Source organism: Sulfitobacter noctilucae (assembly GCF_000622365.1).
Classification (GTDB): Bacteria; Pseudomonadota; Alphaproteobacteria; order Rhodobacterales; family Rhodobacteraceae; genus Sulfitobacter; species Sulfitobacter noctilucae.
Genome location: NZ_JASC01000003.1, coordinates 1 through 53,655 on the forward strand (window position 1 = coordinate 1; position 53,655 = coordinate 53,655).

The 53,655-nt window shown below is 55.5% G+C and carries 67 protein-coding genes and 1 tRNA gene (1 of these 68 only partly in view); 47 read left to right on the forward strand and 21 right to left on the reverse strand.

Annotated elements, in window-relative coordinates:
* The 6 genes from Z945_RS0102270 to Z945_RS0102290 all read left to right on the forward strand — a co-directional run.
* Window positions 1–678, forward strand: a 678-nt coding sequence (locus Z945_RS0102270; protein WP_025050498.1) for an EF-Tu C-terminal domain-related protein, incomplete at its 5' end; no start/stop codon positions are given.
* Between the two features lie 226 nt (window positions 679–904).
* Window positions 905–1,381 (forward strand): thermonuclease family protein, encoded by a 477-nt coding sequence (locus tag Z945_RS20430; protein ID WP_152541035.1) that lies wholly within the window; start codon window positions 905–907, stop codon window positions 1,379–1,381.
* A gap of 244 nt (window positions 1,382–1,625) precedes the next feature.
* A complete protein-coding gene (gene rpsJ, locus Z945_RS0102275) occupies window positions 1,626–1,943 on the forward strand; it encodes a 30S ribosomal protein S10 (RefSeq protein WP_025050499.1) in 318 nt (105 codons plus the stop codon).
* A gap of 19 nt (window positions 1,944–1,962) precedes the next feature.
* Complete coding sequence (gene rplC / locus Z945_RS0102280; RefSeq protein ID WP_037970373.1) at window positions 1,963–2,835, forward strand: 50S ribosomal protein L3; 873 nt, start codon at window positions 1,963–1,965, stop codon at window positions 2,833–2,835.
* Complete coding sequence (gene rplD, locus Z945_RS0102285; RefSeq protein ID WP_025050501.1) at window positions 2,832–3,449, forward strand: 50S ribosomal protein L4; 618 nt, start codon at window positions 2,832–2,834, stop codon at window positions 3,447–3,449. Before rplC ends, rplD begins: the two co-directional genes overlap by 4 nt.
* Complete coding sequence (locus Z945_RS0102290) at window positions 3,446–3,742, forward strand: 50S ribosomal protein L23 (protein ID WP_025050502.1); 297 nt, start codon at window positions 3,446–3,448, stop codon at window positions 3,740–3,742. Before rplD ends, Z945_RS0102290 begins: the two co-directional genes overlap by 4 nt.
* 226 nt (window positions 3,743–3,968) lie before the next feature.
* On the opposite strand, the gene Z945_RS0102295 is transcribed toward Z945_RS0102290, so the two are convergent.
* Complete coding sequence (locus tag Z945_RS0102295) at window positions 3,969–4,160, reverse strand: hypothetical protein (RefSeq protein WP_025050503.1); 192 nt, start codon at window positions 4,158–4,160, stop codon at window positions 3,969–3,971.
* A 584-nt stretch (window positions 4,161–4,744) separates the two neighbouring features.
* Here Z945_RS0102295 and rplB point away from each other — a divergent pair.
* Genes rplB through rplP form a run of 5 tightly spaced genes read left to right on the forward strand, consistent with a single transcriptional unit; the run spans window position 4,745 to window position 7,385 of the window.
* Complete coding sequence (rplB, locus tag Z945_RS0102300; protein WP_025050504.1) at window positions 4,745–5,587, forward strand: 50S ribosomal protein L2; 843 nt, start codon at window positions 4,745–4,747, stop codon at window positions 5,585–5,587.
* Between the two features lie 3 nt (window positions 5,588–5,590).
* Window positions 5,591–5,869, forward strand: coding sequence for a 30S ribosomal protein S19 (gene rpsS, locus Z945_RS0102305; protein WP_025050505.1), 279 nt, complete (start codon window positions 5,591–5,593; stop codon window positions 5,867–5,869).
* Window positions 5,870–5,872: 3 nt separating this feature from the next.
* The gene (gene rplV, locus Z945_RS0102310; protein WP_025050506.1) at window positions 5,873–6,253 is read left to right on the forward strand and encodes a 50S ribosomal protein L22; all 381 of its coding nucleotides are present in this window, start codon (window positions 5,873–5,875) and stop codon (window positions 6,251–6,253) included.
* Complete coding sequence (gene rpsC / locus Z945_RS0102315) at window positions 6,253–6,960, forward strand: 30S ribosomal protein S3 (RefSeq protein WP_025050507.1); 708 nt, start codon at window positions 6,253–6,255, stop codon at window positions 6,958–6,960. The genes rplV and rpsC overlap by 1 nt, the downstream gene beginning before the upstream one ends.
* 11 nt (window positions 6,961–6,971) lie before the next feature.
* On the forward strand, window positions 6,972–7,385 hold the full coding sequence (rplP, locus tag Z945_RS0102320) for a 50S ribosomal protein L16 (protein WP_025050508.1): 414 nt from the start codon (window positions 6,972–6,974) through the stop codon (window positions 7,383–7,385).
* 566 nt (window positions 7,386–7,951) lie between these two features.
* Here the strand turns inward: rplP and Z945_RS0102325 are convergent.
* From Z945_RS0102325 to Z945_RS0102340, 4 genes are all read right to left on the reverse strand, one after another.
* Entirely contained in the window at window positions 7,952–8,242 is a 291-nt protein-coding gene (locus Z945_RS0102325) for a CcdB family protein (RefSeq protein WP_025050509.1), read from the reverse strand.
* Window positions 8,230–8,484 (reverse strand): type II toxin-antitoxin system CcdA family antitoxin, encoded by a 255-nt coding sequence (locus Z945_RS0102330; protein ID WP_025050510.1) that lies wholly within the window; start codon window positions 8,482–8,484, stop codon window positions 8,230–8,232. Before Z945_RS0102330 ends, Z945_RS0102325 begins: the two co-directional genes overlap by 13 nt.
* A gap of 61 nt (window positions 8,485–8,545) precedes the next feature.
* Entirely contained in the window at window positions 8,546–9,166 is a 621-nt protein-coding gene (locus tag Z945_RS0102335; protein ID WP_025050511.1) for a TIGR02466 family protein, read from the reverse strand.
* A gap of 42 nt (window positions 9,167–9,208) precedes the next feature.
* Window positions 9,209–9,619 (reverse strand): DUF6636 domain-containing protein, encoded by a 411-nt coding sequence (locus tag Z945_RS0102340; protein ID WP_025050512.1) that lies wholly within the window; start codon window positions 9,617–9,619, stop codon window positions 9,209–9,211.
* A gap of 198 nt (window positions 9,620–9,817) precedes the next feature.
* Between Z945_RS0102340 and rpmC the strand changes: the two genes are divergently transcribed.
* From rpmC to Z945_RS0102485, 29 genes are all read left to right on the forward strand, one after another.
* Window positions 9,818–10,024, forward strand: coding sequence for a 50S ribosomal protein L29 (rpmC, locus tag Z945_RS0102345; protein ID WP_025050513.1), 207 nt, complete (start codon window positions 9,818–9,820; stop codon window positions 10,022–10,024).
* Window positions 10,025–10,027: 3 nt separating this feature from the next.
* Complete coding sequence (gene rpsQ / locus Z945_RS0102350) at window positions 10,028–10,264, forward strand: 30S ribosomal protein S17 (RefSeq protein WP_025050514.1); 237 nt, start codon at window positions 10,028–10,030, stop codon at window positions 10,262–10,264.
* A gap of 71 nt (window positions 10,265–10,335) precedes the next feature.
* Window positions 10,336–10,704 carry a 50S ribosomal protein L14 gene (gene rplN, locus Z945_RS0102355; RefSeq protein WP_025045929.1) on the forward strand — a complete coding sequence of 123 codons (369 nt, stop codon included), beginning with the start codon at window positions 10,336–10,338 and terminating at the stop codon, window positions 10,702–10,704.
* On the forward strand, window positions 10,704–11,015 hold the full coding sequence (gene rplX / locus Z945_RS0102360) for a 50S ribosomal protein L24 (RefSeq protein WP_025050515.1): 312 nt from the start codon (window positions 10,704–10,706) through the stop codon (window positions 11,013–11,015). The genes rplN and rplX overlap by 1 nt, the downstream gene beginning before the upstream one ends.
* Window positions 11,008–11,571, forward strand: coding sequence for a 50S ribosomal protein L5 (gene rplE / locus Z945_RS0102365; RefSeq protein ID WP_025050516.1), 564 nt, complete (start codon window positions 11,008–11,010; stop codon window positions 11,569–11,571). Before rplX ends, rplE begins: the two co-directional genes overlap by 8 nt.
* Before the next feature lie 19 nt (window positions 11,572–11,590).
* Window positions 11,591–11,896, forward strand: coding sequence for a 30S ribosomal protein S14 (gene rpsN, locus Z945_RS0102370; protein WP_025050517.1), 306 nt, complete (start codon window positions 11,591–11,593; stop codon window positions 11,894–11,896).
* Window positions 11,897–11,908: 12 nt separating this feature from the next.
* Entirely contained in the window at window positions 11,909–12,301 is a 393-nt protein-coding gene (gene rpsH / locus Z945_RS0102375) for a 30S ribosomal protein S8 (protein WP_037970375.1), read from the forward strand.
* Window positions 12,302–12,311: 10 nt separating this feature from the next.
* Window positions 12,312–12,845: a 50S ribosomal protein L6 gene (gene rplF / locus Z945_RS0102380; protein ID WP_025050519.1), complete on the forward strand. Its 534-nt coding sequence runs from the start codon at window positions 12,312–12,314 to the stop codon at window positions 12,843–12,845.
* Window positions 12,846–12,856: 11 nt separating this feature from the next.
* Entirely contained in the window at window positions 12,857–13,216 is a 360-nt protein-coding gene (gene rplR / locus Z945_RS0102385; protein WP_025050520.1) for a 50S ribosomal protein L18, read from the forward strand.
* Window positions 13,217–13,327: 111 nt separating this feature from the next.
* Window positions 13,328–13,936 (forward strand): 30S ribosomal protein S5, encoded by a 609-nt coding sequence (gene rpsE / locus Z945_RS0102390; RefSeq protein ID WP_025050521.1) that lies wholly within the window; start codon window positions 13,328–13,330, stop codon window positions 13,934–13,936.
* Window positions 13,937–13,948: 12 nt separating this feature from the next.
* The gene (rpmD, locus tag Z945_RS0102395; RefSeq protein ID WP_025050522.1) at window positions 13,949–14,137 is read left to right on the forward strand and encodes a 50S ribosomal protein L30; all 189 of its coding nucleotides are present in this window, start codon (window positions 13,949–13,951) and stop codon (window positions 14,135–14,137) included.
* Window positions 14,138–14,286: 149 nt separating this feature from the next.
* Entirely contained in the window at window positions 14,287–15,051 is a 765-nt protein-coding gene (locus Z945_RS19255; protein WP_037970377.1) for an alpha/beta hydrolase, read from the forward strand.
* A 194-nt stretch (window positions 15,052–15,245) separates the two neighbouring features.
* Entirely contained in the window at window positions 15,246–15,728 is a 483-nt protein-coding gene (gene rplO, locus Z945_RS0102405) for a 50S ribosomal protein L15 (RefSeq protein WP_025050523.1), read from the forward strand.
* A 122-nt stretch (window positions 15,729–15,850) separates the two neighbouring features.
* A complete protein-coding gene (secY, locus tag Z945_RS0102410; RefSeq protein WP_025050524.1) occupies window positions 15,851–17,215 on the forward strand; it encodes a preprotein translocase subunit SecY in 1,365 nt (454 codons plus the stop codon).
* Window positions 17,212–17,790 carry an adenylate kinase gene (locus tag Z945_RS0102415; protein WP_025050525.1) on the forward strand — a complete coding sequence of 193 codons (579 nt, stop codon included), beginning with the start codon at window positions 17,212–17,214 and terminating at the stop codon, window positions 17,788–17,790. The genes secY and Z945_RS0102415 overlap by 4 nt, the downstream gene beginning before the upstream one ends.
* Window positions 17,791–18,049: 259 nt before the next feature.
* Window positions 18,050–18,418, forward strand: coding sequence for a 30S ribosomal protein S13 (gene rpsM / locus Z945_RS0102420; protein WP_025050526.1), 369 nt, complete (start codon window positions 18,050–18,052; stop codon window positions 18,416–18,418).
* A gap of 14 nt (window positions 18,419–18,432) precedes the next feature.
* Window positions 18,433–18,822 carry a 30S ribosomal protein S11 gene (rpsK, locus tag Z945_RS0102425; RefSeq protein ID WP_025050527.1) on the forward strand — a complete coding sequence of 130 codons (390 nt, stop codon included), beginning with the start codon at window positions 18,433–18,435 and terminating at the stop codon, window positions 18,820–18,822.
* Between the two features lie 116 nt (window positions 18,823–18,938).
* The gene (locus tag Z945_RS0102430; RefSeq protein WP_025050528.1) at window positions 18,939–19,955 is read left to right on the forward strand and encodes a DNA-directed RNA polymerase subunit alpha; all 1,017 of its coding nucleotides are present in this window, start codon (window positions 18,939–18,941) and stop codon (window positions 19,953–19,955) included.
* 133 nt (window positions 19,956–20,088) lie between these two features.
* The gene (gene rplQ, locus Z945_RS0102435) at window positions 20,089–20,508 is read left to right on the forward strand and encodes a 50S ribosomal protein L17 (RefSeq protein ID WP_025050529.1); all 420 of its coding nucleotides are present in this window, start codon (window positions 20,089–20,091) and stop codon (window positions 20,506–20,508) included.
* Window positions 20,509–20,641: 133 nt separating this feature from the next.
* Window positions 20,642–22,018, forward strand: coding sequence for a trypsin-like peptidase domain-containing protein (locus tag Z945_RS0102440; protein WP_025050530.1), 1,377 nt, complete (start codon window positions 20,642–20,644; stop codon window positions 22,016–22,018).
* A gap of 3 nt (window positions 22,019–22,021) precedes the next feature.
* Window positions 22,022–23,335 (forward strand): replication-associated recombination protein A, encoded by a 1,314-nt coding sequence (locus Z945_RS0102445; RefSeq protein ID WP_025050531.1) that lies wholly within the window; start codon window positions 22,022–22,024, stop codon window positions 23,333–23,335.
* 46 nt (window positions 23,336–23,381) lie between these two features.
* Window positions 23,382–23,762, forward strand: a complete 381-nt coding sequence (gene crcB / locus Z945_RS0102450; RefSeq protein WP_025050532.1) for a fluoride efflux transporter CrcB — start codon at window positions 23,382–23,384, stop codon at window positions 23,760–23,762.
* Window positions 23,759–24,805 (forward strand): RluA family pseudouridine synthase, encoded by a 1,047-nt coding sequence (locus Z945_RS0102455; protein ID WP_025050533.1) that lies wholly within the window; start codon window positions 23,759–23,761, stop codon window positions 24,803–24,805. Before crcB ends, Z945_RS0102455 begins: the two co-directional genes overlap by 4 nt.
* Window positions 24,802–25,485, forward strand: coding sequence for an HAD-IA family hydrolase (locus Z945_RS0102460; RefSeq protein WP_025050534.1), 684 nt, complete (start codon window positions 24,802–24,804; stop codon window positions 25,483–25,485). The genes Z945_RS0102455 and Z945_RS0102460 overlap by 4 nt, the downstream gene beginning before the upstream one ends.
* The gene (locus tag Z945_RS0102465) at window positions 25,482–26,192 is read left to right on the forward strand and encodes an ATP12 family chaperone protein (RefSeq protein WP_025050535.1); all 711 of its coding nucleotides are present in this window, start codon (window positions 25,482–25,484) and stop codon (window positions 26,190–26,192) included. Before Z945_RS0102460 ends, Z945_RS0102465 begins: the two co-directional genes overlap by 4 nt.
* A gap of 210 nt (window positions 26,193–26,402) precedes the next feature.
* Window positions 26,403–27,419 (forward strand): amino acid ABC transporter substrate-binding protein, encoded by a 1,017-nt coding sequence (locus tag Z945_RS0102470; protein WP_025050536.1) that lies wholly within the window; start codon window positions 26,403–26,405, stop codon window positions 27,417–27,419.
* A 133-nt stretch (window positions 27,420–27,552) separates the two neighbouring features.
* A complete protein-coding gene (locus Z945_RS0102475) occupies window positions 27,553–28,797 on the forward strand; it encodes an amino acid ABC transporter permease (protein WP_025050537.1) in 1,245 nt (414 codons plus the stop codon).
* 1 nt (window position 28,798) lies between these two features.
* Entirely contained in the window at window positions 28,799–30,097 is a 1,299-nt protein-coding gene (locus Z945_RS0102480) for an amino acid ABC transporter permease (RefSeq protein ID WP_025050538.1), read from the forward strand.
* Window positions 30,098–30,126: 29 nt separating this feature from the next.
* On the forward strand, window positions 30,127–30,894 hold the full coding sequence (locus Z945_RS0102485) for an amino acid ABC transporter ATP-binding protein (RefSeq protein ID WP_025050539.1): 768 nt from the start codon (window positions 30,127–30,129) through the stop codon (window positions 30,892–30,894).
* 32 nt (window positions 30,895–30,926) lie between these two features.
* On the opposite strand, the gene Z945_RS0102490 is transcribed toward Z945_RS0102485, so the two are convergent.
* The 8 genes from Z945_RS0102490 to ttcA all read right to left on the reverse strand — a co-directional run bounded on the left by Z945_RS0102490 (window position 30,927) and on the right by ttcA (window position 38,905).
* On the reverse strand, window positions 30,927–31,418 hold the full coding sequence (locus tag Z945_RS0102490; protein WP_025050540.1) for a SixA phosphatase family protein: 492 nt from the start codon (window positions 31,416–31,418) through the stop codon (window positions 30,927–30,929).
* A 1-nt stretch (window position 31,419) separates the two neighbouring features.
* Complete coding sequence (locus tag Z945_RS0102495; RefSeq protein WP_025050541.1) at window positions 31,420–32,073, reverse strand: hypothetical protein; 654 nt, start codon at window positions 32,071–32,073, stop codon at window positions 31,420–31,422.
* A complete protein-coding gene (gene argB / locus Z945_RS0102500; RefSeq protein WP_174412322.1) occupies window positions 32,070–32,933 on the reverse strand; it encodes an acetylglutamate kinase in 864 nt (287 codons plus the stop codon). The genes Z945_RS0102495 and argB overlap by 4 nt, the downstream gene beginning before the upstream one ends.
* A 12-nt stretch (window positions 32,934–32,945) precedes the next feature.
* Window positions 32,946–33,596 carry a ribosome biogenesis GTP-binding protein YihA/YsxC gene (gene yihA / locus Z945_RS0102505; protein WP_025050543.1) on the reverse strand — a complete coding sequence of 217 codons (651 nt, stop codon included), beginning with the start codon at window positions 33,594–33,596 and terminating at the stop codon, window positions 32,946–32,948.
* Window positions 33,596–34,333 (reverse strand): MOSC domain-containing protein, encoded by a 738-nt coding sequence (locus Z945_RS0102510; protein WP_025050544.1) that lies wholly within the window; start codon window positions 34,331–34,333, stop codon window positions 33,596–33,598. Before Z945_RS0102510 ends, yihA begins: the two co-directional genes overlap by 1 nt.
* On the reverse strand, window positions 34,333–36,192 hold the full coding sequence (gene yidC, locus Z945_RS0102515; protein ID WP_025050545.1) for a membrane protein insertase YidC: 1,860 nt from the start codon (window positions 36,190–36,192) through the stop codon (window positions 34,333–34,335). Before yidC ends, Z945_RS0102510 begins: the two co-directional genes overlap by 1 nt.
* Window positions 36,193–36,405: 213 nt before the next feature.
* Window positions 36,406–37,947, reverse strand: a complete 1,542-nt coding sequence (locus tag Z945_RS0102520) for a putative bifunctional diguanylate cyclase/phosphodiesterase (RefSeq protein ID WP_025050546.1) — start codon at window positions 37,945–37,947, stop codon at window positions 36,406–36,408.
* Window positions 37,948–38,059: 112 nt separating this feature from the next.
* A complete protein-coding gene (gene ttcA, locus Z945_RS0102525; protein ID WP_025050547.1) occupies window positions 38,060–38,905 on the reverse strand; it encodes a tRNA 2-thiocytidine(32) synthetase TtcA in 846 nt (281 codons plus the stop codon).
* A 63-nt stretch (window positions 38,906–38,968) separates the two neighbouring features.
* On the opposite strand from ttcA, the gene Z945_RS0102530 reads away from it, so the two are divergent.
* Window positions 38,969–39,499 (forward strand): DUF3833 domain-containing protein, encoded by a 531-nt coding sequence (locus Z945_RS0102530; RefSeq protein ID WP_025050548.1) that lies wholly within the window; start codon window positions 38,969–38,971, stop codon window positions 39,497–39,499.
* Window positions 39,500–39,532: 33 nt separating this feature from the next.
* Here Z945_RS0102530 and yidD read toward each other — a convergent pair whose 3' ends face one another.
* The 3 genes from yidD to rpmH are packed head-to-tail and all read right to left on the reverse strand — an operon-like array spanning window position 39,533 to window position 40,333.
* Window positions 39,533–39,754 (reverse strand): membrane protein insertion efficiency factor YidD, encoded by a 222-nt coding sequence (gene yidD / locus Z945_RS20200; RefSeq protein ID WP_081780917.1) that lies wholly within the window; start codon window positions 39,752–39,754, stop codon window positions 39,533–39,535.
* A complete protein-coding gene (gene rnpA, locus Z945_RS0102535) occupies window positions 39,751–40,188 on the reverse strand; it encodes a ribonuclease P protein component (protein WP_081780918.1) in 438 nt (145 codons plus the stop codon). The genes yidD and rnpA overlap by 4 nt, the downstream gene beginning before the upstream one ends.
* A gap of 10 nt (window positions 40,189–40,198) precedes the next feature.
* Window positions 40,199–40,333 carry a 50S ribosomal protein L34 gene (rpmH, locus tag Z945_RS0102540; RefSeq protein WP_025045894.1) on the reverse strand — a complete coding sequence of 45 codons (135 nt, stop codon included), beginning with the start codon at window positions 40,331–40,333 and terminating at the stop codon, window positions 40,199–40,201.
* A gap of 292 nt (window positions 40,334–40,625) precedes the next feature.
* On the opposite strand from rpmH, the gene Z945_RS0102545 reads away from it, so the two are divergent.
* The 4 genes from Z945_RS0102545 to Z945_RS0102560 all read left to right on the forward strand — a co-directional run bounded on the left by Z945_RS0102545 (window position 40,626) and on the right by Z945_RS0102560 (window position 44,385).
* Entirely contained in the window at window positions 40,626–41,369 is a 744-nt protein-coding gene (locus Z945_RS0102545; protein WP_037970382.1) for a TVP38/TMEM64 family protein, read from the forward strand.
* Window positions 41,366–42,784, forward strand: a complete 1,419-nt coding sequence (locus Z945_RS0102550; RefSeq protein WP_025050551.1) for a dihydrolipoyl dehydrogenase family protein — start codon at window positions 41,366–41,368, stop codon at window positions 42,782–42,784. Before Z945_RS0102545 ends, Z945_RS0102550 begins: the two co-directional genes overlap by 4 nt.
* Window positions 42,785–42,844: 60 nt before the next feature.
* Window positions 42,845–44,230 carry a sensor histidine kinase gene (locus Z945_RS0102555; protein ID WP_025050552.1) on the forward strand — a complete coding sequence of 462 codons (1,386 nt, stop codon included), beginning with the start codon at window positions 42,845–42,847 and terminating at the stop codon, window positions 44,228–44,230.
* Window positions 44,231–44,308: 78 nt separating this feature from the next.
* Window positions 44,309–44,385, forward strand: a tRNA-Arg gene (locus tag Z945_RS0102560).
* A gap of 381 nt (window positions 44,386–44,766) precedes the next feature.
* Here Z945_RS0102560 and Z945_RS0102570 read toward each other — a convergent pair.
* Window positions 44,767–45,651, reverse strand: a complete 885-nt coding sequence (locus tag Z945_RS0102570; RefSeq protein ID WP_025050553.1) for a hypothetical protein — start codon at window positions 45,649–45,651, stop codon at window positions 44,767–44,769.
* A gap of 132 nt (window positions 45,652–45,783) precedes the next feature.
* Window positions 45,784–47,997: a glycosyltransferase family 32 protein gene (locus Z945_RS0102575; protein WP_025050554.1), complete on the reverse strand. Its 2,214-nt coding sequence runs from the start codon at window positions 47,995–47,997 to the stop codon at window positions 45,784–45,786.
* Window positions 47,998–48,197: 200 nt separating this feature from the next.
* Between Z945_RS0102575 and Z945_RS0102580 the strand changes: the two genes are divergently transcribed.
* Together Z945_RS0102580 and Z945_RS0102585 are read left to right on the forward strand one after the other, a co-directional pair.
* The gene (locus Z945_RS0102580) at window positions 48,198–49,172 is read left to right on the forward strand and encodes a glycosyltransferase family 2 protein (protein ID WP_025050555.1); all 975 of its coding nucleotides are present in this window, start codon (window positions 48,198–48,200) and stop codon (window positions 49,170–49,172) included.
* A gap of 76 nt (window positions 49,173–49,248) precedes the next feature.
* Complete coding sequence (locus tag Z945_RS0102585; RefSeq protein ID WP_025050556.1) at window positions 49,249–49,851, forward strand: hypothetical protein; 603 nt, start codon at window positions 49,249–49,251, stop codon at window positions 49,849–49,851.
* Between the two features lie 40 nt (window positions 49,852–49,891).
* Here the strand turns inward: Z945_RS0102585 and Z945_RS0102590 are convergent, their stop codons facing one another.
* From Z945_RS0102590 to Z945_RS19950, 3 genes are all read right to left on the reverse strand, one after another.
* Window positions 49,892–50,635 (reverse strand): class I SAM-dependent methyltransferase, encoded by a 744-nt coding sequence (locus tag Z945_RS0102590; protein WP_025050557.1) that lies wholly within the window; start codon window positions 50,633–50,635, stop codon window positions 49,892–49,894.
* A gap of 36 nt (window positions 50,636–50,671) precedes the next feature.
* On the reverse strand, window positions 50,672–51,436 hold the full coding sequence (locus Z945_RS0102595) for a hypothetical protein (protein WP_025050558.1): 765 nt from the start codon (window positions 51,434–51,436) through the stop codon (window positions 50,672–50,674).
* Window positions 51,437–51,601: 165 nt separating this feature from the next.
* Window positions 51,602–53,655 carry the 3' portion of a glycosyltransferase family 2 protein gene (locus Z945_RS19950; RefSeq protein ID WP_025050559.1) on the reverse strand. Its footprint extends 175 nt past the window's final position, so 2,054 of the gene's 2,229 nt are visible here — the last part of the coding sequence; the start codon falls outside the window, past its right edge — the gene reads right to left on this strand; its stop codon occupies window positions 51,602–51,604.

A 53,655-nucleotide genomic window follows, 5' to 3' on the forward strand; every position in this document is an offset into this window, starting at 1 on the left:
GCGGGTTCCGCGCTGGCGGCGATGGAAGGCAACAAACCTGAAATCGGTGAAGAGAAAATTAGGGAATTGATGGCAGCTGTGGATGAGTACATCCCGACGCCTGCCCGTGCTGTAGACCAGCCGTTCCTGATGCCTGTGGAAGACGTGTTCTCGATCTCCGGCCGTGGTACGGTTGTGACCGGCCGTGTCGAGCGTGGCGTGATCAACGTGGGCGACGAAATCGAAATCGTGGGTATCCGCGACACCAAGAAGACCACATGTACCGGCGTGGAAATGTTCCGCAAGCTGCTGGACCGTGGTGAAGCGGGCGACAACATCGGCGCTCTGCTGCGTGGTGTGGACCGTGAAGGTGTTGAGCGTGGCCAGGTGCTGTGTAAGCCCGGCTCCGTGAACCCGCACACGAAGTTCGAAGCCGAAGCCTATATCCTGACCAAGGAAGAGGGTGGCCGTCACACGCCGTTCTTTGCGAACTACCGTCCACAGTTCTACTTCCGGACAACAGACGTCACCGGCACCGTTCAGCTGCCCGAGGGCACTGAAATGGTGATGCCTGGCGACAACCTGAAGTTCGACGTAGAGCTGATCGCGCCCATCGCGATGGAGCAGGGCCTGCGCTTCGCGATCCGCGAAGGTGGCCGGACTGTCGGCGCGGGCGTGGTTTCCAAAATCACGGAGTGATTTGAGAAACGGACCCAGTGGGCGGCACCTGCGTGGCAGTGTCTTTTTGAACTCTACTCAAAAAGATCACGAAAGCGCAGAGCCGCAGCACCAGGTTGCTTAAGAAAACAAAGGGCCGCTGCACTCCGCAGCGGCCTTTTTGCTTCGTGCCGGACGGTGAGTTAAGACCTGTGCATTATTTGTTGGAAAATACTGACAAGCATCTCCTTGCTGCTAAGGTGCCGAGATGAAAACTCTAAGAACATTTACGCTCTCATCCATCCTAGTGTTAATCGCCTTGCAGACATCTGCCGAAGCGGAGTTTCAAGAGTACCCAGAATACGCTGGTGAAGTTGTACGAATTATTGATGGGGACACACTTGAAGTCGCCGTGTCGATCTGGCCAGGAATAGTCGCAACGCAATCCATACGGGTTAGAGGAATACAGGCACCGGAGGTTCGAAGATCAGGCTGCGACGAAGAAAAGTCTTGGGGAAACGAAGCTTCTGCGCAGGCCGAACGTCTTTACGACTTGGGAAGTACCGTACGTTTGCAAAACGTGACTCTGGGTTCTTTTGCAGGACGTGTGGTTGCAGATGTTTATAGGTGGAGGTCAGATCGTTGGCTCTCTTTTGCGGACGAAATGGTTGAACGTAACATGGCGGTTGAATGGTATCCTGATATGCCTAAAGTGCCGTGGTGCCTTTTGTCGAAAACGCGGTAACGACAAACACAAACGGAGTGCCGCTGTCACTTCCCAAGAGAAGTGACCTTGCGCACCGGTTTCGAAAACATGGGAGTTTTCAAAACCCCCTTTACCTCCCCCTCGACTCCCCCTATACGCGCGATAACTGAACGGGGTGTGCCATAGGCGCGCCCTGTTTTAGTTACACCTTAAGACGCGATGAGGGTGCCGGATGAGCCGATATCCTCCAATCCGTTGAAGCCCTGACAAGGGATGATATCATATGGCACAAAGCCAAAATATCCGCATCCGGCTCAAGGCGTTTGACTACCGTGTGCTGGACAGCTCCACACAGGAAATCGTCAATACCGCCAAGCGTACCGGCGCATCTGTTCGCGGCCCGATTCCGCTGCCGAACAAGATCGAAAAATTCACCGTTCTGCGTGGTCCCCACGTTGACAAGAAATCCCGTGACCAGTTCGAGATCCGCACGCACAAGCGTCTGCTGGATATCGTTGATCCGACCCCCCAGACCGTAGACGCGCTGATGAAGCTCGACCTCGCCGCTGGTGTGGACGTCGAGATCAAGCTGCAGTCATAATAGTCGGAGGGTAATTGTTATGTTGCGCTCAGGCGTTATTGCAAAAAAGCTGGGGATGACCCGGCTGTTCATGGAAGACGGCAAGCAGATTCCTGTGACCGTTCTTCACCTCGATAACCTTCAGGTTGTTGCACAGCGTACAGTTGAGAAGGACGGCTATGTTGCTGTTCAGCTTGGCGCAGGTACAGCGAAAGCCAAGCGGACGTCTCAGGCGATGCGCGGGCACTTTGCAGCAGCAAAGGTTGAACCAAAGCGTAAAGTTGCGGAATTCCGCATTGATGCGGATGCGATGCTGGACGTCGGCGAAGAGATCATTGCGGATCACTATTTCGCGGGTCAGTACGTTGATGTTGCAGGCACCTCCATCGGTAAAGGTTTTGCCGGTGCGATGAAGCGTCACAACTTTGGCGGTTTGCGGGCGACACACGGTGTTTCCATCTCTCACCGTTCGCACGGTTCCACGGGCCAGTGTCAGGATCCCGGCAAGGTTTTCAAAGGCAAGAAAATGGCCGGTCACATGGGCGCAGCCCGCGTGACGACGCAAAACCTCGAAGTCGTGAAAACCGACTCCGCACGTGGTCTGATCATGGTCAAGGGCGCGGTTCCGGGTTCCAAGGGTGGTTGGGTCACAATCAAGGATGCGGTGAAAAAGCCGTTCCCTGATAGCGCGATTGTACCAGCCGCACTGGCATCTGCCGCGCGCGAAGCCGCAAAAGCCGCTGAAGAAGCAGCAGCCGCAGCAGCCGCAGAGGCCGAAGCAGAAGCAGCACGCCTTGCAGAAGAGCAGGCCGCCGCAGAAGCAGAAGCGCTGAAAGCAGCCGAAGCTGAGATCGCGGAAGAGGGTGCCGAAACGGACAACTCCGACGCAGACAAGAAAGAAGGTGACGCATGAAACTCGATGTCATCAAACTCGACGGTGCCAAGGCCGGTTCGGTAGACCTGGACGAGGCTTTGTTCGGCCTCGAGCCACGCGCCGACATCCTGCACCGCGTCGTGCGCTGGCAGCGTAACAACGCGCAGCAAGGCACGCACAAGGTCAAGACACGGTCCGAAGTCGACTACTCCACCAAGAAGATCTATCGCCAGAAGGGCACCGGCGGCGCACGCCACGGCGCACGTTCTGCTCCGATCTTCCGCGGGGGTGGTGTGTACAAGGGTCCGGTTGTGCGCTCTCACGGTCACGAGCTGACCAAGAAGTTCCGCAAACTGGGTCTGCGTCACGCGCTGTCTGCCAAGGCAAAAGCCGGTGAGCTGGTCATTATCGAGGATGCAACATCCGAAGGTAAGACAGCAGCGTTGGCCAAGCAGATTTCCAACCTCGGTTGGAAGCGCGCGCTGGTCATCGACGGTGCATCTGTGAACGAAAACTTCGCACAAGCCGCGCGTAACATTGAAGGTTTGGACATCCTGCCGACAATGGGCGCAAACGTATATGATATCCTCAAGCGTGACACCCTGGTGATCACGAAGGCGGGCATCGAAGCATTGGAGGCCCGTTTGAAATGAGCGCCAAGCACAACCACTATGACGTGATCCGCAAGCCGATCATCACCGAGAAAGCGACCATGGCTTCCGAAGCCAACGCGGTTGTTTTCGAAGTGGCGATGGAGAGCAACAAGCCGATGATCAAAGAGGCCGTCGAGGCGCTCTTTGGTGTTAAGGTGAAGGCCGTGAACACGACCATCACCAAAGGCAAGGTCAAGCGTTTCCGCGGCCAGTTGGGCAAGCGGAAGGACGTGAAGAAGGCCTATGTGACGCTCGAAGAGGGCAACACGATTGACGTATCAACCGGTCTCTGATCGGTCTGCGTAGAATTGAAAAGGCCCTGCCGGAAGCGGCGGGGCCTTTTTGCGTTTTAGACCCGATTATTGTTGCCGCATTTGTGCTTGCGCGTCAGCACAGCCAGCACAAAAAAGACCGACGCAAAGAATTGCGCCGGTGAGTAAGGTAGGACGCAAAACGCTCGCGTCCGGGGTGTAGGCATTCATGCCGGTTGTACCATGGTCCTTGACCATTGGTGAGGCGTTAGCCCAATCCGGTCATCGTGCCGTACTTCTTGAACAACCGGTCTACCGTCATCTGTTCGGCAAAAGCAGTGGCAGAGCGAAAGGTCATACGCGAAGGTGGCGTCCGGCTGGAGCGTCCCCTTTTGTTCAGTCGCCGTAACGCGGTCACGCGGGCCTTGCGTGCTTTCATCAGGAGCGATTGTTGTTTCATTTGTAGTCATCCTGGAGGCCGTTTCCTTGGGACCATTGATGCCAGACGGATCACACGCTGTCCTGCGCCCCTGAGGATAGCTAGGAGAACATTGGCAGTATTGAGCTACCCGTTTGGGTATGGGGTGGGGGAGCGGACATAAGAGCCGCTGCTGCTTCAACGCTCCCAACGGCGGCGGCCCAGATAGATCCGTGCACATTTGCAAGTTTAGCCGAGAGCGATAGTTGGCGAGTTTGTAAGGGCGGAAGCAGCGGTTTCACCCATTGTGCACCTGAAATCCGCAGGTGTGCTTAGCAGTGTTCGACTCGTATAAATCGGCGGAGCGCTGTCTTCTGGAATAAGGACTAGAACACTGGAGTATGCAGGGAAAAGGCGAATCCTTGATCGCAAAGACTAGTTCTACTTGACCCTCACCCGCATCCCCCCTAAACGACCCTATCGGCATGGCCCCAGATTCGTCTGGGGTTTTGTTATTGCTGCGCATGCAGCAGATAAATCGGGGACCTTCGGGGCCCTATAACCATCGGCAGACACCGGCCTTCAAAAGCCATCTCTGCCGCACAGCTAAACGGAAGACAGACAACATGGCACTCAAGTCGTACAAACCGACGACGCCGGGCCAGCGTGGGCTGGTACTGATCGACCGTTCGGAGCTTTGGAAAGGACGTCCTGTCAAGGCCCTCACAGAGGGTCTGACGAAATCGGGCGGTCGGAACAACACCGGACGGATCCCAATGCGTCGAACAGGTGGTGGTGCAAAGCGCCTCTACCGTATCGTTGATTTCAAGCGCAACAAGCTGGACATGTCCGCTGTTGTCGCGCGGATCGAATATGACCCGAACCGGACAGCATTTATTGCCCTGATCCAGTACGAAGATGGTGAGCAGGCCTATATCCTTGCCCCTCAGCGTCTGGCAGTAGGCGACAAGGTGATTGCTTCGCAGAAGGCCGACATCAAGCCCGGTAACGCCATGCCGTTCTCTGGCATGCCCATCGGTACAATCATCCACAACATCGAAATGAAGCCCGGCAAGGGCGGTCAGATCGCGCGCGCCGCCGGTACATACGCCCAGTTCGTGGGTCGTGATGGTGGATATGCCCAGATCCGTTTGTCTTCAGGCGAACTGCGTCTGGTGCGTCAGGAATGCATGGCCACCGTCGGTGCCGTGTCCAACCCCGACAACTCCAACCAGAACTACGGTAAAGCGGGCCGCATGCGTCACAAGGGCATCCGTCCTTCTGTACGTGGTGTCGTGATGAACCCGATTGATCACCCACACGGTGGTGGTGAAGGCCGGACCTCTGGTGGTCGTCATCCGGTTACGCCTTGGGGCAAGCCGACTAAGGGTGCAAAAACCCGGAACAAGAAAAAAGCGTCAAGCGCCCTGATCGTACGGTCGCGCCACGCCAAGAAGAAGGGGCGTTAATTTATGTCTCGTTCAGTATGGAAAGGCCCGTTTGTTGACAGCTATGTCCTCAAGAAGGCCGAAGCGACACGCGAGAGCGGTCGGAACGAAGTGATCAAGATCTGGTCGCGCCGCTCCACCATCTTGCCCCAGTTTGTGGGTCTGACGTTCGGCGTCTACAACGGCCGCAAGCATATCCCTGTAAACGTCTCTGAGGACATGATTGGTCAGAAGTTTGGTGAATATTCGCCAACACGGACCTATTACGGTCACGCAGCTGACAAAAAAGCGAAGCGGAAATAAGCCATGAGCAAGGATAAAAATCCCCGCCGCGTGGCAGACAACGAAGCACGTGCAAAACTGCGCATGCTGAAGACGTCTCCGCAGAAACTGAACCTCGTCGCCGGTCTGATCCGTGGCAAGAAAGTGGAACGGGCTTTGACCGATCTGACTTTCTCCAAAAAGCGGATCGCGCAGGACGTGAAGAAATGTCTTCAGTCCGCGATTGCCAACGCCGAGAACAACCACAACCTGGACGTGGACGAGCTGATCGTGTCCGAGGCTTATGTCGGCAAGAACCTGACCATGAAGCGCGGTCGCCCGCGTGCGCGTGGCCGTTTCGGCAAGATCATGAAGCCGTTCGCAGAAGTCACAATCGTCGTGCGTCAAGTTGAGGAGCAAGCATAATGGGTAACAAAGTAAACCCGATCGGCATGCGTCTGCAGGTCAACCGCACCTGGGACAGCCGCTGGTACGCCGACACCAAAGACTACGGTGATCTGCTGCTGGAAGATTTGGCGATCCGTGCTTTCATCAAGAAAGAATGTGCGCAAGCCGGTATCTCTCGTGTGATCATCGAGCGTCCACACAAGAAGTGCCGCGTGACAATCCACACGGCGCGTCCTGGCGTCATCATCGGCAAGAAAGGTGCGGACATCGAAGGTCTGCGCAAGAAACTGTCGAACTTCACCAAGTCGGAATTGCACCTCAACATCGTTGAAGTCCGCAAGCCCGAGCTGGACGCCGCATTGGTTGGCGAAAGCATCGCACAGCAGCTTGAGCGTCGTGTATCTTTCCGCCGCGCCATGAAGCGTGCGGTTCAGAACGCCATGCGTATGGGTGCCCTTGGCATCCGCTGTAACCTTGCCGGCCGTCTGGGCGGTGCAGAGATCGCGCGTACCGAATGGTACCGTGAGGGCCGCGTGCCGCTGCACACCCTGCGTGCTGACATCGACTACGCGCACGTTGAAGCCAAGACAGCCTACGGTATCATCGGGATCAAGACGTGGATCTTCAAGGGTGAGATCATGGAACATGATCCCGCCGCGCGTGACCGCAAGGCACAGGAAATGCAAGACGGCCCAGCACCTCGCGGTGCCGGCGGTCGGCGCTAAGGAGGCCTGAAATGCTACAGCCAAAACGGACGAAATTCCGCAAGCAGTTCAAGGGCTCGATCAAGGGCATGGCGAAGGGCGGGTCTGACCTGAACTTCGGCACCTACGGGTTGAAGGCGCTTGAGCCTGAGCGCGTGACAGCACGCCAGATCGAAGCCGCACGTCGTGCCATGACGCGTCACATGAAGCGTCAGGGTCGTGTCTGGATCCGTATCTTTCCTGATGTGCCTGTTACCTCCAAGCCCGTCGAAGTTCGTATGGGTAAAGGTAAAGGTTCCGTGGATTTCTGGGCATGCAAGGTTAAGCCTGGCCGCGTGATGTTCGAGATCGACGGTGTGAACGATGATATCGCACGGGAAGCTCTGCGTCTGGCAGCGATGAAGCTGCCGATCAAGACACGGGTCGTCGTACGCGAAGATTGGTAATTACGTCGACCCCGCCTTGGCGGGGTCTGGCGCGCCGGAGGCAAGGTATTCTCTAGGAATGCCCGTTCCGGCTCCGGTGAGATAGAAAGCCCCCGCTGAGTGATCAGTGGGGGCTTTCTTTGTTATAGCAATGAGATCATACGTTCAGCGTATTTCAATGAAGGCGGAAATCATGTTCAATTTCACCAAATACACACCAATAGTGACTGCGTGTCTGTTGGGCAGCCTACTATTTCCAAGTCCGACTAGCGCAAAATCTGCCAGATGTTTGCTGGTAGTCAATGGCTTTGAAGCGATCAGAGGTACATGTCAGTTTGCACAGCACTCTGGTGATGGATCGTTTACGTTAACAGGGCTAAATGGAAAGTTCTTTGCTTACGTAAACTTGAACGTTGATGGCTCTGCAGAAGGCTATTGGAATGAGACTGCTTATACTGGACGTGCTCACAGCTACCTCGGAAGGCTCTACCGAGAAAATGCATGTTGGGTGAATAGCTATGCGTCTGTCTGTGCTTGGTAGATATTTTTAGCCGTCCTAGCAGAACAATCATTTCAGTACGTTCCCCTCAAACGCCACCCATCAACACATCTACCGCCCGCGTGATTTCATCCCCGCAGTCCACGGCACTCCCGATCCGCTGCAAACGGGCCCGCCGTACAGAGGCAATCAACCGTGTCGCTAGGATCAATTTCTCTTCGCCTATGCAGATCACCGGATTAAGCCGCGACACCGCAGGATAGTCGCGCAGCAGCGGGATTACGACAACTGCCGGATCGGGCGGCAGCAGGTCGCTTTCCACCACTACCATCAACACATCGCCAAAGACGGCAATGTCGAAACGTTTCAAGTCTTCCAAGTTTCGCCTGCCGAACCCATCATGACGTCAGCAAGCGGGTGATCGTTGCTCTCGTGCCAAGCGGCCTGAGCCGAGAAGGCATCGGCGTTTTCGGAGAGCCATTTTTGCTGGCGGGCAGCGGCGACAGCCCGGGTGACAGCTTCGTCAGCGACAGCCGAGACGTTCACGCCGTATTCGCGAGCGGCATCGAGGGATGCAGCGTCTAATGTGAGGGATGTCTTGCGTTTCGTGGTAGCGGTCATAGGGCACCTCCTTATCGTACCGTCAAATTATACCGCCAGCAAGTGTGGGTCAAGATAAGCGCTACCCCCACGCATAGTTAAACGACACCGACACCCGATCTTCCTCAACCATATTCATCGGCACTTCATGCCTAAGCCAGCTTTCCCACAGCAGCACATCCCCCACCTCGGGCGCTACATAGATGAATTGCTGCAGTTCCTCGGGCGCGTCCTTCACCCGCCCCGGTGAGGCCATCATCATCGCCAGTCGAGGGTCTTCGAATTTGATCGCGCTCGCGCCTTCGGGCATGGTTATATAGGTCGTGCCACTTATCACCGAATGGGGGTGGATGTGGGCGGTGTGGATCCCGCCTTCGGGCAGGATATTGATCCAAAGGCTGTCGAGTTTAAGTTTGCGGCCCCCAAGGTCGAAAGCCAGATCGCGGGCGAAGGATTCGACGTGTTTGTCGAGCACCTTGGCCAGATCAGCGAAGATCGGGAAGCGGTAGGGGAGGTCGTCGAGTGACGCGTAAGAGGTGTAGCCGGCGTAACCGTTTTCCTCGCACCAATCCTGCCCCGCATCATCATCGTTGGCGATGGCGATGCAGGAGGCTTCCATTTCCTCGGGATTGATCGGTTTGCCGTGCTCGGAGAGTTGGGCGTGATAGAGGCGGGTCGCAAAGAGTGATTTGATTTGGGTCATGCATTTGTTCTATCGCGCGGGTCGGCTGGTGGCCAGATCATCCTAGAAGACTTGTTGGTTGTTGCGTGATAGGTGGAAGCCATGACCGTCGAGGTTGCGACATTGCAGACCAGAGGTGGCTGAGTAGCAGGTGAAGCCTCCGAACTTGCCTTCGACATTGTATTCAGCCACGCCCTGTGTACCGGTGGCTCGCGCCCCGGGCGCGGTGCAAGACCCTTGTACGCCGCCGCGTTCCTGCATGAAAAAGGTGATGCCTCGGCTGGTGGGGCAGGCCGCAAGGGCACTTACCTTTGCGCGTTGGTTGCGTTTGTAAATCGTACATTCAATATCGGACCCGTTGAAACCTTCACCTACGATGCATTCGATGTTTCCTGAAGGGGTCCCGAAGCTCCAGACATCGGCATGAGCGGGAAGGCCAAGGAAAACGAGGGCAGACAGGGTGCGCAATAGCATGGAGAAATCCTTCTTGTTGGCATAAATAAGGATAGGATAACGCAATATCCGGCATGCGTCAGCAGTATGCGGATATTGTGGGAATGAAGGGTTGCGCCGTAGCCGGAACCCTCCTATACGGCGCACTTCGGAACAGACTCCACCGGAATCAGGGTAACGCACATGCGGCCTGCCGGTGATGTTGAAAGGCGAGGGCGCATGAACGCCAAGGAACTGCACGACAAGACGCCGGATCAACTCCGCGATGAGCTTGTGAACCTGAAAAAAGAAGCATTCAACCTGCGTTTCCAGCAGGCCACTGGCCAGCTTGAGAACCCATCGCGTTTGCGCAGCGTCAAGCGTGACGTAGCGCGCGTGCACACAGTGTTGAACCAGAAAGCAGCAACCGCTGCGACGGAGGCCTAATCAATGCCCAAGCGTATCTTGACCGGCACCGTTACATCGGATGCCAACGCCCAGACAGTCACCGTATCCGTAGAGCGTCGCTTTACGCACCCGGTTCTGAAGAAGACCATTCGTAAGTCCAAGAAATACCGGGCCCACGATGAGAACAACACATTCAAAGTTGGCGACAGCGTTCGCATCATTGAATGCCCACCGAAGTCAAAAACCAAGCGTTGGGAAGTGATCACGGCGGAAGCCTGAAGCACCGAACAACTTAATCGAAACCCCGGGGATCACGCACGCATCGCGCCCTGAAGGTCGGGAGAAACCAAATGATCCAGATGCAGACCAACCTGGATGTTGCTGACAATAGCGGCGCGCGCCGTGTTCAGTGCATCAAGGTACTGGGTGGTTCCAAGCGTAAGTACGCGTCCGTCGGCGACATTATTGTCGTGTCGGTCAAGGAAGCCATCCCTCGCGGTCGTGTGAAAAAAGGCGACGTCCGCAAGGCCGTCGTCGTTCGCACTGCCAAAGAAGTTCGTCGCGACGATGGCACAGCCATCCGCTTTGACCGCAACGCAGCTGTCATCCTGAACAACAACAACGAACCCGTAGGTACGCGTATCTTTGGGCCGGTTGTTCGTGAATTGCGCGGCAAGAACTTCATGAAGATTATCTCGCTCGCGCCGGAGGTGCTGTAATGGCTGCTAAACTTCGCAAAGGTGACAAGGTCATCGTGCTGGCCGGTAAGGACAAGGGCAAGACAGGCAACATCACGTCCGTCATGCCATCCGCCAACAAGGCCATCGTGGAAGGGATCAACATCTCTATCCGCGCCACACGTCAGTCGCAGGAAAGCCAGGGCGGTCGTATCCCCAAGGCGATGCCGATTGACCTGAGCAACCTCGCGCTGGTCGATGCAAATGGCAAAGCGACACGCGTAGGCTTCAAAATGGAAGGCGACAAGAAAGTGCGCTTTGCTAAAACCACGGGGGACGTGATTGATGCTTGATACTGCCGCTTACACACCCCGCCTTCTGAGCGTCTATCGCGATGAAATTCGCGCCAAGATGAAAGAAGAGTTCGGCTATAAGAATGACATGATGATCCCGCGTCTTGATAAAGTCGTGTTGAACATCGGTTGTGGTGCAGCCGCCGTGCGTGACAGCAAGAAAGCCAAATCAGCTCAGGAAGACCTGACCTTGATCGCTGGCCAGAAAGCCATGACGACGATTGCCAAGAAATCCATCGCGGGTTTCCGTGTACGTGAAGAAATGCCAATGGGCGCGAAAGTGACCCTGCGCGGCGCACGTATGTATGAATTCATGGATCGTCTGATCACGATTGCTATGCCTCGTATCCGCGATTTCCGCGGCATCTCGGCTAAATCTTTTGATGGTCGTGGCAACTATGCCATGGGTCTCAAAGAGCACCTCGTGTTCCCGGAAATCGATTTCGATAAAATCGATGAAAACTGGGGTATGGACATCGTCATCGCCACCACGGCGAAAACCGACGCAGAAGCGAAAGCATTGTTGACAGCGTTCAACATGCCTTTCACGAAATAAGCGCGGGAAGGATTTAGATATGGCTAAGAAATCCATGATCGCACGCGAAAAGAAGCGTGAAGCACTGGTCAAGAAGTACGCTGAAAAGCGCGCTGCCTTGAAGGAAATCGTAAGTGATGAGAGCAAGCCGATGGAAGAGCGTTTCCGCGCCTCCCTGAAGCTGGCGAAGCTGCCCCGCAACTCCAGCGCTGTGCGTCTGCACAACCGCTGCCAGCTGACGGGCCGTCCTCACGCCTATTACCGTAAACTGAAAATCTCGCGTATCGCGCTGCGTGATCTTGGCTCCGCTGGCCAGATCCCCGGCATGGTCAAGTCGAGCTGGTAAGGAGCGCACATTATGAACGATCCTATCGCAGATATGCTGACACGCATCCGCAACAGCCAGATGCGCGGCAAATCCACTGTCATGACGCCAGCTTCCAAGCTGCGTGCATGGGTGTTGGATGTGCTCGCGGACGAAGGCTACATTCGCGGCTACGAAAAGATGACGGGTGCCGATGGCCACCCCGCCATCGAAATCAGCTTGAAGTACTACGAGGGCGAACCTGTTATTCGCGAGCTGAAGCGGGTCTCCAAACCCGGTCGCCGCGTTTACATGGGCGCCAATGACATCCCGCAGGTCCGTCAGGGTCTGGGTGTGTCGATTGTCTCCACCCCACAGGGTGTGATGTCGGACGCAAATGCACGGAACGCCAATATTGGCGGCGAAGTGCTCTGCACCGTATTCTAAGGAGTGCAAGATGTCTCGTATTGGTAAAAAAGCGGTTGATCTGCCCGATGGCGTTACCGCCACGGTGTCCGGTCAGTCGATCGAAGTCAAAGGCCCCAAGGGTGTCCGCAGCTTCAAGGCGACAGATGATGTTGACCTGAAGGTTGAGGATGGTGCGGTTTCCGTGATCCCGCGTGGCAAGTCCAAGCGCGCACGCCAGCAGTGGGGCATGAGCCGCACGATGGTTGCGAACCTGGTTACCGGCGTTACCACGGGTTTCAAAAAAGAGCTTGAGATCCAGGGTGTTGGTTACCGTGCCGCGATGACCGGCAACACATTGAAACTGAACCTCGGCCTGTCGCACGACGTCGATTACACACCGCCAGAAGGCGTGACTGTAACGGCGCCCAAGCAGACCGAAGTTGTTGTGGAAGGCATTGACGAACAGCTTGTTGGTCAAGTCGCCGCGAACATCCGCGCTTGGCGCAAGCCCGAGCCCTACAAGGGCAAAGGTATCCGCTATAAGGGTGAGTTCGTCTTCCGCAAAGAAGGCAAGAAGAAGTAAGGAACGCAAAGATGGCAAACAGCAAAAGACAACTGTTCATCAAACGCCGCTTGCGCGTTCGGAACAAACTTCGCCGCGTGAACGCAGGGCGCATGCGCCTCTCCGTGCACCGCTCCAACAAGAATATCAGCGTCCAGTTGATCGACGATGTGAACGGCCAGACAGTCGCCGCCGCATCGACGCTCGAGAAAGATCTGGGCATGGTTGGCAAGAACAACATCGAAGCGGCCACAAAAGTGGGTGCAACGATTGCCGAACGTGCCAAGAAAGCTGGTATTGAAGAAGCTTACTTTGACCGGGGCGGTTTCCTGTTCCATGGCAAAGTCAAAGCAGTTGCAGATGCGGCCCGCGAAGGCGGTCTGAAGATCTAAAGACTTGAAGGCGGCTCCGGTTGAACCGGGGCCGCCTCGATAATCCGGGGACTTGTTGTCCACCAGGATTGAACCAATCAGGGCACACGCCCGCAGAACAAGGAGGCCAGCATGGCCAGAGACGACAACCGTGGAGGCAACCGCCGCAACAACCGCGACGAGACCCCCGAATTTCAGGATCGCCTTGTCGCGATCAACCGTGTGTCCAAAACTGTTAAAGGCGGTAAGCGCTTTGGTTTTGCTGCACTCGTCGTAGTCGGTGACCAAAAAGGTCGCGTCGGGTTCGGCAAAGGTAAAGCCAAAGAGGTGCCCGAGGCGATCCGTAAGGCAACCGAGCAGGCCAAGCGCCAGATGATCCGCGTTCAGCTGCGCGAAGGCCGCACGCTGCACCATGACATGGAAGGCCGTCACGGTGCCGGTAAGGTTGTGATGCGTTCCGCCCCTGAAGGTACGGGTATCATCGCCGGTGGTCCAATGCGTGCCGTGTTCGAAATGCTGGGCGTAAAGGACGTTGTGTCCAAGTCCATCGGTTCGCAGAACCCGTACAACATGATCCGCGCCACGATGGACGGTCTGCGCAAGGAATCTTCCCCGCGCTCCGTTGCACAGCGTCGTGGTAAGAAAGTGGCAGACATTCTGCCCAAGACAGACGTAAAAATCGACGAGCAAAGCGACGTCGCCCACAACAGCCCGTCGGCGCAAGCCACAGCGGACGCATAAGGAGATTTGATCATGGCGAAAACAATTGTCATCAAACAGATCGGTTCTCCGATCCGTCGCCCTGCAAAACAGCGTGCCACGCTGGTCGGTCTGGGCCTGAACAAAATGCACCGCACACGCGAGCTGGAAGACACACCGTCCGTGCGCGGCATGATCAACAAGATCAGCCACATGGTCGAGATTGTGGAAGAGAAGGGCTGAACGATCTCGTAAGGGGTTGGTCCATCTTTTTGATCGGCTTAATGCATACAAACGAAAGCGTCGCATGGGGAACCTATGCGGCGCTTTTTCGTTGGTGGTAGGCAACCGCACTACTTTTTACCGGCGGCGACAAACATGAGGCCGTTGATATGACAAACCCTGACAGCGTTGAAATCCAGTTTGCATCGCAAACCATACGTGGCGGCCGCTATGCGCCAGTAGGCGACCGACAGCGTTGTGTCCTTCTGAACCATGGTTTTGGTGTCACGCGGGTCGGCGTCGGTCGCGCCTTTGTCGAGTTGGCGCGGGAGCTTTCGCAAGCCGGTGCAGAGGTCTTTGCTTTTGATAGGTTGGGGCACGGCGAAAGCGATGGCAGGTTCCACGATGTGACCATACCGGGTGAACTGGATCAGATCTCGGCAATGTTGGACCATGTACTGCAAACCGCGGGCACGCCGATCCACGTGGTGGGCCATTCCTTGGGCGGTATGGAATCAGCTCTTGTCGCTGCCCGTCGTCCTGGTGATATCGCCAGTCTCACGCTTTGGGCACCGGCGGCGGTGTTTACGGATGATCTGGAAAAGGGTCAAATTCAGGGTAAGCCGATCGACACCATGTACGAGACGGGCACGTTTGACTTCAAAGGCCAAGCGCTCGGGCTGGGTTTTGTTGAGACTGGCAAGGGCATTGATCCTTACGATGGTTTGAAGGCCTACGGCGGTCCGGTTCGGTTGCACCAAGGTGCAGCGGATGAGGTCGTGGCAATGGAATACGCCGAGAAATATATGGAGGTTTGGGGCAAACAGGCGCAGCTACATGCATATCCCACTGCAGATCACGGCTGGACAGCGTTGGCGGACAAGACCGTCCTGATTAACAGAACCTTGGCGGATATTTGCGAACTTGCGGGGTAGGCTGCGGCAAAGCGAACACTCTATTACAGATCGTGTCGCGTATGTGGCCGCGCTAGGCAGCCAGCCCCCTTGATCCTGCTGCCAACCCAATCTATACGCCCCCAGTGGCCCCGAATCCGGCGGCCCTATTTGAAACGCCGCGTCTGCCCACTTCCCGTCGCTGGGGGGCATTTCCGGCAAAAGGAGAAGCGACAATGTATAAGTTGAACGAACTGTCCGACAACCCAGGTGCAACGAAGAAGCGCAAGCGCGTTGGTCGTGGTCCCGGTTCCGGCACCGGTAAAATGGGTGGCCGTGGTATCAAAGGTCAGAAATCCCGCTCGGGTGTGGCGATCAAGGGCTACGAAGGCGGTCAGATGCCTTTGTACCAGCGTCTGCCAAAGCGTGGCTTTAACAAGCCGAACCGCAAATCCTACGCAGTTGTGAACCTTGGCCTGATCCAGAAATTTGTGGACGCCAAGAAGCTGGACGCGAAAAAGCCGATTGATGCGGCCGCACTCATCGAGTCCGGTCTGGTCCGTCGCGAACTGGACGGCATTCGTTTGCTGGCCAAAGGCGAAATCAGCGCGAAGCTTGATCTGCATGTCGCTGGCGCGTCCAAATCCGCTATCGAAGCCGTAGAGAAAGCCGGCGGTTCCGTGACCCTGCCTGCAAAAGCAGAAGCAGCAGAAGCCTAAACCCCCGTTTAGGCTTGTGAGCGGGCAATCTCCCGCTTACATATGCTTCGAGTTTTCTGGGACGCCGCCCGCTGGAAAACAGCCTGGGCGGCGTTTTCACATCAAAGAAAAGAGACCGCACAATGGTATCAGCCGTCGAAAACATGGCCGCCAACACCAGCTGGTCCGCATTGGGCAAGGCAACTGACCTGCGCAACCGGATCCTGTTCACACTGGGCTTGTTGATCGTTTACCGCATTGGCACGTTTATCCCGGTGCCTGGCATCGACGGTGGTGCACTGCGCGACTTTATGGACAGTGCCGGGCAGGGCATCGGCGGTATGGTGTCGATGTTTACCGGTGGCGCTTTGGGTCGGATGGGTATCTTCGCTCTCGGGATCATGCCTTATATCTCGGCTTCGATCATCGTGCAGCTTATGGGATCCATGTATGGTCCTTGGGAGCAGCTGAAGAAAGAAGGCGAGCAGGGGCGCAAGAAGCTGAACCAATACACGCGCTATGGCACGGTGGCTTTGGCGACCTTGCAATCCTACGGTCTGGCCGTGTCACTAGAGGCGGGTGATATCGCCGCTGATCCGGGTATGTATTTCCGCATTGCCTGTATGATCACGCTTGTGGGTGGCACCATGTTCCTGATGTGGCTGGGTGAGCAGATCACCGCGCGCGGCATCGGCAATGGTATCTCTTTGATCATTTTTGTTGGCATTATTGCCGAAGTACCTGCTGCGATTGCGCAATTCTTTGCATCTGGCCGGTCCGGCGCGATCAGCCCTGCGGTTATCGTCGGCGTGCTTGTCATGGTGGTTCTGACGATCATGTTCGTCGTCTTTATGGAAAGGGCGCTACGGAAGATACACATCCAGTACCCGCGCCGCCAGGTTGGCATGAAGATGTACGATGGCGGGTCATCTCACCTGCCGGTCAAGGTGAACCCGGCGGGCGTGATCCCGGCGATCTTTGCCTCTTCACTTCTCTTGCTGCCGATCACAATCAGCACCTTCTCGGGCAATTCAACCGGTCCGGTGATGTCTGTCCTGCTGGCCAACTTTGGCCCGGGTCAGCCGCTGTATCTGTTGTTTTTCATCGCGATGATCGTCTTCTTTGCCTACTTCTATACCTTCAACGTCAGCTTCAAGCCTGACGATGTGGCAGACAACCTCAAGAACCAGAACGGATTCGTGCCGGGTATTCGGCCAGGTAAAAAGACCGCCGAGTATCTGGAGTATGTGGTGAACCGGGTGCTGGTTCTCGGCTCTGGTTATCTGGCTTTGGTCTGTGTCTTCCCTGAAATCCTGCGGGGGCAGTTCGCCATTCCCTTCTACTTCGGCGGCACCTCTGTGTTGATCGTTGTGTCGGTGACGATGGACACGATTCAGCAGGTCCAAAGTCATCTGCTTGCGCATCAGTATGAAGGCCTGCTTGAAAAGTCGAACCTGCGCGGCAAAGGTAAAGGTACACGCAAGAAACGGAGCCCTGTACGTCGATGAACATTATTCTTTTAGGGCCTCCGGGCGCGGGTAAGGGCACACAAGCCGGCCACTTGGTCAAGGCACGTGACATGGTTCAGCTCTCCACGGGTGACATGTTGCGCGAAGCCAAAGACAGCGGCACCGAGATGGGCAATATGGTTGCTGACGTCATGGCGCGCGGTGATCTGGTTACAGATGAGATCGTGATCGGTCTTATTCGAGAGAAGCTCGAAGGCGATAACAAGGGTGGTTTCATCTTTGACGGTTTCCCACGCACGCTGGAGCAGGCAGATGCCTTGGGCAAGCTGCTGGATGAGGCAGGCCAGGGTATCGACGCTGTCATTGAACTGAAGGTGAACGACGAGGTTCTGGTCGATCGCATCGTTGGTCGCGCCGAGGATGCGCGGAAAGCGGGTCAGCCCGTGCGTGCGGACGACAATGCCGAAAGCCTGAAGATCAGATTGATGGCATATTACAAGCAGACCTCTCCGCTGATCGGCTATTACTACGCAAAAGACATGCTGACTTCGGTCAATGGCTTGGGCACGATGGCAGAGGTGCAAGCCGAAATCGCCGATCTGCTGGACGCGTAAACTCCACGCCGGGCCCATTCGCCTGACTTCTCGATGTAAGGTAAACATGAACCCGTCGACGGTTTTATCGACGGGTTGACGCTTTGGTCAAAAACCCATAGTCAGCGCTATCTCGTATGAGAATCAATTCGCAATGTGGGTCGCTCCTGCTGCGCGAGATCACCTGATCAGCCTTAGCCCGGTGGCCTTCACACCTCGGGCTTCGTTTGTGAAAAAAGGGTCTGGCGTTACGGACCCGCAACGAAAAGGAATAGCACACGTGGCACGTATTGCCGGCGTAAACATCCCGACTGCAAAGCGGGTTCCAATCGCCCTCACTTACATCACCGGAATCGGAAACTCTTCCGCGGAAGCAATCTGCGAAGCTGTTGGTATCGAGCGTTCGCGCCGTATCAATGAACTGTCCGATGCCGAAGTTCTGAAAATCCGCGAGCACATCGACGAGAACTATACCGTCGAAGGTGACCTGCGTCGTGATACGCAGATGAACATCAAGCGTCTGATGGACCTTGGCTGCTACCGTGGTCTTCGCCACCGTCGCAACCTGCCGGTCCGTGGCCAGCGCACACACACCAACGCTCGCACCCGCAAAGGCCCCGCAAAGGCCATTGCCGGTAAGAAGAAATAAGGGAGGCTGATTAGATGGCACGCGATGCACGCAAGACCAAGCGTAAGGTCTCCAAGAACATTGCAGCAGGGGTTGCACACGTAAACTCCAGCTTCAACAACACAAAAATCCTGATTTCCGACGTTCAGGGCAATGCGATTGCATGGTCCTCGTCCGGCACGATGGGCTTTAAAGGCTCCCGGAAATCCACACCCTACGCGGCCCAGATGGCTGCTGAGGATGCGGGTCGCAAGGCGCAGGAGCACGGTGTGAAGACGCTGGAAGTTGAAGTGCAGGGTCCAGGCTCCGGTCGTGAATCCGCACTCCGCGCGCTGGCCGCCGCAGGCTTCAACATCACGTCTATCCGTGATGTGACGCCAATGGCCCACAACGGCTGCCGCCCACCAAAGCGCCGCCGCGTTTAAGCGAAAACATTTCTACCGGGGTCTGCGTGGTGTCATGCAGGCCCCATACCGCTTTTTGAAACCTCGAGCGTAGCTGCCGACCGGACATGCAGCAGTTACAAGGATGGAGGGATACCATGATCCACAAAAATTGGGCTGAATTGATCAAACCACAGCAGCTTGACGTGAAGCCGGGCAATGACCCAGCGCGTCAGGCGACCGTAATGGCCGAACCGCTTGAGCGCGGCTTTGGTCTGACGATGGGCAACGCGCTGCGCCGCGTGCTGATGTCGTCGTTGCAGGGTGCTGCAATCACATCCGTACAAATTGACAATGTTTTGCACGAATTCTCATCGGTTGCCGGTGTACGTGAAGACGTCACAGACATCATTCTGAACCTTAAGGGTGTCAGCATCCGTATGGAAGTCGAAGGGCCAAAGCGTCTGTCGATTTCTGCGAAGGGTCCAGGCGTTGTGACGGCGGGCGACATTTCCGAGAGCGCGGGCATCGAGATCCTGAACCGTGATCATGTGATCTGTCACCTCGACGATGGTGCCGATGTTTACATGGAACTGACGGTAAACACCGGTAAGGGCTATGTCTCTGCCGAGAAGAACAAGCCGGAAGACGCGCCTATCGGATTGATCCCGATCGATGCGATCTATTCACCGGTCAAGAAAGTCAGCTACGACGTGCAGCCAACCCGTGAAGGTCAGGTTCTGGACTATGACAAGCTGACCATGAAGGTTGAAACCGACGGGTCCATCACGCCAGACGATGCCGTGGCATTTGCTGCACGTATCCTGCAGGACCAGCTTGGTATCTTTGTGAACTTCGACGAGCCTGAATCAGCATCCCGTGCGGATGAAGACGACGGTCTGGAGTTCAACCCGCTGCTGCTCAAGAAGGTAGACGAGCTGGAGCTGTCCGTCCGTTCCGCGAATTGCCTGAAGAACGACAACATTGTCTACATCGGCGATCTGATCCAGAAGACCGAAGCAGAGATGCTGCGTACGCCAAACTTTGGCCGCAAGTCCTTGAACGAGATCAAGGAAGTGCTGTCGGGCATGGGTCTGCACCTTGGCATGGACGTCGAGGACTGGCCACCGGACAACATCGAAGATCTGGCGAAGAAGTTCGAAGACAACTTTTAAGCCAACGTGAGGCGGGGTGACCCCCGCCTTACACCACGACCGGGCGCGAGCGCCCCAAGGAGAGCCCAAGACACGCATCGCGGGCCAGACAAAGTAAAACCGCCCGTAGAGGGCACATCTAGGAGACTACAACATGCGTCACGCACGTGGATACCGCCGCCTGAATCGTACACATGAGCACCGCAAGGCGCTCTGGTCGAACATGGCAGGCTCGCTCATCGAACATGAGCAAATCAAAACAACCTTGCCGAAAGCCAAAGAACTACGCCCTGTGATCGAGAAGATGATCACACTTGCCAAGCGCGGCGACCTGCATGCACGCCGTCAAGCTGCAAGCAAGCTCAAGCAGGACAAATATGTCGCTAAACTGTTTGATATTCTTGGCCCCCGCTACAAAGATCGTCAGGGCGGATACGTTCGCGTTCTGAAAGCCGGTTTCCGGTATGGCGACATGGCACCGATGGCAATCATTGAATTCGTGGACCGCGACCGCGATGCCAAGGGTGCAGGCGACAAGGCACGTCTGGCTGAGGTTGAAGCCGCAGAAGATTAAGAATTATCGCGTGAAGCGAGTGAAAAGCCCTGCCGTTTGGCGGGGCTTTTTGTTTTTGGCGGTGCGCTACGGTATATATGGCCAAAAAGAGAAAGAGTTGCGCATTTGGTTCGTGCTGCCCATATCATAGCCTATGAAATTTCTTGTTCTTATTTTGGTGTGTTTGGGTCTGCCCTTGAGCGCACAGAACGTGCCCCAATCGCAGGCACAGATGCAGCTGAGCTTTGTGCCTTTGGTCAAGCAAGCGGCACCGGCGGTTGTAAATATTTACGCCAAGATCATGGCGGCGCCCGCACGCACGCCTTTGCAAAGCGACCCTTTTTTTGAGCGGTTCTTTCGCGATCCATTTTCTGAAAAGCCACGCGTGCAGAACTCGCTGGGGTCCGGGGTGATTCTGTCCGACGACGGGATAGTTGTGTCCAATTATCACGTGGTCGGGATGGCGACGGAAATTCGCGTGGTGTTGAATGACCGCCGGGAATTTTCGGCGCGGGTGCTTTTAGGCGATGCAGAAGCTGATCTGGCGATCCTGCAGATCGAAGGTGCAGAGGCGTTGCCGTTCCTAAACCTGCGCGACAGCGATACGGTTGAGGTTGGCGAATTGGCGTTGGCCATCGGGAATCCCTTTGGCGTGGGCCAGACCGTAAGCAGCGGTATCGTGAGTGGCCTTGCACGGTCGCGTTCAGGTGGGGGTAACAGCGGTCTGGGATATTTCATTCAGACAGATGCGCCGATTAACCCCGGCAACTCGGGCGGTGCGCTGGTTGATATGGCGGGGCGTCTGATGGGGATCAATACCTCGATCCTGACGCGGTCCGGGGGATCGAACGGAATTGGCTTTGCTATTCCGTCCGATCTTGTCGCAGCCTTTGTAGATCAGGCGCGTGCCGGTGAAACAGAGTTCGGCCGGCCCTGGGCCGGGATCAGCGGGCAACCGGTGGACGCTGACATGGTGGCATCGCTGGGGCTTAGTCGGCCGGGTGGGATTATTGTTTCCGGACTGCATGAGGCGAGCCCCTTTCGCGACGCCGGCCTGGATGTGGGTGATGTGGTCACCCATGTCGGCGGCCAAGCGGTGAACACACCTGCCGAGATGATCTACCGAATGAGTGTGGAAGGGCTGGGCCAAGCAGCAGAGGTCGCGTTCTTGCGCGGAGGAGAAGCGCGCGAGGTCGAAGTCATGATGATGGCGGCACCAGAAGTGCCCCCGCGGGATGAAACCGTCTTAGCGCGGCGGGCATTGCTGCCCGGTCTGCGGTTGGCGCGGGTCAATCCGGCAGTGCTTGCGGAATTAAACCTGCCGTTGGAGACCGAAGGGGTCGCGGTGCTGGAAGCAGGTCGTTTCGGAAACAGGGTCGGCTTGCGTGACGGCGATATACTTTTGGCGATCAACGGGGTCGAGGTTTCCCATCCGCAGGATGTGGCCACTTTGCTGGGCGGTGAGGTGCGGCGCATTGAAATGGTTGTACAACGGGGCACGCAACGCACGCTTTTGCGATTCAGGGTCTAGCGGGTGGCAGATTTGTTCAACAGTGGGGCAGAGGCGAAGGACAATGGTCATCGCCCTCTTGCGGACCGTTTGCGGCCCCAGCGACTGAGTGATGTGATCGGACAGCAAAAGGTGCTGGGGCCACAGGCACCGCTGACTGTGATGCTGTCTTCGGGCAGCCTTTCGTCGCTCATCTTTTGGGGTCCGCCGGGTGTGGGCAAGACGACCATCGCGCGGTTGCTGGCGGATGAAACGGACCTTCATTTCGTGCAGATCAGCGCAATTTTTTCGGGCGTACCAGAGCTGCGCAAGGTTTTTGAAGCGGCCAAGATCAGGCGGCAGAACGGGCAGGGGACGCTTCTGTTCGTCGATGAAATACATCGCTTTAACAAGGCGCAACAGGACGGGTTCCTGCCGCATATGGAGGATGGGACGATCCTGCTTGTGGGGGCGACCACAGAGAATCCGAGTTTCGAATTGAATGCCGCTGTGATGAGCCGTGCGCAGGTATTGGTGCTGGAACGTTTGACGCTGGTGGAACTGGAATTGCTGGCGCAACGCGCAGAACAGGAACTGGAGCGCACTTTGTCCCTGGACGGATCGGCCCGCGAGGCGCTTCTTGAGATGGCCGATGGGGACGGGCGTGCGTTGCTTAACCTGATCGAACAGGTCGCGGCGTGGAAGGTGGAAGACCCGCTGGACAAGGCGGCGCTTGCTGGTCGCCTGATGCGACGCGCGGCGCAATACGACAAGGGCGGCGATGCGCATTACAACCTAATCTCTGCGCTGCATAAATCGGTGCGGGGGTCGGACCCCGATGCGGCGCTTTATTGGTTCGCACGGATGCTGGAGGGTGGCGAAGACCCGCGTTATCTGGCGCGGCGGATCACGCGCATGGCGGTGGAAGATATCGGGTTGGCTGATCCACAGGCGCAGGCGGTTTGCCTGCAATCATGGGAAACCTTCGAACGCTTGGGCAGCCCCGAAGGTGAGCTTGCACTGGCCCAGGCTGTGACCTATCTGTCTTTGGCCCCCAAATCGAACGCGGGTTATGTCGCGTACAAAGGAGCGCGGCGAGCGGCGAAAAGCACTGGGTCGGAGCCGCCGCCGAAACATATTCTGAATGCGCCGACGAAGATGATGAAGGAACAGGGCTATGGGTCGGGCTATGCCTATGACCATGATGCCGAAGATGGGTTTTCTGGGCAGAATTATTTCCCTGAAACGATGGAACGTCCGGTGTTGTATGAACCTGTTGAAAGGGGGTTCGAGCGCGATCTGAAGAAGCGGCTCGACTACTTCAGCAAGCTGCGGGCCAAACGGGATAGCGGCTCTTGATGCGCCTTTGCTTGACAAAGGCGGCACAAAGCGGGACAGACCGCGCATGTTTTCAACGTTGTTTCTTGTCGCTCTTGGTGGTGCCATCGGGGCTTGCCTGCGGTTTTTGTCCGGGGCCGCGATGCTGCGGCTGACCGGGCCTGCCGACTTTCCGTTGGCGATTTTGAGCGTTAACGTGGCGGGTTCTTTCGCGATGGGGATCTTTGTGGCCCTTGCGGCGCAAAAGGGGATGACCCACTGGAATCCCTTTGTCATGACCGGGGTCCTGGGCGGGTTCACGACATTCTCGGCCTTCTCGCTGGAAAGCGTTAATTTGATGGAGCGCGGCGATTATGCGGCTGCCGCCCTTTATGTCAGTCTGTCCGTCGGATTGTCGATCGCCGCTTTGATGTTGGGCCTTTGGTTGGCCCGTGGAGTATTTCTATGAGCCGCGTTCAGACGCTAACGGTTGCAGCAGGTGATGGGGATCAACGGCTTGACCGCTGGTTCAAACGGATGTTTCCGCTGATTTCCCAAGGCAAGATCGAAAAGATGTGCCGCAAGGGCGAAATCCGTGTGAACGGTGGACGTGTCAAAGGATCGACGCGGCTGGAAGAGGGGCAGGAGGTGCGCATACCGCCGCTGCCCGATCAGGAGGCACCGCCGCCGCCCAAACGCACGCGGATCACCGATGCGGATGCCAAGATGATCCGTTCTTGTGTGATTTACCGCGATGACGAGGTGATCGCGCTGAACAAGCCGCCCGGTCTGGCTGTGCAAGGTGGATCGGGGCAAAGCGATCGGCATGTGGATGCATTGTCCGAAGCCTTGATGTTCGATCTGGAAGAAAAGCCGCGGTTGGTGCACAGGTTGGACCGCGATACCTCGGGTGTCTTGCTGCTCGCTCGCACGCGGGCCGCTGCCAAATCGCTGACCGCGGCAATGCGGCATCGGCAGACCCGCAAGATCTATTGGGCCATCGTTGCAGGGGTGCCGACCCCCTATTTGGGTGAAATCCGCTTTGGTCTGGTCAAGGCCGGGGGGCATGGCAAGAGCGGCGAGGGCGAAAAGATGGTCGCCGTGCATCCACGCGATATGGACGATACGCTAGGTGCCAGACGGGCGCATACGCTTTACGCCACACTGTACCGTGTGGGGTCTCGGGCATCGTGGGTTGCGCTTGAGCCGGTCACGGGACGGACGCATCAACTGCGTGCGCATATGGCCGAGATCGGGCATCCAATTGTCGGTGATGGTAAATATGGTGGTTCTGGTCAGGAAAACCTTGGCGATGGATGGGGCGCGCAACTGGGCGGCGTAATCTCTAAGAAGTTGCATCTGCATGCGCGTTTGATGCGTTTTGAGCATCCCGTGACGCGCAAGCTGATCACGGTCACGGCGGAACTGCCCGAACACATGGCGCTCAGCTGGGATACCTTTGGCTGGACCGAAGACCTAGCCGCGGATGATCCGTTTGAGTCGCTGCAATGACCGCAGATTTGCGACTGGTGATATTTGACGTGGACGGCACATTGGTCGACAGTCAGGCGACGATCCTGTCGGCAATGGCCGCGGCATTCGGGGCTGTGGATCGTCCTTTGCCAACGCGCCAGCACGTTCTGGGGACGGTCGGCCTGTCGCTGCACAAGATATTTCCGATCCTCGTGCCTGATGGATCGCCCGCCGATCATGACCGCATGGTTGAGGCCTATAAAAACGCATATATGACGGACCGTGCAACCTCTGGCGTGGTTCAGACGGCACCATTCTATCCCGGCGCTTTCGAGACGCTGAAAGCGTTGCATGCTGTGCCGGAGGTCCTGCTTGGCGTGGCTACCGGCAAGTCCAAGCGGGGCTTGGACAAGTTGATCGAAGGTCATGCGTTGGAGGGTTTGTTTGTCACGCAACAGGTGGCGGACTTTCACCCGTCAAAGCCGCATCCGTCCATGATCTTGCAGGCAATGACCGATGCGGGTGTCGATCCGGCACAGACAGTGATGATTGGTGACACCAGTTTTGACATGGAAATGGCGGCCGCCGCAGGTGTGCGCGGTATCGGGGTCAGCTGGGGGTATCACGGTCGCGACAGATTGAAGGCAGCAGACCGGGTCGTTGATACTTTTGACGAATTGAACGAGGTTCTTGGGCAGAGTTGGCGTGGGGCGGCATGAGCAGCGAGTGGAAAGCAAAACGGTTCTGGAAAGAAGCGAAGGCGGAGCAGAGCGACGGAGGCTTTACCGTCAGCCTTGATGGCCGTCCGGTAAAAACGCCCGCAAAGCAGGCTTTGATCCTGCCCACACGCGGGTTCGCCGAAGCCGTGGCGGCGGAATGGGATGCGCAAGAAGATGTGATCAAGCCCCATCTAATGCCAGCGACGAAAACCGCGAACGCAGCACTTGATAAAGTCGCTGTGCAGCACGCAGAAGTGGCTGATATGTTGGCAGATTACGGGGACAGCGACCTGCTTTGCTACCGTGCTGACCAACCAGAAGGATTGATCGCGCGGCAGGCCGAACACTGGGATCCGATGCTCGACTGGGCTGCGAAGACGATCGGGGTGCGGCTTGAGACACGCACAGGCGTCATGCACAACCCGCAAGACGCGGAGGCGTTGCAGATTATGCGTCAACGTACGCATGCGCTGTCGGCCTTTGAACTCGCGGCATTTCATGATCTGGTCAGCCTGACAGGTTCATGGGTCCTAGGCTATGCCGCCAGTCTTAAGGCGCGTCCCGCACCGGAGTTGTGGGCATTGTCTCGCCTCGATGAAAACTGGCAGGCCGAACAATGGGGTCGCGATGACGCTGCCGAGGCCCTAGCCGCGGTCAAAGAGCAGAGCTTTATGCACGCCAGCCGCATGTTCATGCTTTCCCGATAAACAGGCTGGCGGCTGCTGTTTTCATCGGCTGGGTGCTGATTTTTGTAGCAGAAAATCCTGCTTTACCCGGTGCTACCCTTGACCTTTGAGCGGGAATCCGAGCAAACTCAGCCCCACTGAGCGGGCATCCCGCGCTGTATCACTTCCGGCACCTAAATGCTGCCGGTTCAACCGCCCAAAAATATGGCGGATTATCAGGAAGAGGTAAAAATGAACAAATCTGTACTTTTCGGCGCACTTACAGTGGCCGGTCTGGCAGCGGGCGCTGCGGCTGCCGCCACGCTGGACGACGTAAAAGCACGCGGCACGCTGAACTGCGGTGTGACAACCGGCCTCGTCGGCTTTGCGGCACCAGATGCGAATGGCGAATGGAAAGGCTTTGACGTTGCGGTTTGCCGCGCTGTTGCAGCTGCTGTTCTGGGCGACGCGACTGCTGTTGAATTCGTACCAACAACCGGCAAGACGCGCTTTACCGCACTCGCGTCCGGCGAGATCGACATGCTGGCGCGTAACACCACGTGGACCTTCTCCCGCGATGTCGACCTGAAGTTCGATTTTGTTGGCGTGAACTACTACGACGGTCAGGGCTTCATGGTGCCCAAAGCACTGGGTGTTTCCTCTGCCAAGGATCTGGACGGCGCGACTGTCTGCATCCAGACAGGTACAACAACCGAGCTGAACCTCGCGGACTTCTTCCGTGCCAACAACATCAGCTACGAGCCTGTGCCGATCGAAACAAACGCCGAAGGCACACAGCAGTACCTTGCCGGTGCATGTGACACATACACGACAGACGCTTCCGGTTTGGCCGCGACACGTGCCACATTCGAAAACCCAGGCGACCACATGTTGCTGCCGGAAATCGTATCCAAAGAGCCACTTGGCCCGCTGGTACGTCACGGTGACAGCGAATGGGGCGACATTGTCCGTTGGACATTGAACGCATTGATCGCAGCTGAAGAACTGGGTGTCACATCCACAAACGTGGGCGAGATGGCAACATCCACCAACAACCCCGAAGTGGCCCGCTTGCTGGGCACAGAAGGTACACTGGGTGAGATGATCGGCCTAGACGCTGATTGGGCCAAGCGCGCAATCGAGACACAGGGCAACTATGGCGAGATCTTTGCACAGAACATCGGCGAAGAGACACCGATCGGTCTGGCCCGTGGCCTGAACGCTCAGTGGACAGACGGCGGCCTGCTTTACAGCCCACCGTTCCGCTAAACACCACAGCCAAAGGGCGCGGATCATTCCGCGCCCTTTGCGCACATACGACGACGGCCAATACACACACCTGGAACGGGCACCGCAAAGGCGCTGATAAAAATCAACGGCCAGGATCACGGGGATAAATTTGATGTCGACAACAACCGACCCTCAAGGGGGCACGTTCCGGCTATCCATGCTGTTGAACGATTCGCGTTATCGCTCGCTTACGTTGCAAGCCATTGCCGCCATCATGTTGGCAGCTTCCATCGCCTATATGATTTCTAACTTGCTGGCTAACCTGGCCGCGCAGGATCTGAATATCTCGTTTGAATTTCTAGGGTCACCTGCGGGATATGACATCAACCAGACGCTGATTGACTACTCCAGCCAATCCTCGAACCTACGCGCCGCGTTTGTCGGAATCATTAACACCTTACTGGTTGCTGTGCTGGCCTGCATTACCGCGACAATACTTGGAGTTTTTGCCGGAGTATTGCGTCTGTCCAACAACTGGTTGGTGCGCAAATTGATGTCCTTCTACGTCGAGATTTTCCGCAATATTCCGGTTCTCATCTGGATCATCATTATTTTCACAATCGTCACTGCGGTGCTTCCGGGTGCGCGCGCGTATCTGGGCGAAGACCCCGAGCGCAACATGCTCGCCGGTATGTTCGCTTTCACAAACCGGGGCGTCTATGTTCCGGCACCGTTTTTTACGACGGGCTTTGGCGGTGAAGAGGGCAGCGGCCTGAACTGGTTGTTGGTCATCGGCGTGCTGATTGCATCGTTCTTCGCGACCCGTTTCGTGACTGCGGGTGCCGACAAGAAACAGGCCGAAACCGGTATCAGACCGAATACGCTGTATTTAAACCTCGCCATCTGGATCGTGCCGGTTGCCATCGTGCTGTTTATCCTTGGTCTTTCGTGGGATTTGCCTGATCCGCTGGCCAACCGTTTCAATCTGCGCGGCGGCTTGCAGATCGGTGCCCCCCTGATCGCGCTCTGGCTGGCACTATCGGTTTATACGGGTGCCTTCATCGCCGAGAACGTGCGTGCGGGTATTCAAGCGGTGTCCAGAGGCCAGACCGAGGCGGCATCTGCTCTTGGGTTGCGCCCAAACCGCACCATGAGCCTTGTGATTTTGCCGCAGGCGCTGCGGGTCATCATCCCACCGCTCATTTCGCAGTATCTTAACATCACCAAGAATTCCTCGCTGGCGATTGCCGTGGGCTATGCCGATATCACCGCGACGCTGGGCGGGATCACATTGAACCAGACCGGCCGTGCGATCGAATGCGTGCTACTCCTGATGCTGTTCTACCTGACGATCTCGTTGCTGATTTCGGCGTTCATGAACGTCTACAACAATTCCATGAAGCTGAAGGAGCGCTGAAATGTCAGATACACATGCACATTCCGTGGCCTTCGTGCGGATGGAAACCATTCCGCAATCCGCGCCACCGCTTGCAGCGGCAGGGCCGGTCAGATGGGGCAAGGACAACCTGTTCGCGACACCGGCCAATGCACTGCTGACCATTGCCTCCCTTGTGGTGATCTACTTTATCCTTGCGGCAACGGTGCCGTGGATTTTGAACGGCGTTTGGAACGCAGGCAGCCTTTCGGAGTGCCGCGAGATTTTGCAAGGAACCTCGGGGGCCTGTTTTGCGGTCCTGACCGAACGCTGGCCGCAACTTCTGTTTGGTTTTCAGTATCCGTCTGAAGCCTATTGGCGGCCAACGCTGGCCTTTGTGCTGATGCTGGTGGCGCTTGCGCCGGTGCTGTTTTTCGACCTGCCGCGCAAACTGTTGATCATCACGGCACTCTTTCCCTTTGTTGCCTACTGGCTGATCTGGGGTGGCACGATCTGGGCACCGATTCTTGCGCTCGTGGGCTTCATCGTTGGCTATCTTGTCTATGCCAAATTCGTAAACCGCAGCTTTGCCGTCGGGTTCTTCGGCGGGATTGCAGCGGCCTTTGTGGTCTGGGCGCTCTCGGGATATATTGTACCTGCCTTAACGCCCGAGGAAACATTGCTTTCCTCTGTCCCCTCACGCGATTTGGGCGGCTACATGCTGAACATGATGTTGGGCGTGACCTGTGTCTCCTTGTCGGTGCCATTGGGTATCGTATTGGCACTGGGGCGGCAGTCATCGATGCCGCTGATCAAGTGGGTCTGTGTGATCTTCATTGAGTTCATCCGTGGCGTGCCTCTGATCACATTGCTGTTCGTGGCAAGCGTGATGCTCGCCTTCCTGTTCCCGCCAGACCAGACGGTCGACCTGTTCATCCGCGTGGTGATTATGATCACCATGTTCTCCTCGGCCTATATTGCCGAGGTGATCCGGGGCGGTCTGGCCGCTTTGCCCAAAGGGCAATACGAAGCGGCGGATTCGCTGGGCCTGGACTACGCACAGGCGATGCGGTTGATCATCCTGCCACAGGCGTTGAAAATCTCCATTCCGGGCATCGTGAACATCGCGGTGGGTCTGTTCAAAGACACCACCCTGGTGTCGGTCATCTCCATGTTCGACATTCTGGGGATGATCCGGGGTCCGATCCTCGCGTCAACGGACTGGAACGGGCTTTACTGGGAATTGTTCCTCTTTGCCTGCGTCGTCTTCTTCGTCGTCTGCTACTCCATCTCTCAATATTCGCAGTGGCTGGAACGCCGCCTCGCGACCGATCACCGCTAATCGCGTTTTGATAAGAAAGGGCTGAATTCATGGCCGACACTGCACAGATGAAAGTTTCGGATCAGGTCGCGATCTCGATCCAGAATATGAACAAATGGTACGGGGCGTTTCACGTTTTGCGTGATATCGACCTGACGGTCTATCAAGGCGAACGGATCGTGATCTGTGGCCCCTCCGGGTCCGGTAAATCGACGCTGATCCGCTGCATCAACGCGCTGGAAGAGCACCAGAAGGGGTCGATCGAAGTGGACGGTACTTTGCTGTCCTCTGATCTCAAAAACATCGACAAGATTCGCTCGGAAGTGGGCATGTGCTTTCAGCACTTCAACCTTTTCCCGCACCTGAGCATTCTGGAGAACCTTACTCTGGCTCCGATCTGGGTACGTAAAACGCCCAAGAAAGAAGCCGAGGAAGTGGCGATGCACTATCTCGAAAAGGTGAAGATTCCGGATCAGGCGAACAAATACCCCGGTCAGCTGTCTGGTGGGCAGCAGCAGCGTGTGGCGATTGCGCGGTCCTTGTGCATGAAGCCGCGCATCATGCTGTTTGACGAACCGACATCGGCGCTGGATCCCGAGATGATTAAGGAAGTGCTGGATACGATGATCGAGCTTGCCGAGGAAGGCATGACGATGTTGTGTGTGACTCACGAGATGGGCTTTGCACGTCAGGTCGCCAACCGGGTGATCTTTATGGACGAAGGTCAGATCGTGGAGCAGAACGAGCCGGAGGAGTTTTTTAACAACCCGCAGTCACCGCGCACGCAATTGTTCCTAAGCCAGATTTTGGGTCACTGACCTCTGGCCGGGGACGCCCCGACCATCCGCCTTTAGAAATCGCGCGGCACTGTGAAGTGTCGCGCGTTTGCTTTTCCCCATGTGGCGTTCGACCATTCGTCGATGTCGAACTCCGCCACCAGCGTGGCACCTGTGGGGTAGGGCATGAAGTGCGGGTGGTCTGGTGCCTTTGTACAAATGCCCTGCGCCATCATCGCGATGCCCGGATTGTGGCCAATCATCAATACCGTGTCACCTTGGGCCGTTTTCAGTGTATTCAGGATCGTATCCTCACTGGCCAGATACAACGGGCGCAGAAAGCTCACTTCGGTTTGTGTTGGGAGTTCCAGACGTTCAAAGGTCTCTTTCGTCCGTGCGGCGGAACTGCTGAGCATCTGATCAGGCAGCACATCATGGTCGCGCAGCCAGTCTCCCAGGGCGGTGGCGGCCTGTCGTCCACGGGCATTGAGCGGACGGTCGTGATCGCTGCTGGGCCCCTCCGACCAGTCCGATTTCGCGTGGCGCATCAAGATCAGGCGTTTCATGTCAGGCTCCTGTGAATTGGCGCATGTGGTAGGCTGATTGCGCGGGCAAACGGCCATAGGACTGCGACACCGGACAGGCGCGGCGCACGTTGCAGCCGAGCGTCATGTTTTTTTCACCTGCGTCAGTCACCAAAAAGCCTTTGCACTTTGGCACATCGTATCCGGCAGGCGATAGTGCGTCCCCAAGGCAGGCAGTGCGGCACGGTTGGTCCGGGCAACTGTCACAGGGGTTCGGTGCCGTGGCGGGTAAGGTGATGTGTTCCGGCAAGGCCAGCGCGCCCCGGAAAGACACGAAAAGCCCGGCGGTGTCATGCACCAGAAATGCAACGGGCGATCTGTGGATACGCCCGGTACGCAGAGCCCAGGTGTAGAAGGGTTGAAAGGGCGCGCCACCAAAAGGGTAAAGCGCCGTTGCACCTAGCGAAGCCGCCCATCCTCCGATCACGCGCACAGACCAACGGTCCATCGGATCAGGCGTGCCGTCCTGCCATTCGGGACTTTCGGTAAAGGCGGGCCAGAAGCCCGGTTCATCCGGGCCAAGCATTAGCAACGTCTTGCAATCCGACGGCGCGTTATCGTCAGGTGTCGGATGAAACCCGCCAAGAATATTCAGTTGCCGCGCCTTGGCTGCTTGCTCCAGCGCGGCATAGGTCATCCCTGACGAATGATGCTGCCCGCACCATGTTCGGTAAACAGCTCAAGCAGGCAGGCGTTTGGTGCACGGCCATCAAGAATAACAGCGGCACGCACGCCGCCATTCAACGCATCAAGGGCCGTCTGTACTTTGGGTATCATACCGCCAGCGATCGTGCCGTCTGTGATCATGTCGTTGATTTGTTGAGCGGTGAGTTCAGTTAAAACATCACCTTCCGCATTCTTAACGCCCGCCACATCTGTCAGCAGCAACAGGCGGTCCGCCTTGAGCGAAGCGGCAATCGCGCCGGCGGCAGTGTCGCCGTTGATGTTGAAAGTCTCGCCATTTTCGCCCATGCCAAGGGGAGCAATCACGGGGATGATCCCCTTTTCAGCCAAATCGCGCAGGATACGCGGGTTCACCTTCGATGGTTTGCCCACCAAACCCAGCGCCGGGTCTTCGGGTTCGCAGATAATGAGGCCGGAATCCTTGCCAGACAGACCCACGGCACGGCCGCCTTGTTCGGAAATGGCTTGGACAATACGGGCGTTGACCAAGCCGCTCAGCACCATTTCGACCACGTCCATTGTCTCGGCATCGGTTACCCGTTTGCCGTTCACGAACTCCGACTCTATATTGAGCCGCTGGAGCATGTCGTTGATCATTGGCCCGCCGCCATGGACGACAACAGGGTTCACCCCCACCTGCCGCATCAAAGCGATATCTCGTGCGAATTCCTCCATCGCATCATCGCTGCCCATCGCGTGCCCGCCCAATTTGATGACCACGGTGGCATCGGCATAGCGTTGCAAAAAAGGAAGCGCTTGTGACAATGTTTGGGCGGTGGCGATCCAATCGCGGTTCATATCTTGTTTTCTCATGTTTCTCTGCGGCTACTCGAGCGTCGCAATGATTGCACGAAGCGTTGGGATGCCCCAGCCTTTTTCGGAAGAGGTCACGACAATTTCGGGGTAGGCGGCGGGGTGCTTGGACAGTGCCGCGCGCACCTGGTCCAGCACTTTTTCGCGTTCCTTTTCCTTGACCTTGTCTGCTTTGGTCAGCACCGCTTGAAAGGTCACGGCGGAACTATCGAGGAGGGAGAGAATCTCTTCGTCCACCTTTTTAACCCCGTGACGCGCGTCGATCAGGACAAAGGCGCGGCGGAGTGTTTGCCGCCCGCTCAGATATTGCTTGAGCAAACGCTGCCATTTCTCGACCACAGGCACTGGCGCGTTTGCATATCCGTAGCCCGGAAGGTCGACGAGGTAATGGGACTCGCCGGCGGTGAAGAAATTGATTTCCTGCGTTCGACCGGGTGTGTTCGAGGCGCGCGCAAGGGCTTTCATGCCTGTCAGCGCGTTGATAAGGCTTGATTTCCCGACGTTTGAACGACCCGCAAAGCAGACTTCCATCCGGTCAGGCTCCGGCAAGCCGTCCATCGCGACGACCCCTTTGACAAAGGTTGTGTCGCCAGCAAAAAGCAGGCGCCCTTGTTCGGCAATCTGCGGATCAGGCTCTTCGGCAATGGGGAAAGACAGTTGCATCATATCAACTCCAGTTCATCGCCTAGCGATATATCACCACTTTCAATCACTTCAGCGTAAATGCCAAAATCCTGATGGTCGAGCATGTTCAGACTGCTCAGCGTGTCGACATCCCTGATACCGGTTTCAGGATTTGCAGTGGTGGCCAAACAGCGCACGATTCGCTCTTTGATCCGGATCGTGGCTTCTCCGATCCGCAGGTCACGGTCGATCCAATCGAACTCTTCCCAGGCGGCGACACCTTCAAACCAGATGTTCCCACGCCACCGCAGCGGAGACAGCGCGGTTTGGCTCAAAGCTTCCACCGCATGGTGGGAGGCGACGTTGCACAGAGAAACTGACGCATAATTGCTGTCGGTAAAGCCGCGCTCTTCAAGCTCGAAAACGCGGGCGGGCAGGGCCCGGTCCTGGGGAACCAAGGGTGTGACCCAATTGATCAGAGCATCGGCGTCCCGCACAGGATGCAAAGTGATTTCATCACGCTCCGGATGCGTAAGCGTGACACGCTCGGTTGTCTCATCCAGCGTCGCATTGATTGCCATCAGCGAGGGTGCCTTGGCCCCCCGGCTGAAGTTGGCACAGGGGGCCCATGAAGCACCCTCCATTCTAGCGGCCTCATGGGCGACGGCCCAACGGCGATCAAATGGCATCGACTGATCACGCTCAAGCCGCACCCGATCAAGGGCTTCACGCCCGTGACTTTTGATCGGATGTCGGTAGAGAGCGGTAACCTGCATCACTTCTTGCTCTTGCCGGTCGGTGCTTTCGTGTCATTGGCAGCATCGGCCTTGGGTTTGTTGCGCGTAAAGCTGCCTTTGATGTTGCCCATCAGATCCGGTTTGTAGCCTTGGGACCGCATGATCAAATACTGCTGGGTGAAGGTGATCGTGTTGTTCGCGATCCAGTAAACCACAAGGCCCGAAGCGAAGCTGCCCAGCATGAACATGAAAACCCATGGCATCCAGGCAAAGATCATCTGTTGCGTGGGATCGGTGGGTGCCGGGTTCAGCTTTTGCTGCAGCCACATGGAAACACCCAGCAAGAGCGGCAGAATACCGATAAAGATCAGCGCCATGAAGCTGGTGGGTTCGGGAGCCGCCCACGGGGCCAGACCATAAAAGTTAAAGATAGAGGTTGGGTCAGGCGCAGAAAGGTCGTTGAACACGCCGAACCAGGGGGCATGGCGCAGTTCGATCGTGACAAAGATCACCTTGTAGAGCGAGAAGAAGATCGGGATCTGCATGAGGATCGGCAGACAGCCCGCCGCCGGGTTCACCTTGTTCTTCTTGTACAGCTCCATCATGCCTTGTTGCATCTTCTGGCGGTCGTCGCCCGCGTCCTTCTTGAGCTTTTCCATCTCGGGCTGAAGCTCTTTCATCTTCGCCATCGAAACGTAGGATTTGTAGGCGAGCGGGAACAAAACTGCCTTGATGATTAGGGTCAGACCGATGATGGCCCAGCCCATATTGCCGATTAGTTTGTTCAATTCATGCAGCAACCAGAAAATTGGCTTGGTCAGGAAAAAGAACCAGCCCCAGTCGATGCTATCGATGAATTTCGACACACCGTTTGACTCATAATCACGCAGAACGGCCCATTCCTTGGCGCCAGCGAACAACTGGGTGCTGATCTCGCTGGTGGCTCCTGCAGCGATTGTTTGCGTCGGCAGGCGCGTAACGGCGCGGTAGATGTCAGTGCGAGCGTCATAAGTGAGGGCTTGGTCGAATGGTTGACCTGAGCCCGGTATCAAAATCGCCTGCCAGAAGTGATCGGTAAAGCCGATCCAACCTTCGGTGACATTCGCGGTGACGATGGCCTGACGGCCCCAAGCGGGGTTTACCTCGGATTCTGCGATGTCGTCCCAGTCAGTCTCGATCAACTCGCCGTCTGCAATGGCGACGGCCCCTTCATGAAGGATGAAAAAGTTTTCGAGATCATCGGGTTGGCTGTGCTGCACGATCATGCCGTAGGGGGCGAGGGTGACCGGTGTCTCACCATCGTTTGTGACGGTTTGGGTCAGCGAAAACATGTAATTGTCATCAATGCTGATTGTGCGGCCAAAGACCTGACCCGCGCCATTGTCCCACGTGAGGGTAACGGGGCTGTCCAAAGTCAACGTGTCACCGCTGGTCACTGACCATTCGGTTTCGGGGCCGGGCACGGCATCGGCTGCAATCCCGTTGCCAGCGGCCCAGCCTTGCAGCGCGTAATAGGCATCAACTGTTCCCTGGGGAGAGAGCATTGTGACGATCGGGGCATCCGGTTCAACTGTCGTGCGGTAGTCTTTTAGTTTCAGATCGTCGATTCGACCGCCGAGCAGGGAGATTGAGCCGGTAAGGCGAGGCGTTTCAATCGAAACACGCGGGGCTGTTTCCAACGCAGCTGCGGCCGTTTCGGGCGCGTTTGCGATGGTAGCAGGGGCTGCACCTTCTGCCGGAGCGGCGGGAATGGCAGCGCCCTCGGTTGAGGTGGTGGTTTGTACAGTACCTTCAACCGGTGCCTCAGCCTCCGGAGGTGGGAACAGAACGAACCAAGTCAGGATCACCACAAAGCTCAGCGCTGTTGCGAGGATGAGATTTTTGTTCTGTTCGTCCATAGGAGCGCCACCTGAATGTCTGCCGAAAACTAGGGTGGTTCAACAGAGTGCAGCCCTAAAGGTCAAGCGGAATCGGGCCATATGCACCGGTTGGTAGCTGTTGTGATCGGGTGGAAACCAAGACTATGCGCTGGGCGTAACGATCAGCCTTTGATCATCGCCGACTTATCCGGCTGCTAGGTTTGTTGATGCAGAGCGAAATGCGATAAAGGATCAGTGCTTTTTGCCGTCCATAATTTGAGGCACATCCTCTAGCTTGGCGGTGTGCCGATCAATCCAGTCGAGCGTTTTCTCAAACGGCATGGGACGTCCGATGCCAAAGCCCTGCACATGGTCGCAGCCAAGTTGCGCCAGCAGAACATGCTCGCCAACGGTTTCTACCCCTTCGGCAAGCGTTTCGACTTGCAACCGCTCCGCCATGGTCAAAATAGCGCTGATCATACGCTGTTGCTCCGGATCGCGGTCCGCTTTCATCACGAAGGAGCGGTCAATTTTGATGCGGCTGACTGAAAAGCGGCGGATTGAAGCAATAGAGGCTTGACCCGTCCCGAAATCATCCAGATCGACCCGACAGCCCAGCTTGCCCAATGCATTTATGTTCCGCGTGATGACATCGTCTGGTGCGCTGGCGACAACTGTCTCCAGTACTTCGACAGCGAGCCTCTCCGGGGTTAAATCGAACCGATCCAGTTCCCATTGGATTTTTTCGACCAGTTTGGGGTTGTTGAGTTCTGATCCTGCGAAATTTACACCGACCTGCGGCACACTGACGCCGGCCCCGTCCCATGCTTTTAGCGCGGCAAAGGAATGATAGATCATCACTTCGGCAAGCCGCTCAAGCTGGCCTGCCTGTTCGACGGCTGGCAGAAATTCGGAAGGCGAAATCATGCCCCGTTCAGGGTGCGTCCATCTGGCTAGGGCTTCGAAACCTGTGATCTGGCCCGTATCAGTGGAAATTTGCGGCTGGAACCAAGGTTGTATCTGCCCCGATTCCAGCGCCAAAACGACCTCTTCGCGCAGTTCTGCGCGGGCTTTGGTGGCCTGACGCATCTGATCCGAAAATGCACGGATAGACGAAGGTCCCCGGCGTTGCGCTTCGCGCAGTGCAATTGCCGCCGCCTCGATCCAATCGCTTCCGCAAGAGCCTGGCGCGCGAGAGTGCTGGCAAAACCCGATGGATGTCGAAACGTAAACGCAGGTGCCATCAATCGATACGGGCTCTTCAATGGCGGTCTGCAAACGTCCTGCCAACTGGATGCAAAGCTCAAGATCAAGGTGGCGGACCGGGTCGGTACAGATTGCAAAACGCGCATCGCCCATCTGCCCAACATTATCGTCGCCGCGCAGGGTCGCGATCACCCTCTCTCCGGCACGCGCGACGACCGTATCGGCGGCTGTCTGGCCATAGCGTTCAATGATCTGCTCATATTCCTCGATGACGAGAAAAAAGGTCGCGGCCTGCCTGCTGGTGTCAGTGGTGCGGTGATAAATCTGTTCGGTCAGCTCTTCAAAGGCGCTGCGGTTCAGCACTCCGACAACGGCGTCTCGCGGTACCATTAGTTTGGTATGGAAGCTGCCGCTGGCGAGGTAAACGACAGGTAAGAGGGCCGCCAAGACAATCAGGGCACCTTCACCACCGAACCAGAAAACCGAAAGGCAAAGTGCTGGCAAAAAGGCGAGAGCAGGCGGTCCGGTAAGAATGGAAGCCAGTTTGCGCTGGACCTGTCCGACTGCATTTGGCCAAGATTTCACCATCCGAACTCTCCCATATGCAACTTTTCGCTGCGGTTGAGAGGAGTTAGGGCAAAAACGGTGACCTGCCGGTTAACGGGGCCACGCAGGTTTCGCAAAAGTTAGCTAAAATTGGTTATAAATCACGTTTCAACCCAACGAAATCGAACAAAGCCGGGTCAAGCAGATGTGAGGGACGCGCCTGTGTCAGGGCGCGAAAGATGATCTGCCGACGGCCCGGGCTGTTAGCCTCCCATCCATCAAGGATTTGCTTGACTTGTTGGCGTTGCAAACCGTCCTGCGAGCCGCACAAATCACATGGAATGATCGGGTAATCGAGCGCCTTGGCGAATTTATCACAGTCCGCTTCGGCAACGTGCGCCAAAGGGCGGAAGACCAGAAGATCGCCTTCTTCGTTCAGGAGTTTCGGCGGCATCGTGGCCAGTCGACCGCCGTGGAACAGGTTCATGAAAAAGGTCTCAAGAATATCATCGCGGTGGTGACCAAGCACAACCGCAGAGCAACCTTCTTCGCGCGCAATGCGATAGAGGTTGCCGCGCCTGAGACGAGAGCACAGCGCACAGAACGTCCGACCCGCCGGTATTTTATCCATGACAATTGAATAGGTGTCTTGGTACTCGATCCGGTGCGGCACCCCCATCTTCTCAAGGAATTCTGGAAGGACTGTTGCGGGAAAATTGGGCTGACCCTGATCGAGATTGCAGGCCAGCAGATCCACTGGCAAAAGCCCACGCCACTGAAGTTCATGCAACACCGCCAAGAGCGTGTAACTGTCCTTGCCGCCTGACAGACAAACCAGCCAGCGCGGCTTGGGCGCGTCCTGTGGCACCTTCTCGACCATACCATATTGATCAATCGCCTCGCGCGTAAGCCGCACGATGCGTTTACGAAGCTTTTTGAACTCCGTTGTCTGAGGTGCGCCGTAGAAGAGCGGGTGAATATCGTCAGGTTGATCCAGCATGACATCGGCTTAGTTGATGGCATCAGCCCGATCAAGCGGCTGGTGCAAAGGAGACGAGACGCGATGCGACTTTTTGTGATACTGGGGACGTTGCTCGTGCTGCTGACGGCCTGTACCGGCAAACCTGCGATTGACGATGCAAATCTGTCAAACCGCGTGCTGAAAATTGAAGAATTCTTTAACGGGCGTGTGCTGGCGACAGGACAATTTCAGGATACTTTCGGCACGGTACGGCGACGGTTTGATGTCGAGATCAACGGCACCTGGGATGGCAAAGTGCTCACGCTTATCGAAGATTTTGACTACGCCGACGGGACAAAGGAGCAACGCATCTGGCGGATGAGCAAGACCGGGCCAAACACTTGGACGGGCACGGCAGACGGCGTTCTGGGCGAGGCGAGTGGACAAGCATCAGGGGATGCGTTCAATTGGGTATACCGCATCGACCTGCCGGTGCCCGACGGCACTTTGCGGGTGGCGTTTGACGATTGGCTTTGGTTGGTCAGTGACACACGGGTCTACAATCGGGCCTACGTCAAGAAATACGGCGTTGATATCGGCGAAGTGCACATCACGTTCGACAAGGTACGTTAGACAATCTTTAGTGGCCTGCTGAGTTCAACGTCACTACCCAGGCACGTTATCTATGCCGCTTCCACCCCATGGGTGGCACCGGCTAATGCGACGTGCTGCCATCCAACCGCCCTTGATGCCACCGTGTTTGGCCAAAGCTTCAAGCGCATATGCGCTGCAAGTAGGATGATAGCGGCAGTTGTATCCCACCCATGGACTGAAGATAAGGCGGTAACCTTTAACCGGAAGAGACAAAAGGCGGGCGAGGGGCGTCATCGGCTTTTGCCATGCAAAACTGACAGAGCGGCAGTGAAATCAGCCTGAAGTTGGGCGAACGGGAGATCAGCAGTCGCGCCCTTGCGGCCGATCAGAACATAATCGTGCCCGGGCAGCCCCAGTTGGGGAAGCGCCAGACGGGCAATTTCGCGCAGGCGACGCTTGGCGCGGTTGCGTGCCACCGCATTGCCTACCTTTTTTGAGCAGGTGAAACCGGTGCGGATCACGTCTGGCGCAACAGGCTCATCAGCGCGGCGTTTGCGCATTTGCAAGACAAACCCCGGTTTCGCTGCATGCGGTGCGCGGGTTGCCCGCTGGAAATCTGCGCGCTGGGTCAGCATGTGCAAACGTGACAAAACCGCCGGAGGGATGTCTGCGGCACTGGCAAGGTTGCCATCCACGGGATCCTCCGGCGGTTTCAAGGTCTTGGTCATCTGGCGCGGTTTACGCGCTCAGTTTGCTCCGGCCCTGGGCGCGGCGTGCATTAATGATCTTGCGGCCAGCTTTCGTGGCCATACGCGCACGGAAACCGTGGCGGCGCTTGCGAACGAGGTTCGAAGGTTGAAAGGTGCGTTTCATCGCGTCCTGCTCCATCTAGATAAGTCGCTGGCCTGCGGAATCGGGCAAGGCAGCTGTAATTCAAGCCCGTCCTCTACTGGGGTACAGACGGCAAGTCAAACCCTGAGCGACGGAAAAGGCGGGGTCTGCAACAATTTCTGTGCTTATTGAGGTCCAATTGTTTCAATCCGCAGTGCGGGACCGCGAAAAAGCATGGTTTGTGACCGCTTGTGTCAAGCGACCGTGATCGCCCTATCATGTTAGGCAGGCCTGGGCCATCTAAGGATTAGACCCAACCGAAAGGAAGCCACAGATGGCGCAGATGACGGACGCAGATAAGGCAAGCAGCGGGACTAGGCGGTATCTGCCCCTGATTGCGATTGCAGTTGTGGCAATCATCGGTGCGGTCACGCTGCGTGACTATCTGAGTTTCGATATGCTACGCGAGAATCGCGAGGCTTTGCTTGCGTTTCGGGATAGCAATTTCGTGCTGACGGTTCTGGTTTTTCTGGCCGTCTATATATGTATCGTCGGTTTCTCGCTGCCGGGCGCGTTGATCGCGACCCTGACAGGCGGCTTTTTGTTTGGCACAGCACTTGGCACGTTCATCAACATCACTGCTGCGACTTCAGGGGCGGTTCTTATCTTTCTTGCAGCACGCATGGGGTTGGGCAACCGGCTGAAGGAAAGGATGGAGGCTTCGGAAGGGCTCGTTTCCAAGATCAAGAAAGGCATCGACGAAAACCAATGGTCAATGCTGTTTTTCATCCGGTTGGTGCCGGCTGTGCCGTTCTTCGTCGCCAATCTGATTCCTGCGTTTGTCGGCGTGCCGCTCTACCGCTTTGTGATCTCTACGTTTTTGGGGATCATTCCCGGTAGCCTCGTTTATACCTCTGTCGGCGCGGGCTTGGGCGAAGTCTTTGCCAAAGGGCAAAGCCCGAACCTTGGCATCATCTTTGAGCCCCATATCCTGCTGCCGATCCTTGGACTATGCGCCCTGTCGGTACTGCCGGTGATCATAAAAGTCGTGACAGGCAAAAAGGAGTTGGTCAAATGAAGCGGATCAAAACGGATATACTGATCATCGGTGCCGGTTCCGGGGGGCTCTCGGTCGCTGCCGGGGCTGCGCAGATGGGTGCAGATGTGGTGCTGCTGGAAGGGCACAAGATGGGCGGCGATTGCCTGAATTACGGGTGTGTGCCGTCAAAGGCGCTGATTGCCACCGGCAAGGCATCCTATGCCCAACGCCATGCGTCCCAATATGGTGTCGCCAATGGAGCAGGCGAGGTAGATTACGCTGCCGCCAAGGATCATGTGGCCGATGTGATCGCCCAAATCGCGCCGGTCGACAGCCAGGAACGGTTTGAAGGGTTTGGCATCAATGTGATCCGCGAGTTCGGGCGCTTTATCTCATCAGATGAGGTGCAGGCGGGGGACACGATAATCAAGGCGCGGCGCATTGTGATCGCGACTGGATCGTCGCCGCTGGTGCCCCCGATACCGGGGCTGGAAGAAGTGCCCTATGAGACAAATGAGACTCTGTTCGATCTGCGGGAAAAACCTGATCACCTTCTTATTATTGGCGGCGGCCCCATTGGTATGGAGATGGCGCAGGCGCATATTCGTATGGGTTGCAAGGTCACGGTGATCGAGGGCAGCGCAGCGCTGGGCAAGGATGATCCTGAATTGGCTGCTGTGGTGTTGGACAGCCTGCGCGACGAAGGCGTGATCATCGAAGAGAATGCAACAGCCGCATCGGTACGCGGAGCTGCGGGTGCGATAGAAGTCGAGGCCGAGGATGGCCGCGTTTTCAAAGGCTCGCATTTGTTGATGGCAGTCGGGCGCAAGGCGAATACCGACCGGCTCGATCTGGAAAAGGCCGGGGTGGAGCCGGAAAAGAACGGGATCAAAGTGGACGATAGCCTGCGCACCACCAACCGTAAGATTTATGCCATCGGTGATGTGGCGGGTGGCCTGCAGTTTACCCAAGTGGCGGGCTACCATGCGGGTGTGATTATCCGGTCAATGCTGTTTGGCCTGCCGTCCAAGGCCAAAACGAGCCATATTCCTTGGGCTACCTATACGGAACCGGAGCTTGCGCAGGTCGGCCTGACCGAAGCGCAGGCGCAAAGCAAGCACGGTTCAGCGCTGGAAGTTGTGCGGTTCCATTACGATCACAACGACCGTGCGATCGCCGAGCGGAAAACCAAAGGCTTTATTAAGGTCATGGTCGCCAAGGGTCGGCCCGTGGGGGCGTCGATTGTCGGATATCAGGCGGGAGAACTGATCAACCTCTGGGCGCTCGCGCTGGCCAATCGCATGAAAATGAGCCAGATTGCAGCCATGGTTGCTCCCTATCCGACAATTGGCGAGATTAACAAACGCGCGGCAGGTGCCTATTTCAGCCCACGGCTGTTCGAAAGCGCACTGGTCAAACGGGTTGTTGGCTTTGTTCAGCGGTTTCTGCCGTGACGCGAGGGGCATTCGCCAAAGGCGGCATCCCCTCCGCCGTCCTGCGAAAGTAGGGGCACGATGCTCAATTCTCTGTCCGGGCGGCTGATTGTTCTGACGACAGTCTTTGTCATGATCGCCGAGATCATGATCTTTGTTCCCTCCATCGCGCGGTTCCGCGAGGATTATATGCTGAACCGGTTGGAGCGCGCCCAGATCGCTTCGCTGGCGCTGCTCGCCGATGATATGCTTGACCCTGATCTTGAGATGGAATTACTGAAGAATGCCGAAGTCTTCAATGTGGTGCTGCGTCGGGACGAAGTGCGGCAGCTGATGTTGTCCTCCGAAATGCCGCAGGCAATATCGGACACTTATGATTTGCGCGATGCAACGGCGCTGACATTGATCGGCGATGCTTTGACGCGGATGCTGAACCCTGAAAACGAGGTCATCCGCGTGATCGGTGCCCCGGTCCGTGACGCTGGTTTGTTAATCGAGATTACGATGGAAACGGCCCCCTTGCGCGCCGCGATGATAGACTATGGTCTGCGTATTTTGATCCTCTCTGCCGTGATTTCTGCCTTTACGGCTACTCTGCTGTTCCTTGCGATGCGTGCTTTGCTTCTGAAGCCGATCAAGCGCGTGGTTTCGCATATGCAGCGCTATGCCCAAGCACCCGAAGATGGACGGCGGATCATCGAGCCGTCAGCGGGCGTGACTGAACTGCGAGAGGCCGAACTTGCCCTGCAACGGTTGCAAACCGATCTGACACAGGCGCTGAAGCAGAAAGAACGATTGGCGCAGCTGGGGTCGGCTGTCAGCAAGATCAGCCATGATCTGCGCAACATCATGACATCGGCGCAACTTTTCACCGACCGGATCGAGATGTCGGAGGATCCTATCGTCAAGCGCATGGCGCCCAAGCTGGTGGGGTCGATCACCCGTGCGGTGCATCTGTGTGAAAGCACGCTGGCCTTTGGCAAAGCGGAAGAACCCGGCCCGACCCTGACCATCGTCTCGCTGTCCGAACTGATCGAGGATGCGATTGAGGGAGAGCGGTTGGCCAGTCGGGAGCATCCGATCAGCTATACGTATTGCGTGCCGGACGGCATGACGGTGCGGGGGGATCCTGAACAGTTATATCGTGTACTCTCCAATCTGGTGCGCAACGCGCGTCAGGCTCTGATGGCTACAGATCAGGGCGGCACGATCCGGCTGGACGCGCAGGATGGCGATGACGCATGGATAATCGAGGTGTCGGACACCGGCCCGGGGTTGCCCATCAAAGCTCAGACGCATTTGTTCACGCCATTCCAGGGCGGCGCGCGCAAAGGGGGATCAGGCCTGGGTCTGGCCATTGCAGCTGAACTGGTGAAAGGCCACGGCGGCCAGCTCGAACTCGGCAAGACGGACGAGAATGGAACAACTTTCCGGATCACTTTGCCCAAAGGCGACGGGACCGTTTAAGTCTTTTTTTGCATTCGCTGTTTTTCGATCAAACTTGGGCTTGCAAACCGATGAGCGCCCTACTAAACCGCCCCCTGTGGACCGATAGCTCAGCTGGATAGAGTACTTGACTACGAATCAAGGGGTCGGGGGTTCGAATCCTCCTCGGTCCGCCACTACTACATTGCCGATTGATGTTTCTGCCCGATATCGGCACGCAGTAGGGATATATCCTGCGGCGGAAATTGCACCTTATCCTTGTTGGACTGACTATTGCCATGCATTGCAGGCGGCACCTTTTCTACAATAGCGAAGGTGTATGAGCGGCCGATTAATGGACGCGGCCTCTGAAGTCGGGCCTAGGGTCGTCTACCGGCACCAACTGGATGGTCAAAAGGGGCAAAAAGGAGCTTAATTTGTTTCCGATCTTCTCCAACAAATGAAGTGTAACTCAGTCTCTCATCGCACCGCTTAAGTCAGCTGCATCGCGGCCTTCACATTATAGCTCCGTTGAAGTCAGTACACGGCCTCTTCTTTATAAGGTTTCTAACGGTAGTTTATGTCTCTGGCGCGATGAACTCGACCCCATCCATTTGAGCGACTTCTGCCAAGTCAGCTTTATAATGCCTTTCCATTTGGTCTTGCTTTTGCTCGCTCCAATCCGGAATGGCCATGTTGGCTCGCAAGTTCTTATCTTTCGCAAATTTATCTAGAAAGATTTTTATTGCCTGAGCGCGTTTGTTCCATGGCATCGTTTCCCGCTGCTCAAGGAAACTTGCCAAACGCTCGCTGCCTTCAGCGGTCATCAGATAAGCCGCCATGTGGGTCTCGGCGGAAATCGAAGGTTGAAACATTGAATGGGTTGCTGCACTTAGGACGCGGTTCCACGTAACTGGTGCTTCCTCCGCGCACCACGCGACGATCTCGACATCAGGGGAATGAGTGCGCAGGTCGCGAAGCACCGACGCCCACCTCAGCCGAAACGGATTGGGCGGGGTTGCTTTGAATTCCGGGTAGTTGCCGCTGGCCCACGCGTCAGACAATATCATCGCCGGATTTCGCAGACTGATCATCCATCTGAGTGGATAAGGTGCCAATAGTTTCCGATAATGCGCTGCTCGTTCACCGATGCCAGAAAACCAGATGCCACCAGGGCAAAAGTTCTCTGAAGATTGCATTTTGTCTTTGATGCTGAAGAAGCAAAAGGCAGGCTCTTCGGGGTCAAACTGATTAGAATCAAACAGCTTCCTCAGAGTTTCTTCGTCGACAGGCGTCCCGTTGAAGTTGTTTGACAGCTCTTCCAGTTGCCGCCGGTACGTCCTTGGCCGTGGCACAAACAAATTCTTGCGCGAAACATCTTCCCGAATCAGTGTCCAAACCAGTTCCTGACCCCCATCAAAATCAGTTCCAATTTGAATGGTGTATTGAATATCCGGCTTCACAACGCGCCCCCTGGTTCTTCATATGCCGTATCAGAAGCTTGACCTCCCAAGAAACGCATAGCTTGTGATACTACCTCTTCGTGCGAGGCTACCTGTTGCTATGGGCTTGTTTCTGTTGGCAAGTTTACCTTCCTACCCGAGTTCTTTCATTCCCTTGGAAATTGCACGGTTAGGATTTTTTTCCAATATGAAAGCACCAAGAGATCTGGCTAGATCCTTATGTCCGGTCTTGACCGCACGTTTGAAAAGTTCGCGTTGGTAACGCGGGCTTTCTTTGCGAGTGCGCAGCAGTTGGTAGTAGTCGTGAGACGTAAGTGTCCCTGTGAGCGCGCCCAGAACAATCGGGGTGAGAATGCCCATCTGATTGAGCGATGAGCCAAGACGATGACCAAGCAGCGGCGCACGAAGGTGTTGAATGTTCTCGTTGGTAAACCGCATTGCATGTCCGGCGTCTAGCGGCTCGTACGGGTCGTAAAGGATATATACCCGACGTGCGGCTTTACTCACTTCGGCGGCATCGCCGTAGGGGCCTGTGTAATCATTATCCCAGGCAACCTTGTAGCGGCTTTCCCATGGTACGATCGTCTTATCCAAAGTGCTTTGCGGTGAGATAGCAACTACGTCACAACCTGGTGCGGCTGGAGAAAACGCGCAAGCCGCATAGCCCCCCATCGACGCGCCATAAAATACCACGCGTTTGAATTGTTTGAAGAAACCTTCAGACTTCAGTTGGTCAAACTGATCAGATACCCATTGTTCGCGATACCATGTCCAGCCGCCTGATAACACGCTTAGCATCGACCAACCCTGAGCCTTGATAAAGCTATAGCCCCAAGGACGGCGATCATCGCGTTTTGTCATTGCGATATCCAGATTGTCGAAAGTAACCACTAGTGTGTCCGCACTGCGTGGCATGTAGAGAAAGCTGTGACCATTCGTTCCAGGCCGGTACCAACCATCTTTGCCAGCAAGTTCACCGGCAATGTCAGCCCAAGTATCCTCGGCGTCATCGAGCGGTTCGGGAGGCTTCGGTTGCAGCCTGACGCGGGCAATATTTTTGCCGTCCTCTTCGCGATCAGACAGATGCGTGTTGGTGCCGTACGTTCGAATGAAAGGAAAGGCACCCGAGCCTTTGCGAACATCCATGAAAACGCGCGTGTCCGAATGCATCATATTATCTAAAAATTTTGCAAATAATGGGACCTTATAGATGTCGCCAAACCCATTCAGATTGCAGAGGATATCGACGGGCTTCAGATTTTCTGCTTTGCGGATGACTTTGATACGATCTTCATCGACGTCATGGTCCTTGAGGAATGTGATGTATTCCGCCAACCATTCTTCGTCATCATCCCTGATTTCACCGCGTTTGTCTGTGTTTACCAAATGGATGTCGCAGTCAAACTTATGATACAATGCCAGCACAAATGAGCGCCCGTGACCAGAGATGTCGGCAACGGTGCTTACTTCCTCTATGTCGACCTCATCAATAAGCCCACCATCAAAGTTCGTCTTGCCGCGGCCTTTGATCGGAGCAAGATGAGGATTGATTTCATGCTTGTTGACCAACAGTTCCAAATAGCTGCCTTCGGGCGGAAGCCCGTCATGAATGTTTCCCAGCTGGCGCTTGTTTGACGCCCACAGGTGCAACGCAGTGGTTGCGTCCGAGATTAACTCCGAAGCTCGGCCAACGCGGCGCATGAATTTCGTGCGTTCGCGAAAGGTTATCGGATAAAACGCGTCGAGGGGTTGCACGTATTTTTCAAGTTTCAAATGGTGGACAAAATAAGTCACCATCATCGGGCCCCAAACGCCCCAAGGCTGTTCACTGATATGCACCGGCTTGCCTTTGGCCGCCATTTGACGCAATTTTTCTTGCCGCTTCTTCGGCAGGAAAGGCGCGATAGAAAACCGATCGTTTGTAAATTCGATCATCTGCTGTAGCAATTCGCTATTGCTTGGCATGCCAAGAACCGCATTGTTCACACGATGTTCCCCGGGCAATTCAAATCCAAAAACGTAATCGCTATCGTAGTCCATCGCACGGTGACAATAGACGTCCGTATCGACCCATATCATGCCAGGGCATTGCTGGATCATGTGCAACCGGAACCAGTCGGCAAAGAGGGCAAACGAGTCCTTTTTCTCGTATTTTATAAAGTCATCTGTGTCGATAATCTCGCGGCCATCCCTCCGGATGACACCGTCGGGCACGTTCGGGATGTCTTCGTAGCTGAACAACGTAATCTTTTGCCCTTTGTCCACGAAGGACTTCAAGCAAAGTTGCTCCATCCAACTTAGGGGGCCGCCGATCCAAAGCGTGCCTACCTCCCGTAAACGTGCCATCTACTGTTCCTCGTTTGTGCGCAATCTATGATCGTACGCAGCTGTTTTCTTAAGAGTTTAGGGGTTCGCCCGACCTTTGTGTACCTACAGATTGCCCGACGGAAAATCCTTAGGTCATTACGCTTGCGTGAGTGTATGGCGAACATGTATTGTTGCCAAACAAGAAACAAAGCGCTGTCGAAGGCGCAACGGGCGGGGCTATGGGCCAAGAAATGTACACAGTGGTTTCGACCATGAAGAACGAAGGCCCCTATATCATCGATTGGGTCTCCCACTACAAAACCCTCGGGTTTGACAACATCTTGGTGTGTACCAACGATTGCACGGATACAACGGTTGAAATCTTGTTGCGCTTGCAAGAGATGGGCTTGGTTACGCAGCATTCGACCATAGTACGTGGGGCCGGCATTCATCGTTCCGCTCTACGCCAGGCCTCTCGACGGTATGATATTGTGTTGGATGCAAAATGGGTTTTCGTCTGCGATGTAGACGAATATCTGAACATCCATATGGGTGATGGATCGGTGCAGGCATTGGTCGATGGATCCGGTGGAAATACAGATGTTATCTCCATCCCATGGCGAATTTTCGGGCCAAACGACGTTGAGAGTTTTGAAGACACCCCGGTCACTCAGCAATTCCTGAAAGGTGAGCATCCGTGGGACGAGACAGAACGCCCGACAACCGGTAAATTTGTAAAATCTATCTATACGAACCAGCATAAGTTCCAGCGTATGGGGCTGCATGCTCCAGTTGTCTTGGATGAACATATGGCGGGCACCAAGCGGGTTCTACCGGGTGGTGCCGATTACGTGGTCAACGGCAAACGAACCGATAATCCACCGCTTTTTGAACACGCACAAGTGAACCACTATGCACTGCGTTCCAAAGACAGCTTTCTTATCAAGCGGGCCCGCGGGAGGGCAAACCATTCGCATCATGTGCTCGGCAAGGCTTACTGGGACAAGTTCAATCTTAATGATGAAATTGACACCTCGATCGATCGATATGCCACCGCTGCCGGAAAGCTTTCAGCAGAACTCAAGAGCGACCCTCAATTGGCCGATTTGCACCACCAGGCGGTGGACTGGCATAAACGGAAGGCCGCCTCCCTCAGAATGGACCCCGAACTTGATGACCTGATTAAAGCATTGGACGACCAAAATGAAATGTAGGTCGACACGAAGGTGCGAAATGATGCTGGATAATAAGACTATCGGGCCAAAACGGAATTCACGGAGTGATGAGTAGATGGAAGACACAAACCTTGAGGTAGAGCGGCCTAAGCTGACATTCATTCCTGAAGTGCAAGACTTGGTTAGACATCACTACGAAAAGGCTAAAGTTATACTGGAATATGGCAGTGGTGGTTCGACTGTTATGGCTTCCGAGATGCCAGGCAAGACCATCTATTCAGTCGAGAGCAGCCGCGTTTGGACAAAGATGATGAAGCGTTGGTTTGAGCAGGCCAACCCTGTATCAATGCCTGAAATGCAACACGTGAACATTGGTCCGACTGGCAAATGGGGTACCCCCATCGATAGTAGGGCTTATCAACGCTACAGCCTCTATCCCTTGTCGATCTGGGATAAAGAAGACTTCAAACACCCGGACGTGATCTTGGTAGATGGACGTTTCCGAGTTGCCTGTGCGCTTACTGCGATGCTCAAATGCACTAAAAAAACGACACTGCTTTTCGACGATTATGAAGGGCGTAAAGGGTACAAGGTTCTCGAAGAGTTTCTCGAAAAAGAAGAAACTGTCGGGAGGATGTCTCGCTTCACTGTGGGTAAAACGGCGCTACCTCGGAAAAAGATGACGCAGATCATCGGGATGTACGCACAACATTTTTGAAGTGCTATTGTGAGTATCCCGCTTCTGTAGGTGCTATGTACTAAAATGTGTCCTGCCAGCGGTTTTCATAATCCGTCTGATAGACTTTGGTGCTCTGTTTAGTCGCCTTCAGCGGTTTGCGCACCGCGTAATTGAGGATAATCCCACCATCGGGTAGTGTGGCCGACAGGCGTGGTCGTTTACCTGTTTCATTGGGATTAGTTGTCGTTGCCACTTTGTAAGCATGCATGGGCATCAAAGGCTGCAAGCTGCAATTCAGTACCTGATAGCCAAGGGTTTTTTCCCAAAATCCGTACACCATCTCGGGGTTGATCTGATAGAAGGAATGATTGACCCAATTGTTACAAGGAGAGTGGCCGATCAGCACCCCGCCGGGTTTCAGCATTTTGTGGATGTTGCGATAAGCAGTAGGCAAATCGAAAATGTGTTCGCATGTGCCACCGTCGTAGACGACATCAAACCTATGTTCCAATTCCTTCGGTAGGTCAGCGCTAAGATCTTGAATGATAGAAGCATTTTCAAAGTTCGAGAAGTCTAGCGAGTCGACCTCGGAAAAGCCCAACTTCTTGAAAAATGTCTCAGCGTATTCATCGTCAGCGTTTGCCAGTTCGGATTCCGGTACGTCCGGCAAGTGTTCGGTAAGCACTTTCTCGAACAATTCAGCAGAGCGTTTGCGGCGTCTCCCAACCCAACGTTGGCGACCAAGCATGACGAACTTACCGCTCAGATTGTTTTCTTTGACAGTTTCAATCAGCCGAGCGGCAAGAGTGTCGGGGATGGCCATAAGAGTTCTCTTTCCAATATGTTCTTCGCGCCGAACTCAAAGTGTCTTCGCGACCATAATACGATCTGCACTGTTGTTGGCGGCTTTTTCGATGGCTCGTACAAACCCAATTTCGGATAGCTCCAGCATTGCATCACCCAGTGTACGGGCGCGAATGTCGATTATGATGCGTCCATCCTCTTCGACTGAATTCAGAAAGAAATTACGGTAGGTATGCCAAGGGTAATGATAACCGCAGGAGATAAAACTAAAAGCATAGTCGATATTCTTTAGTTTAGTCACATCTGTCGCTTCGGGGTTCGCCGTTGTGATTTTCGCTGCAGGAACGCCATTGTCTTCAAGGAAACTTTTCGTCACGCTCAAACTGGAGTAAGCGGCACCTTCAGACTCAAAACCGAAATGCCGGTTTTCGTTCGTTTCCAAATCAATAAGAAAAAGATGCGGCTCGAACTCTTTGGCCAAGAAGAGATCAAACATAGCATATCCGCACCCAATATCCGCAATATTTTTCGGAGGCTTTTTCTCAAAGATCGGGCGGAGTTGCAGATACTCTAAATAGATATATGCGGCAGCGCGTCTGGTCAGGGTTTCAACGCCCATTCGATCAATTAGCTCACGCATTGGTGCATCGTCACCCTTGGTCCAGGATTTTATGTACCTGTTGAAACGGTGCTGGTCGCGGATGATTTCTGAGCGTTGCAAGATCAGATTGATCATATCGCTTTCATCAAGAGCAGATACGTCAAGCGAAGTGACTGCGTCATCATCAAGCGCAGCCATTGCCTGATCAAAGGTAATCATATGGTATGATCCATTTTGCTAATATTGGTCCGAAGTATGCTCACTGGATTGTATAGCTTTCTTGGCTGGTTAAAACCACTTGTCGATGAAATCGCCTGAGATCAGGGCGGTTGGTCTTTGCGTTGCCTGTTGGTAGCCCTCATCCCTTGAAAACCCGGCCCGAGACTAGTGCTGCGTTTCAGTGCGCTCCACGGTATATTCAAAATCTTCGGCATGATCTGCATCGATGATCTCATCTGGTACGCTTCGAGGACCCGCCAAGAACACACTTGCCCCGAAGTGCTGGTGCATACGTGAAAGTTTTTCCATGCGACGGCCCGTGAGGATATTGTAGAACTCCTGCTGGTCAGGGAGGGTCAACAGTTCTGCAATTTTAGCCTGATGCGCGTCAACGCAACGTTTGTGCTGGGCAGCGATCTCCGGATCTGCCATGAGCTTCTTTAGCTTTCGTTCCATCATCGGAATGCGGCGTTGGATCGAAAGGTCTTCAGTCGCATTATTATTCATACGAAACCAATAGGCTTCGCCCTGATCACGATCAACATGGTTAACACGCCCACGATCCCGTTTCACAAGAAAGCTTTCCGCATTGCGTACGGCGTAATGGTTGAGCGATACCAAATCATATCCATAGGTTGAAGAAGTCGAGCGCCAAGAATTGCGGAATTCAGTTTTCGCAATCATCTCACCAGAGCCGTTTACCCAATTGATCTGGTCCCATAACTGAGGCCGCAATCCTTTAGGGCGATGCACACCAAATTTCTTAAATATCCCATTATTGCGGAACAAAGTTTTGAAACCCCAGGCTTGATGGGGTTTCGGAGAATACTCGGGTGCACACTTTGTGTGCCGTTTGATCGTAAAATCATCCTCGTAGTTATCCAGATCAGAGCTACCGAACAGCCGCCATGTACAAGATATCATATTTGCATTTCCGATGGCTTCGTAAAGATCTCGCAAATGGCCTTTACCCACCTTGATATTAATGAACTCATCCACATCCATGCAGATAATCCAATCTGCTTTCTTCATGATTTGTTCGTTTTCAGCCGCCTGAAGCGCAGCGTGCTGAGGTTTCAAATCCATTTCGCGAAAAGGGTTTTGCCGATGTTGGACAATACCTTTCGATTGGAGCAAATTGAACATAGTGTCCGTACCATCATCGCAATCGTTGGTGTAAACCAAGAAATCTTTTACACCGATCGCCTGATGATAGGCGATCCATTCCAGTATGAATGGACCCTCGTTTTTCATCGTAGTCACAATCGCAGTTCGTTTTGATTTGGAACGCGATTTCTTGCCTGTGACCAAGCTGGGCGCTCGGACTGGCTTGAAGTCAAACACATTTTTGGCGATCGCGATCAAGGACTCCGCTTCGACCAGACTTGTCTTTGGTACAATTTTACTGGACTGCGATACTGGGTGACGGATCGACATGCAGCGGAAAAAGGGAGCGGTGGCCCCTATCTCAACCTTGCTGATGCGGCGAAATTTCATGAAGTTCTCTGATTTTAGCCCCTCGGGGCTCACGCACCAGCGATTGCGCAGTTTGGGACGGTCAAATTGTAGACAAACGTGATCAGCAAAGCAGGGCAACGTGTTTTTCCGCACGCGCCATGGATAGCAGTGTGTACCGATCAAATGAACCATCTGACCAGGGGCTGACGCCGCTATTTCGAAAGGATTATTCTCGACCTGTGCAGAGCTTTTAGGCCCTGCTTCAACGGCAGGATCATATAACAGATCGCAGACATCCAGGTTCGCCACTGCGCGGGCTTGTTGCAAAAAACGAGCGCGTGCAATTTCATAAATTGAAACTTCACCTAACGGCGCCAACCATGGATCTGACTCCGGTATCTCCATGCGATCGTGGCCTGGCGCCTCGCTTACGCAATAGGGGTGATGTTCGGCGGGCATATCGCCGAGGCCCAAAGGAAAATGAGATTCAACAACAACAACCTGCAGCGGCCGTTGCACCTTGGCCAATTCAGATTTCAGCTCATTAAGAAAAGCAGCATCCTTCCCCGCGGGAGTACGATTAAATATAACCGCGCCGTCCATACCGAAATAGTCAAAGTGGTAAACCAACCACTCGATGATGGTATGCACCGGTTCCCCATTGCGCGTCCCGACAGCCACATTGCGACCGGCGAACAACTCCGGTTCGGGATCAGCAACTTCCAGTACCGGAAGCTCGTTCTGGAACGAGATGATCGGAG

Excerpts from the sequence above, each read along its gene's own strand:
- ttcA (WP_025050547.1), bottom strand. The coding sequence starts at position 38,905 with ATGCTGGATCAACCTGACGATATTCACCCGCTCTTCTACGGCGCACCT.
- Z945_RS0102495 (WP_025050541.1), bottom strand. The coding sequence starts at position 32,073 with ATGACCTATGCCGCGCTGGAGCAAGCAGCCAAGGCGCGGCAACTGAAT.
- rpsQ (WP_025050514.1), top strand. The coding sequence starts at position 10,028 with ATGCCCAAGCGTATCTTGACCGGCACCGTTACATCGGATGCCAACGCC.
- Z945_RS0102575 (WP_025050554.1), bottom strand. The coding sequence starts at position 47,997 with ATGGCACGTTTACGGGAGGTAGGCACGCTTTGGATCGGCGGCCCCCTA.
- Z945_RS0102590 (WP_025050557.1), bottom strand. The coding sequence starts at position 50,635 with ATGGCCATCCCCGACACTCTTGCCGCTCGGCTGATTGAAACTGTCAAA.
- rpsK (WP_025050527.1), top strand. The coding sequence starts at position 18,433 with ATGGCACGCGATGCACGCAAGACCAAGCGTAAGGTCTCCAAGAACATT.
- Z945_RS0102585 (WP_025050556.1), top strand. The coding sequence starts at position 49,249 with ATGGAAGACACAAACCTTGAGGTAGAGCGGCCTAAGCTGACATTCATT.
- Z945_RS0102545 (WP_037970382.1), top strand. The coding sequence starts at position 40,626 with ATGGCGCAGATGACGGACGCAGATAAGGCAAGCAGCGGGACTAGGCGG.
- rplC (WP_037970373.1), top strand. The coding sequence starts at position 1,963 with ATGTTGCGCTCAGGCGTTATTGCAAAAAAGCTGGGGATGACCCGGCTG.
- rpsC (WP_025050507.1), top strand. The coding sequence starts at position 6,253 with ATGGGTAACAAAGTAAACCCGATCGGCATGCGTCTGCAGGTCAACCGC.
- yihA (WP_025050543.1), bottom strand. The coding sequence starts at position 33,596 with ATGCAACTGTCTTTCCCCATTGCCGAAGAGCCTGATCCGCAGATTGCC.
- Z945_RS0102490 (WP_025050540.1), bottom strand. The coding sequence starts at position 31,418 with ATGAAACGCCTGATCTTGATGCGCCACGCGAAATCGGACTGGTCGGAG.
- Z945_RS0102510 (WP_025050544.1), bottom strand. The coding sequence starts at position 34,333 with ATGCAGGTTACCGCTCTCTACCGACATCCGATCAAAAGTCACGGGCGT.
- Z945_RS19255 (WP_037970377.1), top strand. The coding sequence starts at position 14,287 with ATGACAAACCCTGACAGCGTTGAAATCCAGTTTGCATCGCAAACCATA.
- rplV (WP_025050506.1), top strand. The coding sequence starts at position 5,873 with ATGAGCAAGGATAAAAATCCCCGCCGCGTGGCAGACAACGAAGCACGT.
- rplO (WP_025050523.1), top strand. The coding sequence starts at position 15,246 with ATGTATAAGTTGAACGAACTGTCCGACAACCCAGGTGCAACGAAGAAG.
- Z945_RS0102550 (WP_025050551.1), top strand. The coding sequence starts at position 41,366 with ATGAAGCGGATCAAAACGGATATACTGATCATCGGTGCCGGTTCCGGG.
- Z945_RS0102595 (WP_025050558.1), bottom strand. The coding sequence starts at position 51,436 with ATGATTACCTTTGATCAGGCAATGGCTGCGCTTGATGATGACGCAGTC.
- rpsN (WP_025050517.1), top strand. The coding sequence starts at position 11,591 with ATGGCTAAGAAATCCATGATCGCACGCGAAAAGAAGCGTGAAGCACTG.
- rpsE (WP_025050521.1), top strand. The coding sequence starts at position 13,328 with ATGGCCAGAGACGACAACCGTGGAGGCAACCGCCGCAACAACCGCGAC.
- Z945_RS0102415 (WP_025050525.1), top strand. The coding sequence starts at position 17,212 with ATGAACATTATTCTTTTAGGGCCTCCGGGCGCGGGTAAGGGCACACAA.
- Z945_RS0102460 (WP_025050534.1), top strand. The coding sequence starts at position 24,802 with ATGACCGCAGATTTGCGACTGGTGATATTTGACGTGGACGGCACATTG.
- rplR (WP_025050520.1), top strand. The coding sequence starts at position 12,857 with ATGGCAAACAGCAAAAGACAACTGTTCATCAAACGCCGCTTGCGCGTT.
- rnpA (WP_081780918.1), bottom strand. The coding sequence starts at position 40,188 with ATGACCAAGACCTTGAAACCGCCGGAGGATCCCGTGGATGGCAACCTT.
- Z945_RS0102470 (WP_025050536.1), top strand. The coding sequence starts at position 26,403 with ATGAACAAATCTGTACTTTTCGGCGCACTTACAGTGGCCGGTCTGGCA.
- Z945_RS0102580 (WP_025050555.1), top strand. The coding sequence starts at position 48,198 with ATGGGCCAAGAAATGTACACAGTGGTTTCGACCATGAAGAACGAAGGC.
- rplP (WP_025050508.1), top strand. The coding sequence starts at position 6,972 with ATGCTACAGCCAAAACGGACGAAATTCCGCAAGCAGTTCAAGGGCTCG.
- Z945_RS0102465 (WP_025050535.1), top strand. The coding sequence starts at position 25,482 with ATGAGCAGCGAGTGGAAAGCAAAACGGTTCTGGAAAGAAGCGAAGGCG.
- Z945_RS0102555 (WP_025050552.1), top strand. The coding sequence starts at position 42,845 with ATGCTCAATTCTCTGTCCGGGCGGCTGATTGTTCTGACGACAGTCTTT.
- Z945_RS0102530 (WP_025050548.1), top strand. The coding sequence starts at position 38,969 with ATGCGACTTTTTGTGATACTGGGGACGTTGCTCGTGCTGCTGACGGCC.
- Z945_RS0102475 (WP_025050537.1), top strand. The coding sequence starts at position 27,553 with ATGTCGACAACAACCGACCCTCAAGGGGGCACGTTCCGGCTATCCATG.
- yidD (WP_081780917.1), bottom strand. The coding sequence starts at position 39,754 with ATGACGCCCCTCGCCCGCCTTTTGTCTCTTCCGGTTAAAGGTTACCGC.
- rplX (WP_025050515.1), top strand. The coding sequence starts at position 10,704 with ATGGCTGCTAAACTTCGCAAAGGTGACAAGGTCATCGTGCTGGCCGGT.
- rpsJ (WP_025050499.1), top strand. The coding sequence starts at position 1,626 with ATGGCACAAAGCCAAAATATCCGCATCCGGCTCAAGGCGTTTGACTAC.
- Z945_RS0102485 (WP_025050539.1), top strand. The coding sequence starts at position 30,127 with ATGGCCGACACTGCACAGATGAAAGTTTCGGATCAGGTCGCGATCTCG.
- rplB (WP_025050504.1), top strand. The coding sequence starts at position 4,745 with ATGGCACTCAAGTCGTACAAACCGACGACGCCGGGCCAGCGTGGGCTG.
- rplF (WP_025050519.1), top strand. The coding sequence starts at position 12,312 with ATGTCTCGTATTGGTAAAAAAGCGGTTGATCTGCCCGATGGCGTTACC.
- Z945_RS0102290 (WP_025050502.1), top strand. The coding sequence starts at position 3,446 with ATGAGCGCCAAGCACAACCACTATGACGTGATCCGCAAGCCGATCATC.
- Z945_RS0102295 (WP_025050503.1), bottom strand. The coding sequence starts at position 4,160 with ATGAAACAACAATCGCTCCTGATGAAAGCACGCAAGGCCCGCGTGACC.
- argB (WP_174412322.1), bottom strand. The coding sequence starts at position 32,933 with ATGAGAAAACAAGATATGAACCGCGATTGGATCGCCACCGCCCAAACA.
- Z945_RS0102440 (WP_025050530.1), top strand. The coding sequence starts at position 20,642 with ATGAAATTTCTTGTTCTTATTTTGGTGTGTTTGGGTCTGCCCTTGAGC.
- yidC (WP_025050545.1), bottom strand. The coding sequence starts at position 36,192 with ATGGACGAACAGAACAAAAATCTCATCCTCGCAACAGCGCTGAGCTTT.
- Z945_RS0102430 (WP_025050528.1), top strand. The coding sequence starts at position 18,939 with ATGATCCACAAAAATTGGGCTGAATTGATCAAACCACAGCAGCTTGAC.
- crcB (WP_025050532.1), top strand. The coding sequence starts at position 23,382 with ATGTTTTCAACGTTGTTTCTTGTCGCTCTTGGTGGTGCCATCGGGGCT.
- Z945_RS20430 (WP_152541035.1), top strand. The coding sequence starts at position 905 with ATGAAAACTCTAAGAACATTTACGCTCTCATCCATCCTAGTGTTAATC.
- rpmD (WP_025050522.1), top strand. The coding sequence starts at position 13,949 with ATGGCGAAAACAATTGTCATCAAACAGATCGGTTCTCCGATCCGTCGC.
- Z945_RS0102335 (WP_025050511.1), bottom strand. The coding sequence starts at position 9,166 with ATGACCCAAATCAAATCACTCTTTGCGACCCGCCTCTATCACGCCCAA.
- Z945_RS0102480 (WP_025050538.1), top strand. The coding sequence starts at position 28,799 with ATGTCAGATACACATGCACATTCCGTGGCCTTCGTGCGGATGGAAACC.
- Z945_RS0102455 (WP_025050533.1), top strand. The coding sequence starts at position 23,759 with ATGAGCCGCGTTCAGACGCTAACGGTTGCAGCAGGTGATGGGGATCAA.
- Z945_RS0102340 (WP_025050512.1), bottom strand. The coding sequence starts at position 9,619 with ATGCTATTGCGCACCCTGTCTGCCCTCGTTTTCCTTGGCCTTCCCGCT.
- rpmC (WP_025050513.1), top strand. The coding sequence starts at position 9,818 with ATGAACGCCAAGGAACTGCACGACAAGACGCCGGATCAACTCCGCGAT.
- rpsH (WP_037970375.1), top strand. The coding sequence starts at position 11,909 with ATGAACGATCCTATCGCAGATATGCTGACACGCATCCGCAACAGCCAG.
- rplE (WP_025050516.1), top strand. The coding sequence starts at position 11,008 with ATGCTTGATACTGCCGCTTACACACCCCGCCTTCTGAGCGTCTATCGC.
- secY (WP_025050524.1), top strand. The coding sequence starts at position 15,851 with ATGGTATCAGCCGTCGAAAACATGGCCGCCAACACCAGCTGGTCCGCA.
- rplD (WP_025050501.1), top strand. The coding sequence starts at position 2,832 with ATGAAACTCGATGTCATCAAACTCGACGGTGCCAAGGCCGGTTCGGTA.
- rpsS (WP_025050505.1), top strand. The coding sequence starts at position 5,591 with ATGTCTCGTTCAGTATGGAAAGGCCCGTTTGTTGACAGCTATGTCCTC.
- rpmH (WP_025045894.1), bottom strand. The coding sequence starts at position 40,333 with ATGAAACGCACCTTTCAACCTTCGAACCTCGTTCGCAAGCGCCGCCAC.
- rplQ (WP_025050529.1), top strand. The coding sequence starts at position 20,089 with ATGCGTCACGCACGTGGATACCGCCGCCTGAATCGTACACATGAGCAC.
- Z945_RS0102330 (WP_025050510.1), bottom strand. The coding sequence starts at position 8,484 with ATGACCGCTACCACGAAACGCAAGACATCCCTCACATTAGACGCTGCA.
- rplN (WP_025045929.1), top strand. The coding sequence starts at position 10,336 with ATGATCCAGATGCAGACCAACCTGGATGTTGCTGACAATAGCGGCGCG.
- Z945_RS0102520 (WP_025050546.1), bottom strand. The coding sequence starts at position 37,947 with ATGGTGAAATCTTGGCCAAATGCAGTCGGACAGGTCCAGCGCAAACTG.